Below are 56,277 nucleotides of genomic sequence, written 5' to 3'. Positions count from 1 at the left end.
GACCGTATTTCTTACGTTCTTTCATACGAGCATCACGAGTCAAGAAGCCAGCAGTCTTAAGTGCTGGGCGATTCTCAGGATCTACTTGAAGAAGTGCACGTGCTACACCATGACGGATCGCACCCGCTTGACCAGTATATCCTCCACCTTCAACAGTAACTTTAAGGTCATATTGACCTTCAACGCCTGTTTCTACAAGTGGTTGCTTAACGATAAGCTTTAATGTTTCAAGGTTAAAATATTCGTCCATTTCACGACCATTAATAACGATACGGCCGTCACCTGGCAATAGGCGTACACGAGCAACAGAGTGCTTGCGGCGACCTGTACCGTAATATTGTACTTGTGCCAAATTAATACCCTCCTATCGATTAACCGCGAAGTTCGTAAACTTCTGGTTTTTGAGCTTGATGTTTGTGTTCGCTACCTGCATATACATGCAATTTCATACCTTGCGCGCGACCAAGAGTGTTCTTTGGAAGCATTCCTTTAATTGCAAGCTCAAGCATACGCTCAGGCTTGTTAGCACGCATGTCGCCTGCTGTTGTCTTTTTCAAACCACCTGGGTGATTTGTGTGACGGTAGTAAATCTTGTCTTGTAATTTGTTACCTGTTAAATGAATCTTCTCTGCATTGATGATGATTACGAAATCACCAGTATCAACGTGTGGTGTAAATGTAGGTTTGTTCTTCCCACGTAGAATAGAAGCAACTTCTGAAGCTAAACGACCAAGCGTTTGACCTTCAGCGTCTACTACATACCACTTACGCTCAACTTCGTTTGGCTTTGCCATATATGTTGTACGCATGAATTTCCCTCCTAAAAGAACGATCTTTCGTGTTTTATAAAATCAAATCTAAACCATAGTCTAATGTAACATTCCGGAACCCGGGGCTAGTGGGTTTTTGGAATTACCATCTACCATCATATAATAATAAAAAGGCCATGTCAACAATTTGTTACACTAGGGTTCGTTGTCATTTAAACTCTTTATAACTAAAGGTTAATCGTGATGAAAAAGTGATGTTTCATAGTACACCTGCCAAAGAAATAAGCCATGCCCAGGGGCCGTTTTCCCCGCATATGTTCTATTTTTAGCATCACGAATATTGATTAGTTCAACAGGTTCTCTTTTCCCAGCCCCGACCTCAAGCAATGTTCCAACGATAATCCGAACCATATTATATAAGAAGCCATTTCCAATTAGATTAAAGATGATTTCATCTTGCTCTCGCTCAATTGTGATCTCATACAATGTACGGACCTTATCTTGAACATCTGTGTTTGCTGCACAAAAAGATGAGAAATCATACCTACCAATTAAATGCTCTGCAGCTTCCTGCATTCTTGTTAGATCAATAGCATAAGGCACATGATACGTAATATTGCGACGAAAAACATCTTCCTCACGCGCTGCTAATACTCGGTAACGATAATGCTTCTTCTGTGCATCATACCGGGAGTGAAAATCCTTTGAGACATAACCGGCTTCCATGACACGTATATCATCAGGTAGCATACTGTTTAATGCCTTAGGCCAACGCTCGGTTGGTATTGTAAGAGATGTGTCAAAATGCAAAATTTGTCCTCTTGCATGAACACCCGTATCTGTTCGACCCGATGAATGAACACGAATCGCCTCTCCTTTATGAATCTTCATAAAAGCTTGTTCAATCTCGCTCTGTACAGTTCTTTTTCCCGGCTGCACTTGATAACCAGAAAAAGCTGTACCTTCATATGCGACCCGTAAAACGACTCGATTCACCAGAAATCATCTCCTTTTAAAGAAAAGCGGAAGAGCCTTGGTCAGCCACGAAAAGGACTGGAAGACTGAGAATGGATGCCTGTTTTCGACAATCACTCAGCCTGAAGTATCTCGAGTGGCTAGGCGCTGCAGCTAAAATAGAAAAGCAGAAGGGCCTTGCAGCCGCTGTAAAGCTAGACCTCACAAAAAGCGCAGCGTGATAATAAGCAATCCAAATGCACAAGCCAGTGCTACTGCAACCCAATCTCGCCATGTCCACACAAGCAACCGATATTTCGTTCGCCCTTCTCCTCCTCGATATCCTCTCGCCTCCATCGCCAGCGCAAGATCCTCAGCTCTTTTAAACGCGCTAATGAATAAAGGCACAAGCAAAGGAAGCAACGCCTTTACCCGCTCTGTCAATGGTCCTGTCGTAAAATCCACCCCACGCGCCATTTGCGCTTTTGTAATCTTTTCAGCCTCTTGCAGAAACGTTGGAATAAAACGTAGCGCAATTGACATCATAAGAGCAAGTTCATGTGCAGGTAAACGGATTTTTTTAAGTGGGCTAAGCAGACTCTCCAGGCCATCAGTTAAATCAATTGGACTAGTTGTCAGTGTAATCAATGAGGTCAGCATCACTAATGTCAATAGACGAATCGCAATAAAAGCACCTTGGTTGAGCCCTTCGTCATATATCGAAAAAGGACCAAGTGTAAACAAGATATTACCCTCACGTGTCATAAACAAATGAAGAAACACTGTGATCAATACAAGTAACAAAATCGGCTTTAACCCTTTATATACAAAAGAAATAGGCACTTTAGACAAAAGAACCATTCCAATTGTGAAACCGACGATAAGAGCGTTAGCATACCAGTTATTTGCCAGAAAAATAATGAGGACAAGAAGAGAGACACTTGCCAACTTTGAACGTGGATCCAGTCTATGCAACACTGAAGGCACCGCAACATACTGGCCTATAATCACATTCTGAAACAAAGCTATTCCTCCTTACCCTTCATAAAACCTGCTAAATAATCTGCTGTACCTTCAAGATCAAAATGCATCGGGACGTCAGTCAGACTCCATTTTTCTTTAATTTGTTCAAGGAAACGAACTGAATCTGGGAGATCAAGTCCGATTTCTCGCAACCTAGATGCCCGTTCAAAGATTAACTCTCGTCCACCCGTCATTTCAACTTGTCCATTATGAAGAACGATAATATGATCGGCATATCGTGCAGCATCTTCCATATGATGAGTAACGAGCACCGTCGTCGTCTGATTCTCTTTATGATAACGAACAAATAAATCCATCATTTGCTTACGCCCTTCAGGATCAAGACTGGCTGCTGGTTCATCTAAGACAAGTATTGAGGGATTAACGGCTAGTACACCTGCGATTGCAACACGTCTCATTTGACCACCGCTTAATTGAAAAGGAGAGGTGGTCAACACATGTTCTGGTAAGCCAACGTGAGGAAGAAGCTCTTTTGCTCTTCTCATCGCTTTTGCTTTTGGCACACCAAAATTAATTGGCCCGAAGCTAATATCTTTTTCGACCGTTTCTTCAAAAAGTTGATGTTCAGGGTATTGAAAAACGAGGCCGACTTCCTTACGTAACGCTTTCAAGTCGATCTTTTTTTCTCCAGCAGCAATCGTATAAGGTCCTACTTTCACCGTACCACTCGTTGGTTTAAGCAAGCCGTTAATATGCTGAATAAAGGTTGATTTTCCCGAACCGGTATGACCGATAACGGCAGTAAATGAGCCTGACGGAATCGTCACACTAAAATCCTTGAGAGCAACTTTTTCAAAAGGAGTACCTGACATATAACGATGCTCTACTTGGTTGAATGAAATGTCCATAATTCAGAAATCAGCTCCTCTTCCGTTAAGCATAGCTTCTGTAAGGATATACCTCGTTTCTCAAGTTCCCTCTGCATTTCTAATGAGAACGGCAGCGACAATCCGACTTGAGTTAGCAGCTCTTGTTTTGAAAAAACCTCCATTGGTGCCCCTTCAGCAATCAACGATCCACGTTCAAAGATTAACATTCGATTACCAAGTACAGCTTCATCCATATCATGTGTAATGGATATAATCGTTGAACCGCGACGATGGAGCATTTTCATTGTTTCTAAAACCTCTTTGCGTCCAATAGGGTCGAGCATAGAGGTCGCTTCATCAAAAACAATAATGGCTGGTTCCATTGCCATAATTCCCGCTATGGCAACTCGCTGCTTCTGCCCACCAGAGAGTCGATGTGGTTCCATATCTAGAAACGGTGTAATCCCAATTAACGCAGCATACGTTTCAATTCGTTCATGCATTTTCGTCCTTTCAATCCCTAAATTCTCTAAACCAAAAGCAAGGTCATCACGAACTGTCGTTGCTACAAATTGATGATCAGGGTTCTGAAATACCATTCCTACATTGCTACGAATGTTCCAGACCGTATTTTCATCCGTAGTCGATAAACCTTGAACACGGACTACACCACTCGTTGGAAGGAGCAATCCATTCAGCAATCGTCCAAATGTCGACTTACCTGAACCATTTCTGCCTACAACCGTCACCCACTCATTTGCATCAATCTTCAAATGAATTTGGTTTAAAGCAAGGTCTTCTGCTCCTTCATATTGATACGATACATTTTCTAGAGTAATGAGTGCTGACATGTTACCTCTCCTCATTGTAAAAAAACGCAAGCCCCTTGCTGTGACCAGTACGTGAAGGTTGCTTACGCTATTATTACTTTTCAATCAACAAATGCATTCTTCATTAACAGAATAAAAGGCAAACAAAAAAGGGCCCAGAGTCAGAGCATACGTGCTCAGATCTGATTTGCCCTTTGTCGCCTCATCTATTCACTCATGTATCAAATTGATTATACAAGCTCAATAATAACCATTGGTGCACCGTCTCCACGACGAGGACCAACTTTAAGAATACGTGTATAACCACCTTGACGCTCTTCATAACGAGTTGCAATGTCAGAGAAAAGCTTTTGGATTGCATCTTGACCAGACTCTTCGTTCGCTACTTCTCTGCGAATGAAAGCAGCAGCTTGACGACGAGCATGTAAGTCACCACGCTTTCCAAGTGTGATCATTTTCTCAACGATTGAACGAAGCTCCTTCGCTTTCGCTTCAGTAGTTTCGATACGCTCGTTAATGATAAGATCTGTAGCTAAATCACGGAATAGAGCTTTACGACCAGCGCTATCACGACCTAATTTTGCGTATGCCATGTTCGTTTCCCTCCTTTGTACCAGCTCCACTAAATAAGCAGAGACTTATTATGCGAAATATTACTTATTATCATAACCAAAGCCAAAAGATACTTATAAAAGTTTTAACCTATTCTTCTTTACGAAGACCTAGACCTAGCTCACCAAGCTTCTCTTGAACTTCTTCTAATGATTTGCGACCAAGATTACGAACCTTCATCATGTCTTCTTCTGATTTCTGCGTTAACTCTTGGACCGTGTTAATCCCAGCACGCTTCAAACAATTATAAGAACGTACAGATAGATCAAGTTCTTCGATCGTCATCTCAAGAACCTTTTCTTTCTGATCTTCTTCTTTTTCAACCATGATTTCAGCATTCTGTGCTTGATCAGTTAATCCGACAAAAATATTCAAATGCTCTGTCAGGATTTTAGCACCTAAAGAAACAGCCTCTTCAGGGCGAATGCTTCCGTCAGTCCAGACATCAAGGGTTAGTTTGTCATAGTTAGTCACTTGACCGACGCGCGTATTCTCAACTTGGTAGTTCACACGTGAAACAGGCGTATAAATAGAATCAATAGGAAGAACGCCAATCGGTTGGTCGTCATTCTTATTACCCTCTGCTAAAACATATCCACGACCACGTTTTGCTATAAGACGCATGCGTAAATGCGCACCTTTAGCTAGAGTGGCAATGTGAAGATCAGGATTCAGCACTTCAACGTCACTATCGTGAGTTAAATCATTAGCTGTTACAATTCCTTCACCTTGGATATCAATTTCAAGAGTCTTCTCTTCATCAGAATAAATCTTAAGCGCAAGTTTCTTCAAGTTCAAAATAATTGTCGTTACATCTTCTACAACACCTTCGATTGTAGAGAACTCATGTAAGACTGAATCAATCTGAACAGAAGTCACAGCAGCACCTGGTAAAGAAGAGAGAAGAATACGACGTAAGGAGTTTCCTAAAGTTGTTCCATACCCACGCTCTAGTGGTTCAACAACAAATTTACCATACTTTGCGTCTTCACTTATTTCAACCGCTTCAATATTTGGCTTTTCGATTTCAATCATTAAACAAACCCTCCTTCAAAACGTCGAACTCCGGTAGACTGCAAGGATTGCCTAACCGGATAACCAGTAGGCAATTCCTAAGCTTTTCACCATTTTGCCAACAGAACTGATAACTCACAATCCATTATTGACAGTTTAGGGAAATCTATACAATGATTGATTCCATTACACTCTACGACGTTTTGGTGGGCGGCAGCCATTGTGAGGTACTGGAGTAACATCTTTAATCATGTTAACTTCAAGACCAATAGCTTGCAGGGAGCGAATTGCAGCTTCACGACCTGCACCCGGCCCTTTAACTGAAACTTCAATGCTCTTCATACCATGCTCCATTGCCGTTTTACCAGCAGTTTCAGCAGCCATTTGAGCCGCGAATGGAGTAGATTTACGAGAACCTTTGAATCCTAATGCGCCAGCACTTGCCCAAGAAATAGCATTACCGTGTGTATCAGTGATAGTCACGATCGTGTTATTAAATGTTGAACGAATGTGTGCAACACCAGATTCAACATTTTTACGTTGGCGACGCTTTGGACGAGTATTCGTTTTCTTAGCCATCTTTTATGCGACCTCCTTTACTACTTCTTCTTATTTGCTACTGTACGACGAGGACCTTTACGCGTACGAGCATTGTTCTTAGAGTTCTGTCCACGAACAGGTAAACTACGACGGTGGCGAATGCCACGATATGAACCAATTTCAATTAGACGCTTGATGTTAAGTGAAACTTCACGACGAAGGTCACCTTCAACTTTGAACTCTTCGATTGCTTCACGAATACGTCCTAATTCTTCTTCAGTCAAATCACGAACGCGTGTATCCTCAGACACACCTGCTTTAGCTAGAACTTCAGACGACTTTGCTTTACCGATTCCATAGACATACGTAAGTGAAATTACTACGCGTTTGTCACGTGGAATATCGACACCTGCGACACGAGCCATGTGCAGAGCACCTCCTTATATATTAACCTTGCTTTTGCTTATGCTTAGGGTTTTCACAAATAACCATAACCGTCCCTTTACGACGGATAACTTTACACTTTTCACAAATAGGCTTGACTGATGGTCTTACCTTCATTTTCGTTTACCTCCTTATGGTACGGAGTGCACTGATTAGCATAGAAGTCCAATCAGATCAAAGCAAAACAATCAGTTGATTATCTTGCTAGTCGCTCTCGCAACGTTTTATTTGTATCGATATGTGATCCGTCCACGTGTTAAATCATAAGGCGATAACTCCACCGTCACCTTATCACCAGGTAAAATACGAATAAAATGCATACGAATTTTTCCTGATACGTGGGCAAGAATTTTATGACCATTTTCTAGTTCAACACGAAACATTGCATTTGGAAGAGGTTCGATAACCGTTCCCTCTACCTCAATAACATCCTCTTTCGCCATGAATTTACTCTCCTTCCTTCAGCAAATCAGTGTGTTTTTCAAGAAAGTTCGTAATGGCATAGCGCAACTTTCCATTAGTAACACGTCCTGTTTCTATAAAGCTATTGCGAACTTCATCAGCAATGTAATCAACGAGCTTAATGTGATTGATGTTCTTTTTCTTCAAACGGTCAACTTTACGTGTATCGCCATCTGCGATTCCAACAAATCGGTCATCAATCAGTTCAATAATAACACTAACTTGACCACGATCGCGACCTTTTACGATTTGCACAACTTGACCGAGCTCAGGACTCGGATCTGAATCTATCATGATCCCCATCACCTACATCTAAGCTTTTGTCAAAATTTCAAAACCTGAATCCGTTATTGCAATGGTATGCTCAAAGTGTGCACAATTCTCTTTATCAACTGTGACAACAGTCCAATCATCAGAAAGAGTTCGCACATAGCGTGACCCAGCATTAATCATTGGCTCAATAGCTAACACCATTCCTGGTTTAAGTCTTGGTCCCTTACCAGGCGGACCATAGTGAGGAATTTGTGGGTCCTCATGCAAGTCTTGCCCAACTCCGTGACCGACATACTCCCGAACGATCGAATAACCTAATGGCTCTGCATATGATTGGATAGCATGAGAAATGTCTGATAATCTCCCACCAGGTTTCGCCTTCTCAAGCCCTTTATATAGAGCAGCTTCCGTCACATCAAGTAATTCTTGATCCTTCTCGGAAATCTTGCCAACCGCATATGTCCACGCAGAATCTCCGTGATAACCATTGTAATATGCTCCAATGTCAATACTAATGATATCTCCATCTTTAAGCACTCGCTTACCAGGAATCCCGTGCACCAATTCCTCATTTACTGAAGCACAGATGCTACCTGTAAACCCATTATAACCTTTGAATGAGGGTGCTGCACCGTGTGAACGAATCAACTTTTCTGCAATCTCATCCAATTCTATTGTTGATATGCCAGGTTCAATATGTTCCTTTAAAGCTTGATGCGTTAAAGCAACAATTTTCCCAGCTTCTCGCATAATCTCTATTTCTCTTTCTGTCTTACAAATGATCATGCACGAAGCCCTTTCAATAGCTGGTCAATATCATCAAAAACCTTGTCAATGTCCTGATCCCCTTTTATATTGCGCAAGTATCCTTTTTCACTGTAAAAATCAAAAAGAGGTTTCGCTTGCTTTTGGTTCACTTCAAGACGTTTCTTCACTGTTTCAGGCTTATCATCATCACGCTGAATCAAATCGCTACCGTCAACATCACATTTCCCTTCAACTTTCGGAGGGTTGAAAATGACATGATACGTTCGACCAGATGTAGGTGATACGCGACGACCAGTTAATCTATCCATTAGAAGTTGCTCAGGTACATCAACATTTAAAACATAATCTAATTTGCGGTCCAATGAAGCAAGCAACTCTTCTAAAGCTTCTGCTTGCGCAACTGTACGAGGAAATCCATCTAATAGAAATCCTTTTTTGCAATCATCCTTAGCTAGGCGATCGCGAACAATCCCAATCGTTACTTCATCAGGAACAAGTTCCCCTGCATCCATAAACGATTTTGCTTTCAAACCAAGCTCTGTTTCACCTTTAATTGCGGCACGAAACATATCCCCAGTTGAAATGTGCGGAATTTCATACTTTTCAACAATTCGCTCAGCTTGTGTACCTTTTCCAGCACCAGGTAATCCCATCAAAATTAGATTCATTCTTTATTTCCCCTCCATCGCTCCGATTTAACAACAGAAGGCGAACGGGAAGACCCATTACCTTCCCTGCTCCCCTTGTTACTTAATAAAGCCTTTATAAGAACGTTTAATTAGTTGACTTTCAATTTGTTTCATCGTGTCTAATGCTACACCAACGACAATCAATAATCCAGTACCACCAATTTGAACAGCTGGTGGTAAATCCATCAACCTTGTGAAGAAAACCGGAATAAGAGAAACCGTAGTTAAGAATAGCGCACCAACAAACGTTAACCGATATAAGATCCTTGTTAAGTATACTTGTGTTGTTTTACCGGGACGAATGCCTGGAATGTAACCACCTTGTTTTTTGAGGTTCTCAGCCATTTGCTCCGGATTGACTTGAATAAACGTATAGAAATACGTAAAGCCAATGATTAAAAGGGCATATACTACCATCCCAACAGGGTGTGTGTAGTCAAATACTCTTATAATCCAACTCCCAATCTCATTATCTGTTCCAAAGAACCCAGCCACTGTTGGTGGGAAAATGAAAAGAGAAAGAGCAAAGATGACAGGAATAACACCCGCGGCATTAACCTTTAAAGGTAAATGCGTTGACTGTCCTCCGACTGGACTACGACCTACTAAACGCTTTGCGTATTGAACTGGCACCTTACGTAAGGCCTGTTGAATAAAGATAACACCAACAATGATGGCTAATACAGCAAGAGCTAATAAAAGAATGGAAACAATGCTTAGAAACAATTGTTCACCAGCACCTTCAAGTTGCATTGCATATATTTGGTTAATTCCATTTGGAATCCCTGCAGCAATACCTGCAAAGATTATAAGGGAAATTCCGTTTCCAACACCTTGGGCTGTAATTTGTTCACCAAGCCACATAAGAAAAGCTGTACCAGCTGTTAATACAACAGCGATGTAAAGATACGTTGGAATACTCGGTTCTGGAATTAACCCAGGAAACATCGAGTTAAAACCAATCGACATCGCCAAAGCTTGAAAGAAGCCTAAGACTATAGTTCCGTAACGGGTAAACTGAGCTAATTTACGTCGTCCAGCTTCCCCTTGTTTTGCCCACTCAGCAAACTTAGGTACAACATCCATTTGTAACAACTGTACCACGATTGATGCAGTGATATAAGGCATTATACCCATTGCAAAAATCGAGAAGTTCCCTAAAGCTCCACCACCAAACGTGTTTAAAAACCCAAATGCATTCGCCTGATCATAGAAATTCAGCACATCACTGTTCGAACCTGGAACAGGGATGAAACTTCCGATACGAAAGACAATGAGCATGAGAAGGGTGAATATAACCTTGCGGCGTAAGTCACCCACTCGAATAATGTTGGAGATCGTCCGGAACATTAAATCACCTCAGTTTTTCCGCCAGCAGCTTCGATCGCTTCAACTGCAGATGCAGAGAACTTGTGTGCTTTTACAGTTAAGCTCTTTTCAACCTTACCGTTACCAAGAATCTTGATACCGTGCTTAACGTTCTTCACTGTACCTGTTTCAATAAGAAGTTCTGGTGTAACCTCAGTATTCGCATCAAAGCGATTAAGCGTTTCAAGGTTAACTACTGTGAACTCCTTACGAGTTGGATTAGTAAAGCCACGTTTTGGTAAACGACGGTATAACGGGTTTTGACCACCCTCAAAACCAGGACGAACACCTCCGCCAGAACGAGCGTTTTGACCTTTGTGTCCCTTCCCAGAAGTTTTACCATTACCAGAACCGATACCGCGACCTACACGTTTACGAACTTTACGTGATCCTTCTGCAGGTTTCAACTCATGAAGTTTCATATCGACACCTCCTCATGTATAGAATGTTCAATTATGCTTCGATTTCTTTAACTGTTAAAAGGTGTGATACCTTATTTACCATACCGCGAATCGCAACGTTATCTTCTTGAACAACAGTTTGGTGCATTTTACGCAATCCAAGTGTCTTCACAGTAACGCGTTGGTTCTCAGGGCGTCCGATAAGACTACGAGTGAGGGTAATTTCTAATTTCTTAGCCATTTACTTTCCCTCCTTATCCTAAAAGCTCTTCTACGGATTTGCCACGAAGTTTCGCAACCTCTTCAGCACGTTTTAAGCCTTTAAGTCCTTGCATTGTTGCACGAACCATGTTAATTGGATTATTTGAACCCAATGACTTAGATAAAATATCGCCGACACCAGCTAATTCAAGCACCGCACGTACTGGTCCACCAGCAATAATCCCTGTACCTTCAGAAGCATTTTTGAGAAAGACGCGTCCCGCTCCAAAATGACCGACAATCTCATGTGGGATTGTCGTACCAACAACTGGTACTTCAATGAGGTTTTTCTTTGCATCTTCGATAGCCTTGCGGATCGCTTCTGGTACTTCTTGAGCTTTACCCATACCGAATCCTACATGACCATTTTTATCGCCTACAACAACCAATGCAGCAAAGCGGAAACGACGTCCACCTTTAACTACTTTCGCTACACGATTGACTGTTACTACTTTTTCTTCAAGTTCCAATGTATTAGGGTCAATACGACGCATTCATTTTCCCTCCTTTATTCTTTAGAATTGCAGTCCAGCTTCTCGTGCTGCATCTGCCAATGTTGCTACGCGTCCGTGATAGATATATCCGCCACGGTCAAACACAACAACTTTATGTCCGTTTTCAATCGCACGCTTAGCCACGAGCTCACCTACTAGCTTTGCCGCATCTGTCTTCGTTACGTCTGCTGAATCTACTTCTTTATCAAGAGTAGACGCAGATGCAAGTGTCACACCATTTACATCGTCAATAAGTTGAGCGTAAATGTGTTTAGAAGAACGGAATACATTGAGGCGAGGACGTTCAGGTGTTCCTGTGATCGTACGACGTACATGTGCATGTCGCTTCTTACGTGCCACGTTACTATTAGGCTTCGTAATCATTGAACGTCATTCCTTTCCGTATGTTAGTGATTATTTACCTGTTTTACCTTCTTTACGACGTACATACTCGCCTTCATAGCGAATACCTTTGCCTTTGTATGGTTCAGGTAAACGTACAGAACGAATGTTAGATGCTAATGCACCAACGCGCTCCTTGTCAATTCCTTTAACAATAACCTTTGTATTCGAAGGAACTTCAATTTCAATTCCTTGTTCAGGAACGATTTCAACTGGATGAGAGTAACCAACGTTTAATACAAGCTTTTGACCTGACTTAGTAGCACGGTAACCGACACCGACAAGTTCAAGTGCACGCTCATATCCCTTCGTTACACCTTCAACCATGTTGCTGATTAAACTACGAGTTGTACCGTGAAGTGCACGGTGCTCCTTATTATCAGAAGGGCGTTCAACCGTAATTACATTCTCTTCGATATTAATTTTCATATCAGGGTGAAGATCACGCTTTAGCTCACCCTTTGGGCCTTTAACTGTCATCAAAGTACCCTCAAGTGTGATCGTTACACCACTTGGAACTTCAACTGGCTTTTTACCAATACGAGACATTCTTGTACACCTCCGTTCATTTCAAGGATTATATTACCAAACGTATGCTAATACTTCTCCGCCAACTTGTTGCTGACGTGCATCCTTGTCTGTCATTACACCTTTTGATGTTGAAACTAATGCAATACCAAGTCCACCAAGTACACGTGGAAGTTCACCAGCTTTCGCATATACGCGAAGTCCAGGCTTACTAATACGCTTAAGACCAGTAATTACACGCTCATTTGTAGCACCATATTTTAAGAAGATGCGAATAACACCTTGTTTGCTATCTTCGATATATTCATAGTCACGGATAAAACCTTCGCGCTTAAGAATTTCAGCAATTTCCTTCTTCACCTTTGAAGCAGGTAGCTCAAGCTTCTCGTGACGAACCGTGTTAGCATTACGAATACGAGTAAGCATATCTGCAATTGGATCTGTCATGACCATCTATATTTACCTCCTTCCCGTTCTTGGGATTACCAACTAGCTTTTTTCACACCAGGAATTTGCCCTTTGTGTGCAAGTTCTCTGAAGCAAATTCTGCAAAGTTTAAACTTACGCAATACTGAATGAGGACGACCGCAACGTTCACAACGAGTATATTCTTGTACTTTATACTTCTGTGTTCGCTTTTGCTTTGCAATCATTGATTTCTTTGCCAACGTTATCCCTCCTCTTCGAAACGACTTCGATTATTTTTGGAATGGCATTCCCATTTGTGTTAAAAGTTCACGAGCTTCTTCATCCGTGTTCGCAGTCGTTACTAGAACAACGTCCATACCACGAACTTTATCCACTTTATCGTAATCAATTTCAGGGAAAATTAATTGTTCTTTCACACCAAGTGTGTAGTTTCCACGACCATCAAAAGCTTTCTTTGAGATACCACGGAAGTCACGTACACGAGGTAGTGATACACTAATTAATTTATCTAGGAATTCATACATACGCTCGCCACGAAGTGTTACCTTCGCACCGATTGGCATACCTTCACGTAATTTGAATCCTGCAATTGATTTCTTAGCCTTTGTAATTAAAGGCTTTTGACCAGTAATCTCTGCTAATTCTTCAACAGCTTTATCTAAAGCTTTTGCATTTGAAACAGCGTCACCAACACCCATATTTACAACGATCTTTTCAAGCTTAGGTACCGCCATAACAGATGAATAGTTGAACTTCTCAACTAGAGAAGGAACGATTTCAGTTGAATACTTCTCTTTTAAACGATTCATACGATTGACCTCCTTTCACACACTGACTACTTATCTAAAGATTCGCCAGACTTCTTAGCAATACGTACCTTTTTTCCGTTCTCTACTTTGTAACCTACACGTGTAGGTTCACCAGACTTAGGGTCGATAGGCATAACGTTTGAAGAATGAATTGGTGCTTCTTGATTTAAGATTCCACCTTGTGGATTGTCTTGTGAAGGCTTGGCATGTTTTTTAACAATGTTTATACCTTCAACAAGTACCCGGCTCTTCTTCGGGAACGCCTCAAGGATCACACCTTGCTTCCCTTTGTCTTTTCCAGAGATGACCTTTACAGTGTCACCTTTTTTGACATGCATCTTTGCCATGTTCGCACCTCCTTGACAGGGCCTTTCAATAATCTTCTATTAAAGAACTTCTGGAGCAAGAGAAACAATCTTCATGAATTGGTTATCACGAAGTTCACGTGCAACTGGTCCGAAAATACGAGTTCCGCGCGGGCTCTTATCATCACGTACAATAACAGCAGCATTCTCATCAAATTTGATGTATGAACCATCACTACGACGAGCACCACTCTTTGTACGAACAATCACAGCTTTAACAACTTCACCCTTCTTGACAACGCCACCTGGTGTTGCTTGTTTCACCGAACAAACAATAATATCACCAATATTAGCAGTTTTACGACCAGATCCACCTAATACTTTAATACAAAGTACTTCACGTGCACCAGAGTTATCAGCAACTTTTAAACGGGATTCCTGTTGAATCATACGATCTTACCTCCCTTCAACTCAAGGATTCTATTAAATAATAACCGCTTCTTCTACAATTTCAACTAAGCGGAAACGTTTGTCTTTTGAAAGCGGACGAGTTTCCATGATTTTTACGATATCGCCAGCTTTAGCGCTATTGTTTTCATCATGAGCCTTCAACTTCTTAGAGTATTTTACACGTTTACCATAAAGACGGTCTTTTTTATATGTTTCAACAAGAACGGAAATCGTCTTATCCATCTTATCAGAAACAACACGCCCCGTGTAAACCTTACGTTGGTTGCGTTCCATTTAAGCAAACCTCCTTTTTAGCCGTTGTTAATTCCTAGCTCACGTTCACGCAATACTGTCTTCGCACGAGCAATTGCTTTACGAACTTCACGAATACGGGCTGGATTATCCAATTGACCAGTCGCTAGTTGAAAGCGAAGGTTAAATAACTCTTCTTTAAGTGACTTCGTCTTTTGCTCAATTTCAGCAGTGGTTAAGTTACGAATATCATTAGCTTTCATTTGCGTCACCACCCACTTCTTCGCGTTTTACAAACTTACATTTAACAGGTAATTTATGAGAAGCAAGACGTAAAGCTTCACGTGCAACTTCCTCAGAAACACCAGCAATTTCAAACATAACTTTTCCAGGCTTGACAACAGCTACCCAACCTTCAGGAGCACCTTTACCAGAACCCATTCGAACTTCTAATGGCTTAGCAGTGTATGGCTTAGAAGGGAAGATCTTAATCCAAACCTTACCACCACGCTTCATATAACGAGTCATTGCAATACGAGCAGATTCGATTTGACGGTTTGTAATCCATGATGCTTCAAGAGCTTGCAAACCAAACTCACCGAAATGTACTTCAGTACCGCCTTTCGCACGACCGCGCATATTTCCACGATGTTCGCGACGATATTTAACACGTTTTGGCATTAACATGATTAGTTGCCTCCTTCCTCTTTGTTCGTTCCTTTCGTTGGAAGGACTTCACCACGATAAATCCAGATTTTTACACCTAGCTTACCGTATGTTGTATCAGCTTCAGCTGTACCGTAATCGATATCAGCGCGAAGTGTGTGAAGTGGAACAGTTCCTTCACTGTAATGTTCTGCACGTGCAATATCAGCGCCGCCAAGACGACCAGATACTTGAGTTTTAATACCCTTTGCACCAGAACGCATTGTGCGTTGAATTGCTTGCTTCATAGCACGACGGAACGAAATACGATTTTCTAATTGACGAGCAATATTTTCAGCAACAAGCTTAGCATCTAAGTCAGCTTGCTTAATTTCGAAAATATTAATGTGTACACGCTTGCCAGTTAATTCGTTAAGTGCCTTACGTAACGCTTCAACTTCTGAACCGCCTTTTCCGATCACCATACCTGGCTTAGCAGTAGAAATTGTAATGTTAACGCGGTTAGCGGCACGTTCGATTTCTACTTTAGACACAGATGCGTCTTTCAAACGTTTTTCGATATACTCACGAATTTTAATATCTTCGTGTAGTAAATCAGCATAATCTTTATCAGCGAACCATTTTGACTCCCAGTCACGAATAACGCCAACTCGAAGTCCAATAGGATTTACTTTTTGACCCACGCTTTATCCCTCCTTCTTTTCTGTTACAACTAATGTAATGTGGCTAGAACGTTTGTTGATACGACTCGCACGTCCCATCGCACGTGGACGGAAACGTTTCAAAGTAACACCCTCGTTTACAAACGCCTCACTAATTACAAGGTTGTTTGGCTCCATTTCGTAGTTGTGCTCAGCATTCGCAATTGCAGAGTTTAATAACTTCTCTACAACCGGTGAAGCAGCTTTAGGTGTGTGACGAAGAATAGCAATAGCTTCGCCAACATGCTTACCGCGAATAAGGTCCACAACTAAACGAACTTTACGAGGAGCAATACGTACTTGTTTTGCTACAGCTTTAGCTTGCATGGGATTGACCTCCTCTCTACCTTACCTTAACGTCTTGTTTTCTTATCATCTGCTGCGTGACCTTTATACGTACGAGTTGGTGCAAACTCACCAAGTTTGTGACCGACCATATCTTCAGATACGTAAACAGGTACGTGCTTACGGCCATCATACACTGCGATAGTGTGACCGATAAACTCAGGGAAAATCGTTGAACGGCGTGACCAAGTCTTAATGACTCTCTTATCTTCAGTTTCGTTCATTACTTCAACTTTTTTCATAAGATGATCATCGACAAAAGGTCCCTTTTTCAAACTACGACCCATGAGAAAACCTCCCTTCGTGATTAGCCTACGGTTCTAATCTTAGAACCGCAGTGCAACCCCGTTATTTTTTACGACGACGTACAATATACTTATCAGACAGTTTGTTCTTCTTACGAGTCTTGTAACCAAGAGTTGGTTTACCCCATGGAGACATTGGTGACTTACGTCCGATTGGTGACTTACCTTCACCACCACCGTGTGGGTGATCGTTAGGGTTCATTACAGATCCACGAACAGTAGGGCGCTTGCCTAACCAACGTGAACGACCTGCTTTACCAATGTTAACAAGTTCATGCTCTAAGTTACCAACTTGACCGATTGTTGCACGACAAGTAGCTAAAATGTAGCGTGTTTCACCAGACTTCAAACGAACAAGAACGTATTCGCCTTCTTTACCAAGCAATTGAGCTTGTGCTCCTGCAGAACGAACAAGTTGTCCGCCTTTACCAGGTTTTAATTCGATATTATGAATAACTGTACCAACTGGAATATTTTTAAGTGGTAGTGCATTACCAACTTTAATATCAGCTTCTGGACCAGACTCAATCACAGTACCAACTTTAAGACCTTTAGGCGCTAGGATATAACGTTTTTCACCATCAACGTAGTTGATAAGTGCGATGTTTGCAGTACGGTTAGGATCGTACTCGATTGTAGCAACGCGTCCTGGAATTCCATCTTTAGTACGTTTGAAATCAATCACACGATACTGACGCTTGTGACCGCCACCTTGGTGACGCACAGTTAGTTTACCTTGGTTGTTACGTCCGCCTTTTTTGTGTAAAGGTGAAAGTAACGATTTTTCTGGCTTATCCGTTGTGATTTCCGCAAAATCTAATACGGACATACCACGACGACCAGCACTGGTTGGTTTGTACTTTTTAATCGCCATCTTCAGTTCCCTCCTTCGCTATTATTCTTACACACCTTCAAAGAATTCGAGCTCTTTGCTCTCAGGTGATAAAGTTACAATGGCTTTTTTACGACGAGCTGTGAAACCCGTGTAACGACCAAAACGCTTTGACTTACCTTTATAATTCATTGTGTTTACTTTATCAACTTTCACTTCAAAGATTTCTTCAATCGCATCTTTGATTTGAGTTTTGTTCGCACGAACGTCTACTTCGAACGTGTATCTCTTATCACTCATAAGGTCAGTTGAACGTTCAGTAATCACGGGACGCTTAATAATATCACGAGCGTTTGACATTACGCAAACACCTCCTCGACCTTTTCAACGGCCTCTTTTGTGATGACTAGCTTATCGTGTTTAAGCACATCAAGCACATTGACACCTTCTGCTGTAACAAAAGTTACACCAGGTAAGTTGCGTGCAGAAAGAGCAACCGCTTCATTGTAATTAGCTGTAACAACTAATGCCTTACGGTCAACAGTTAGACCTGAAAGAACAGCAGCCATTTCTTTTGTTTTCGGAGCATCAAATGCTAAATTATCTAGCACTACGATTTCCTCTGCTAACACCTTACTTGAAAGGGCAGATTTGATTGCTAAACGACGTACCTTTTTAGGTAACTTGTAGCTGTAGCTACGTGGCGTTGGGCCAAATACTACACCACCACCTACCCATTGTGGTGAACGGATCGAACCTTGACGTGCGCGACCTGTTCCTTTTTGACGCCATGGCTTACGACCACCACCACGTACTTCAGAACGTCCTTTTGTTTTATGTGTACCTTGACGAAGAGATGCTTGTTGCATCACAACAGCGTCATGAAGCACACTTTTGTTTGGTTCAATACCAAAGACAGAATCAGATAATTCGATATCTCCAACTTGTGAACCCGTTTGACTAAATAATGCTACTTTCGGCATGATGTGTCCTCCTTTCTTTCAATCTTTATTTTGCTTTAACCGCACTTTGAATAGAGACATAGCTCTTCTTAGCGCCAGGAACATTACCTTTTACTAAAAGAAGATTACGTTCTGTATCAACTTTTACGATTTCAAGATTTTGTACTGTGATTTGCTCTCCACCCATGCGACCAGGTAATAACTTACCTTTGAAAACACGGTTTGGAGCAACAGGTCCCATTGAACCTGGACGACGATGATAACGAGAACCGTGAGACATCGGCCCACGAGATTGGTTATGGCGTTTAATAGAGCCTTGGAAACCTTTCCCTTTTGAAGTTCCTGTTACATCAACAACGTCACCTTCAGCAAAAGTATCCACTTTCACTTCTTGGCCTACTTCATACTCGCCAAGATTTGCATTACGGATTTCCTTGATGAAGCGCTTAGGAGCCGTATTCGCTTTTGCAGCGTGGCCTTCAGCTGGCTTGTTTGTGTTTGCTTTCTTTTGGTCAGCAAAACCGATTTGGATTGCTTCGTATCCATCAGATTCAACAGTTTTCTTTTGAAGAACGACATTTGGTTCAGCTTCAATAACTGTTACTGGGATGACTTCACCATTTTCAGCAAAGATTTGTGTCATGCCAATTTTTCTACCTAAGATTCCTTTGGTCATCCGTTACACCTCCTATAAAAAATCATATTTTTTTGCCATTTTCATATCATTAAATGAGGACTCACCTCATTATATAGTTACAATTAAAGTTTAATTTCGATGTCCACACCAGATGGTAAATCCAAACGCATTAATGCATCCACAGTTTGTGGAGTCGGATTCACAATGTCAATTAGACGCTTGTGTGTACGCATTTCAAATTGCTCACGAGAATCTTTGTACTTGTGTACAGCACGAAGAATTGTATAAACAGATTTCTCAGTCGGAAGTGGAATCGGACCCGATACACTTGCACCTGAACGTTTTGCTGTGTCTACAATCTTTTCTGCAGATTGATCAAGGACTCTGTGATCATAAGCTTTCAAACGAATGCGAATCTTTTGCTTTGCCATTATAGCCCCTCCTTTTTCGTCCATTTTTATAAACAGACATACTCTGCGAAAATTTCCTACACCCTGCCATGGCAAAGGGGCCTGGTGTGTCAGCAACCTTTCGCTTCATCGCTGTCAATGACCAACATTCAATATTATACACACAATTAATAAACAATGCAAGTAAAATACCTACTCTGGTCACACTCATACTATTATACAGACACTTCTGAGATAATTCAAGTGTTTTTTAAATAAAAAAGAAAAGTATCTCATTGAATGAGATACTTTTCAAAACTTCTACGTGTTTTATTACTTTTGGATAGTAGCAACAACGCCAGCACCAACAGTACGTCCACCCTCACGGATAGAGAACTTAGTACCTTCTTCGATCGCGATTGGTGCAATAAGCTCAACCGTCATTTCGATGTTGTCACCAGGCATTACCATCTCAACGCCTTCTGGAAGTTTAACGATTCCAGTTACGTCAGTTGTACGGAAGTAGAACTGTGGACGGTAGTTAGTGAAGAATGGAGTATGACGTCCACCTTCTTCTTTTGATAATACGTAAACTTCAGCTTTGAAGTTTGTGTGTGGTGTAATTGTACCAGGCTTAGCAAGTACTTGACCACGTTGTACTTCATCACGGCTCACACCACGAAGAAGTGCTCCGATGTTGTCTCCAGCTTCAGCATAGTCAAGAAGCTTACGGAACATTTCAACACCCGTACAAGTTGTTGATTTAGGCTCTTCAGTGATACCGATAATGTCAATTACGTCACCAACATTAAGTTGACCACGCTCTACACGACCAGTTGCAACTGTACCACGACCAGTGATCGAGAATACATCTTCAACAGGCATCATGAAAGGCTTTTCTTTGTCACGCTCAGGAGTTGGGATATAGCTATCAACAGCTTCCATAAGCTCGATGATTTTAGCTTCCCATGCTTCGTCTCCTTCTAAAGCTTTAAGAGCAGAACCTTGGATAACAGGAATGTCATCACCAGGGAAATCGTACTCAGAAAGAAGGTCACGAACTTCCATTTCTACTAATTCAAGTAGTTCTTCGTCGTCTACCATGTCACACTTGTTCATGAATACAACAAGGTAAGGTACACCTACTTGACGAGATAAAAGGATGTGCTCACGAGTTTGTGGCATAGGACCATCAGCAGCAGATACTACTAAGATTCCTCCATCCATTTGCGCAGCACCAGTAATCATGTTTTTAACATAGTCAGCATGTCCTGGGCAATCTACGTGTGCGTAGTGACGTGTATCAGTTTCGTACTCAACGTGTGCAGTAGAGATTGTAATTCCACGCTCACGCTCTTCTGGAGCACCATCAATTGCGTCATACGCCATTGCAACACCTTTACCAGATTTCTTAGCTAAAACTGTTGTAATTGCAGCAGTTAGAGTTGTTTTACCGTGGTCAACGTGTCCAATAGTACCAATATTGGCATGTTCCTTGGAACGATCGAATTTTTCTTTAGCCATGATTCATTTCCTCCCTTGATTGAACAAAATTAAGAATTTTTTTATGGGTAAGAAAGGTGAAATACCCATTGATAAATATCACCTTTCTAAGCTTACAACAAAATATTACTTGAAACAATTATAAAGCAAAATTATTCACCAGTTTGCTTCTTAATAATTTCTTCTGCGATGCTCTTAGGAGCTTCTTCGTAGTGATCAAAGAACATAGAGTACGTTCCGCGACCTTGCGTACGCGAACGAAGTGAAGTTGCATAACCAAACATTTCAGCTAATGGAACGAACGCTTTAACGATTTGTGCGTTTCCGCGTGCTTCCATTCCATCAACTCGTCCACGGCGAGCTGTAACGTCACCCATTACATCACCCATGTACTCTTCAGGTACAACAATTTCAACTCTCATTAACGGCTCAAGAAGAACCGGCTTACACTTTGTTTTTGCATTTTTAAGAGCCATTGAAGCTGCAATCTTAAATGCCATTTCACTTGAATCGACATCATGGTAAGAACCATCAAAAAGCTTAGCTTTAATATCGATTAGTGGGAAGCCAGCAATCATACCATTCGCAAGAGATTCTTCAACACCTTGTTGAACAGAGTTAATGTATTCACGAGGAACAGATCCACCAACTACTGCGTTTTCAAATTCAAATCCTTTGCCCTCTTCATTTGGTGAGAACTCAATCCAAACGTGTCCGAATTGTCCACGACCACCAGATTGACGAACGAATTTACCTTCAACTTGGGCAGATTGACGAATTGTTTCACGATATGATACTTGAGGAGCACCTACATTAGCCTCTACTTTAAACTCACGCTTCATACGGTCAACAATGATATCAAGGTGAAGCTCACCCATACCAGAGATAATTGTTTGACCAGTCTCTTCGTTTGTTTCAGTACGGAATGTTGGATCTTCTTCAGCAAGTTTCGCAAGTGCCATACCCATTTTATCTTGATCAGCCTTTGACTTAGGCTCAACAGATAATGAGATTACTGGCTCTGGGAAGTCCATTGATTCAAGAATAACAAGATTCTTTTCATCACAAAGAGTATCTCCAGTAGTCGTATCTTTAAGACCTACAGCAGCAGCGATATCACCAGAGTAAACCTGAGCGATTTCCTCACGAGAGTTTGCATGCATTTGTAGGATACGACCAACACGCTCACGCTTATCCTTTGTTGAATTTTTAACATAAGAACCAGCTTCTAATGTACCAGAGTATACACGGAAGAATGTAAGCTTACCAACGTAAGGGTCAGACATAACCTTAAACGCTAATGCAGAGAATGGTTGATCGTCACCAGGCTCACGCGTTATTTCTTCTTCACTATCAGGAACGATTCCTTTGATAGCAGGTACATCAAGTGGTGATGGAAGGTAGTCAAGAACAGCGTCAAGCATAAGTTGAACACCTTTGTTCTTAAATGCCGAACCACAAATGACTGGATAGAATTCAACGTTACAAGTACCTTTACGGATTGCAGCTTTGATTTCTTCCTTTGTAAGTTCTTCACCTTCTAAGTACTTCATTGTAAGCTCTTCATCAAGCTCAGCAACAGCTTCAATCAGCTTCTCATGGTACTCTTCAGCTTGCTCTTTATATTCTTCAGGAATTTCTTTCACGTCAATTTGGCTACCAAGATCGTCCGCATAGAAATATGCTACCATTTCAACGAGGTCAATAATTCCTTCAAAGTTGTCTTCAGAACCAATTGGTAATTGGATCGGATGAGCATTTGCTTGAAGGCGATCACGAAGAGTCCCTACTGAATATAAGAAGTCCGCTCCAGTTTTATCCATTTTGTTAACAAACACGACACGTGGAACGCCATAAGTTGTTGCTTGGCGCCAAACTGTTTCTGTTTGAGGCTCAACACCAGATTGAGCATCAAGTACCGCTACAGCTCCGTCCAATACGCGAAGTGAACGTTCTACTTCAACTGTGAAATCTACGTGTCCAGGAGTATCGATGATGTTAATACGATGGTTTTTCCACTGAGCTGTTGTTGCAGCAGAAGTGATTGTGATACCACGTTCTTGCTCCTGCTCCATCCAGTCCATTTGTGAAGCACCTTCATGAGTTTCACCAATTTTATGAACACGTCCAGTGTAAAAAAGTACACGTTCAGTTGTTGTTGTTTTACCAGCATCGATGTGAGCCATGATACCGATATTACGCGTATCTTTTAAGGAGAACTCTCTTGCCATAGGTTATTTCTCCTTCCTAATTCAATCAATTTATTTGATATGATTCGAATTCTACCAGCGATAGTGAGCGAATGCTTTGTTCGCTTCAGCCATCTTATGAGTATCTTCACGTTTCTTAACAGCAGCACCTGTATTGTTTGCAGCGTCAAGAATTTCGTTTGCTAGACGTTCTTCCATCGTCTTCTCTCCGCGAAGACGTGAATAATTTACTAACCAACGAAGACCTAGTGTAGTACGACGTTCAGGCTTAACTTCGATCGGTACTTGATAGTTTGCACCACCAACACGACGAGCCTTAACTTCAAGAACAGGCATAATGTTCTTAAGCGCTTGGTCAAATACTTCCATAGGATCGTTTCCACTGCGTTCTCTTACGATATCAAATGCATTATAAAGAATTGTTTGTGCAACACCACGCTTACCATCAACCATAATACGGTTAATTAGACGAGTAACTAACTTCGTTTTATAAATAGGATCTGGTAATACATCGCGACGAGCGACTGGTCCTTTACGAGGCATAAAGTCCCCTCCTTCCTTCTATTATTAAATTAGTTTTTAGGCGCTTTCGGGCGCTTTGTTCCGTACTTAGAACGACCTTGCATACGGTTTTGTACACCAGCAGTATCAAGCGCACCACGAACGATATGGTAACGTACCCCTGGTAAATCCTTTACACGTCCACCACGAATAAGAACAACACTGTGCTCTTGTAAGTTGTGTCCGATACCTGGGATATACGCTGTAACTTCAATTTGGTTCGTTAAACGAACACGCGCATATTTACGAAGAGCTGAGTTCGGCTTCTTCGGAGTCATCGTACCAACACGAGTACAAACACCACGTTTTTGTGGAGATGAAAGGTTTGTTTGAGCTTTCTTGAAGCTGTTGAAACCTTTGTTAAGTGCTGGAGAGTCAGACTTCTTTACTTTCGCAACGCGACCTTTACGAATTAACTGATTAATTGTAGGCATGAATATTTCCTCCTCTCTTTCATTAGTTAAGACCACTGATCCAGGTGGTTCATCTTTGGGCAAAAGGAAAGTTTTTGCCAAACGGATCACCCCGATTGGCAAAAACACGATTACTTCCTTAAAGCAACAGTGGCTGCACCAACTTCAATTCCACAAGCTTTTCCAAGCTTCTTCATTGAGTCGACATATACAAGTGGTATGTCTTTGGTTTTCGCTAATGCTTCAACCTTATAGATCACTCGGTACTCAGCATCTCTTGCGATAATCACCTTAGAAACATTACCATCATCAAGCGCCTTAAGCGTTTGTTTTGTACCTATTATTAGGTCATTAGCCTGTAAGACTTTTTCATAAGACATGAATAATCCTCCAAAGCAACAGGTTTCTCAGGCACACTTTGATATCTTATCACTCTCATATCAAGGTGTCAATATCTCTTTGAATAAATTTATTCGTGAGTAAGAGCTTCTTCTGACGTTGTACCTTCAACCACTTCCGCGGCTTGCTCATCATACTTAGAGTGAATGTTCAAATTACGATAACGTGGCATTCCTGTTCCAGCTGGTACAAGCTTACCGATAATAACATTTTCTTTAAGGCCAAGTAGTTCATCACGCTTACCTTTTATAGCAGCATCTGTTAAGACACGAGTTGTTTCTTGGAATGATGCAGCAGATAAGAATGAGTCTGTTTCAAGTGATGCTTTTGTAATCCCAAGCAACACAGGCTTCCCAGTTGCAGGACGCTTTCTTTCAAGAAGAACTTTCTTATTCTCATCATTAAACTGCTGAATTTCAATAAGAGAACCAGGAAGAACATTCGTTTCACCAGCGTCGACAACACGAACTTTACGAAGCATTTGACGTACCATTACTTCTACGTGCTTATCACCAATTTCTACCCCTTGCATACGGTATACTTTTTGCACTTCACGAAGGAGGTATTCTTGTACTTCATTCATTCCTTTTACCTTTAAAAGTTCTTTTGGATCTATGGAACCTTCTGTGATTGATTGACCAGCAACAACCATATCTCCGACAGCACCTTTTAAACGAGATCCGTATGGAATTGCATAACTCTTTGTTTCCATATCGCTCTTAATTGTAATTTCACGCTTATCTCCATCTTTAAAGTCAATGATTTCTCCATCGATTTCAGAAATAAGAGCTTGACCTTTAGGATTACGAGCTTCAAAGATCTCTTGGATACGCGGAAGACCTTGTGTAATATCATCTCCGGCAACCCCACCAGTATGGAACGTACGCATTGTAAGCTGAGTACCTGGCTCACCGATTGATTGTGCAGCAATAATACCAACTGCCTCACCAACCTCAACGTCACTTCCTGTTGCTAGGTTACGGCCATAACATTTTTTACATACACCGTGGCGCGTATCACACGTAAAGACGGAACGAATCGTTACTTCTTCAATATCCGCATCAACAATTTGCTTCGCGATTTCCTCACGAATCAATCCATTCTTTCCAATTAAGACCTCCCCAGTTTCTGGGTGCTTAAGTGTCTTAAATGCCACACGACCTACAAGACGGTCATATAAGCCTTCAATAACTTCATTTCCTTCTTTAATTGCTCTTACAGCTAGACCTCGGTCTGTTCCGCAATCATCTTCACGTACAATAACATCCTGCGCAACGTCAACAAGACGACGAGTTAGGTAACCTGAGTCAGCTGTTTTAAGTGCTGTATCGGCAAGACCTTTACGCGCACCATGTGTAGAGATGAAGTATTCGAGTACTGTAAGACCTTCACGGAAACTCGATTTAATTGGAAGTTCAATAATTCGACCAGACGGGTTAGCCATTAGTCCACGCATACCTGCAAGCTGTGTAAAGTTAGATGCGTTACCACGAGCTCCAGAGTCACTCATCATAAAGATTGGGTTACTTGTGTCAAGCGTGCCCATTAGCTTATTCTGGATAACATCTTTCGCTTCACTCCAGACCGAGATAACACGGTCATAACGCTCTTCCTCCGTAATTAAACCACGGCGGAACTGCTTAAGAACCTTCTCAACCTTTAGCTCTGCTTCCGCTAAAATTTCTTTCTTCTCTGCCAGTACAACGATATCAGCGACACCGACTGTAATACCAGCTTTGGTCGAATGTTTAAATCCTAAGTCCTTCATTCGGTCAAGCATTTTAGAAGTTTCTGCAATTGCAAACTTCTTAAATACTTCCGCAATAATGTTTCCTAGGAAGCCTTTCTTAAACGGTGGAACAAGTTCGCTATTAGCAAAGTGTTCTTTTACATTAGTTGTGCTAGCTGTAATGTATTTATCGGGAGTAGCTACTTCTAAGTTCGTCATTGTCGGTTCATTCACATAAGGGAATGTTTCTGGTAAGATTTCATTAAAAATTAGCTTCCCGACTGTTGTTAATAGCAATTTATTTGCTTGATCATCGCGGAATGTTGTTTTACCTAGTGAAGCAACAGGAATAGCTACTCTACTATGCAAATGAACATAACCATTTTGATAAGCAATTAACGCTTCATTTGTATCTTTGAAAACCGAACCCTCACCTAGAGCATTTTTACGCTCTAATGTTAAGTAATAGTTACCAAGTACCATATCCTGTGAAGGTGTAACAACCGGCTTTCCATCCTTCGGGTTAAGGATATTTTGTGCAGCAAGCATTAGAATACGAGCTTCTGCTTGTGCTTCTGCTGATAATGGAACGTGGACAGCCATTTGGTCACCGTCAAAGTCAGCATTATAAGCTGTACATACGAGCGGATGAAGTTTAATTGCACGACCTTCAACTAGAATTGGTTCGAACGCTTGAATACCAAGTCGGTGAAGAGTAGGTGCGCGGTTTAATAGAACTGGATGCTCACGGATTACTTCTTCAAGAACATCCCATACTTCTGGTTGCACACGCTCTACCTTACGTTTTGCACTCTTAATATTATGAGCAAGCCCTTTACCAACAAGCTCTTTCATAACAAATGGTTTAAAGAGTTCAAGAGCCATTTCTTTTGGTAGCCCGCATTGGTACATCTTAAGGTTAGGACCTACAACGATTACAGAACGACCAGAATAGTCAACACGCTTTCCAAGAAGGTTTTGACGGAAACGACCTTGCTTCCCTTTCAACATATGTGAAAGTGATTTTAGAGGACGATTACCTGGACCTGTAACTGGACGACCACGACGACCGTTATCGATTAACGCATCAACTGCTTCTTGAAGCATACGCTTCTCATTTTGCACAATAATATTCGGTGCTCCTAAGTCCAGAAGACGCTTCAAGCGATTGTTGCGGTTGATTACACGACGATACAGGTCATTAAGATCTGACGTAGCAAAACGTCCACCGTCAAGTTGAACCATCGGACGTAGCTCTGGAGGAATAACCGGAAGCACATCAAGAACCATCCACGAAGGTTCATTGCCTGAATGACGGAATGCTTCTAATACCTCAAGACGCTTCACTGCACGTGTACGTCGTTGGCCTTGAGCTGTAACAAGCTCTTCTTTTAATAAACCAACTTCTTTTTCAAGATCAATATCAGCTAATAGCTTACGAATTGCTTCGGCACCCATTTGAGCCGTGAATGAACGACCGTATTTATCACGATACGTACGGAATTCCTTTTCAGATAAAAGTTGCTTTTTTTCAAGCGGTGTATCACCTGGATCCGTAACTACATAAGAAGCAAAGTAAATGACTTCTTCCAATGAACGTGGCGACATATCAAGGACAAGACCCATACGACTAGGAATGCCTTTGAAATACCAAATATGTGACACTGGTGCAGCAAGTTCAATATGACCCATGCGTTCACGACGAACTTTCGCACGCGTTACTTCAACACCACAACGATCACAAACAACACCTTTGTAACGAACACGCTTATATTTCCCACAGTGACACTCCCAGTCTTTTTGAGGACCAAAGATTCTCTCGCAGAAAAGACCATCCTTTTCAGGCTTTAGTGTACGGTAGTTTATTGTTTCTGGCTTTTTAACTTCCCCTCTAGACCAAGAACGGATCTTATTCGGTGAAGCGAGGCCGATTTTCATATATTCGAAGTTATTTACATCTAACAAGGGGCTTACCTCCCTTTTGGTTTCCATGACTAATTCTACACGAATGCGATGGCTGATACATTATTCATTCAATACTAAATGAATAGACAGTCGAGGGAACTAGCTTATCACTAGCTCCCAAACTGCTTACATCAATTTATGCGTTTGATTCACTTGATTCGAAGTTAAGATTTAACTTTTCGCTTGTTTGCTCTTCTTCATCGTCAAGCTCTCTCATTTCAATTTCTTCTTCGTTGCTTGTGAGCATCTTCACGTCCATACCTAATGATTGTAGCTCTTTGATAAGAACTTTAAATGATTCTGGTACACCAGGCTCTGGTACGTTTTCACCTTTAACAATTGCTTCATAAGTTTTAACACGACCGACTACATCATCGGACTTAACAGTTAAAATCTCTTGCAATGTATAAGCTGCTCCGTATGCTTCAAGCGCCCAAACCTCCATCTCTCCAAAACGCTGACCACCAAATTGAGCTTTACCTCCTAATGGCTGTTGCGTAACAAGAGAGTAAGGTCCAGTTGAACGAGCATGTAGCTTATCGTCAACCATGTGAGCGAGTTTAATCATATACATGATTCCAACAGATACACGGTTATCAAATGGTTCACCTGTACGACCATCATATAGAACCGTTTTACCATCACGAGCCATACCTGCTTCTTCAAGCGTTCCCCAAACATCTTCTTCATTTGCTCCATCAAATACAGGAGAAGCAACATGAATCCCTAGTTTGCGGGCAGCCATTCCTAAGTGAAGTTCAAGCACTTGCCCGATATTCATACGCGATGGTACCCCTAACGGATTTAACATGATATCAATCGGTGTTCCATCAGGTAAATAAGGCATATCTTCTTCTGGTAAAATACGTGAGATTACACCTTTATTACCATGACGACCTGCCATTTTATCTCCTTCGTGAATTTTACGCTTCTGTACGATGTATACACGAACCAACTGATTTACACCAGGTGGTAGTTCATCGCCATCTTCACGATTGAAAATCTTCACATCAAGGACAATTCCGTCGCCACCATGCGGAGCGCGAAGTGATGTATCACGAACCTCACGTGCTTTTTCACCGAAAATTGCGTGTAAAAGACGTTCTTCAGCTGTAAGCTCTGTAACTCCCTTAGGTGTTACTTTCCCTACAAGAATATCTCCATCTTTTACTTCAGCACCAACACGGATAATTCCACGCTCATCAAGATTCTTCAGAGCATCTTCCCCGACATTAGGGATATCACGCGTAATTTCTTCTGGTCCAAGCTTTGTATCACGTGCTTCTGATTCATATTCTTCAATATGAACAGATGTATACACGTCATCCTTAACGAGACGTTCACTTAAAATGATTGCATCCTCATAGTTATAACCATCCCACGTCATGAAACCAACCATAACGTTACGGCCAAGTGCCATTTCACCTAGTTCCATCGACGGACCATCAGCTAAGATTTCACGTTTTGAAACGACATCTCCTTCAGCAACAATTGGACGTTGGTTGTAACTAGTTCCTTGGTTGGAACGGATGAATTTTTGTAATTTATACTTATCAAGGTCACCTTTAACTTCCTTACCGTCCACTTCTTCAAGACGGCGGACCCAAATTTCTTTTGCAGTTACACGTTCAACAATCCCTTTAGATTTAGAAACAATGGCTGCACCTGAATCTTTGGCTGAAACATGCTCCATACCTGTACCTACAAAAGGTGCTTCTGGAACAAGCAAAGGAACTGCCTGACGTTGCATGTTTGCTCCCATTAGTGCACGGTTCGAGTCATCGTTTTCTAAGAACGGGATACACGATGTAGCAGCAGAAACAACTTGCTTCGGTGATACATCCATGTAGTCTAGACGTTCACGAGGTACAACTGTGTTTTCACCACGGAAACGGGCAATAATATTATCATCGATGAATGAGCCGTCCTCAGCAAGGCGCGCATTTGCCTGTGCAACAACGTAATTATCCTCTTCATCGGCAGTTAAATAATCAATTTGAGAAGTAACTTTTCCTGTATCCGGATCAACACGACGATACGGTGTTTCCATAAAGCCGAACTCATTTACCTTTGCATATGATGAAAGGGAGTTAATCAGACCGATGTTAGGTCCCTCTGGCGTTTCAATTGGACACATACGACCATAGTGTGAGTAGTGAACGTCACGAACTTCGAAGCCCGCACGTTCACGAGTCAAACCACCAGGTCCAAGTGCCGAAAGACGACGCTTATGAGTTAACTCTGCTAAAGGATTTGTTTGATCCATGAACTGTGATAACTGAGAGCTACCAAAGAACTCTTTAATAGAAGCAATAACTGGACGAATGTTAATTAACGCTTGTGGCGTAATCATATTCGGATCTTGAATCGACATACGTTCACGAACCACACGCTCCATACGAGATAACCCGATACGGAATTGATTTTGGAGAAGCTCTCCAACTGAACGTAGACGACGGTTTCCTAAATGATCAATATCATCTGTGTCACCGACACCGTGCAATAAGTTAAAGAAATAGTTAATAGAAGCAATAATGTCAGCTGGTGTAATGTGTTTTACATCACGCTCAACCATAGCATTACCAATGACACGAATTGTGCGCTCACCTTCTTGATCATTAGGAGCATAAATCAAAATCGATTGTAATTCGATATCTTCATCTTCCACTACTCCACCAGAAGCACGAACATGACGGAAACCGACATTATTCTCGATATACGGTAAAATACGATCTAATGCGCGGCGATCTAGAAGTGTTCCTTCTTCAGCAATAACTTCTCCTGTTTCTGGATCTACTAGCGTTTCCGCGAGACGTTGATTAAATAAACGATTTTTAATATGAAGCTTTTTATTAATTTTATAACGTCCTACATTTGCTAGATCATAACGCTTTGGATCAAAGAATCTTGATTCTAAGAGGCTCTTCGCATTATCGACAGTAGGTGGTTCACCTGGACGAAGACGCTCATAAATTTCAAGTAAAGCCTTATCTGTTCCGTCAGTGTTATCTTTTTCTAACGAGTTGCGAAGATATTCATCTTCGCCTAATAAATCAATGATCTCTTGATCAGATCCAAAACCTAATGCACGCAAAAGAACCGTTACTGGGATTTTTCTTGTGCGGTCTATACGAACATAAACGATATCCTTGGCGTCTGTCTCGAGTTCCAACCACGCACCACGGTTTGGAATTACTGTAGCCGTGAAGCCTTTTTTACCGTTCTTATCCGTTTTCTGACTATAGTACACACTTGGTGAACGAACAAGCTGGGAAACAATAACACGTTCTGCTCCGTTAATAACGAACGTCCCTGTTTCAGTCATCAATGGGAAATCCCCCATAAATACTTCTTGCTCTTTGACTTCCCCAGTCTCCTTGTTGATCAAACGAACCTTCACACGTAATGGTGCTGCATACGTAACATCACGCTCTTTTGATTCGTCTACATCATACTTCGGTTCTCCAAGACTATAGTCAATAAATTCTAGAACCAAGTTCCCTGTGAAGTCTTGTATTGGAGAAATATCTTGGAACATTTCTCTAAGGCCCTCATCAAGAAACCACTGATAGGATGCTGTCTGAATCTCAATTAAATTCGGCAGCTCCAGCACTTCGTTAATTCTTGCATAGCTTCTTCGCTGGCGGTGGCGTCCATACTGAACTAGTTGACCTGTCAACTGATTCACCCCTCAAATCTCGCGTTATAGTATCTAAAAATGATTTCACCTACTCTACTTCCCAAGCAAACAGAAAGCAAAAATAGATGATTGCATTTTTATAGATTAAGAATAAAACCGTACACTAACAAACAAACAGCTAGAAGAAAGCACGCTTCACTTCTAACTATCAAAAAGAAAAATGGTTCTCTTTTAAAACCAAATTCCTCCCTATTGCATTCGATTATTTCAGTATAACCACCATCATCCATCGTTATTCAACATTTTCCTCTTGACTTTTAATGAAGAATAAATCTAAAAAAAGGTAGTTATACGCATTAAATAACAATATCACAAAAGACATGCCCGGTCAAATCTTTTTGGCTTTAAGAATAAAATAGCCTTTTTCCTTGTCGACTATCTCAACTTCAGGAAATAATGTCTTCAATTTTTCAATTGCTGAAGGAGCTCCTTGTTTCTTCTGAATAACAACCCAAAGCTCACCACCATTAGAGAGATGCTGCTCCGCTTGCTCAAAGATTGTATGAACAACCTGCTTGCCAGCTCGAATGGGAGGATTCGTCAAAATAGCAACGAAGTCTCTTTTTGAAACTCGATCAAGACAATCACTTTGATACACAACAACATTGTCTATTTGATTGCGCTCGGCATTTTTCTTTGATAGCGCTAGAGCTCTATCATTCACATCTACCATATGAACCGTGCGATTAGCATCTTCTTTAGCAAGAGATAATCCAATTGGCCCATAACCACAACCAACATCAAGAATATCACCAGCTTGCTTTGGAAAAACAAACGTTTCTATTAACAACCTACTCCCGAAATCGACTTCACTTTTAGAGAATACGCCACGATCCGAATAGAAGCGAAATGAATGATTCCTTAATGTAAAAGTCCAATCACGCTCGTCACTAGCGACATCTGGGCTTTTCGAATAATAATGTTCAGACATACAGCTCTCACTCCTTTCTGTCTCTAAAAATCTTCTTAATTAGTATAACCAATAAATGATTGAATGAAAAAGGACTCGCTCAAGAGCGAGTCCTTACACAAAAAATTATTACTTAACTTCTACTGAAGCACCAGCTTCTTCAAGCTTAGCTTTTGCTTCTTCAGCTTCTTCTTTAGAAGCGCCTTCTTTAATTGGAGCTGGAGCACCATCAACAAGTGCTTTCGCTTCTTTAAGACCAAGGCCTGTGATTTCACGAACAACCTTGATAACGTTGATTTTAGAAGCACCAGCAGATGCAAGGATAACATCAAATTCTGTTTTCTCAGCAGCGCCAGCGTCTCCACCAGCAGCAGCTACAGCTACAGGAGCAGCAGCAGTTACACCAAACTCTTCTTCGATTGCCTTAACTAGGTCGTTAAGTTCTAAAACTGTCATTTCTTTAACCGCTTCAATGATTTGTTCTTTAGTCATTGTAAATCCTCCTAATTTTGTTTTAATTTTTTATTACGTGCATGTTAAGCGACAAATGTTAACTCGCACATCTTACTTCCACAAGCACTCGTGGAAGTTTGAGATACGCAGAAATTAAGCGCCTTGTTCTTCTTTCTGATCTGCAACTGCCTTTGTAACCAATGCAAAACCACGCATTGGAGCTTGAAGTACGTTTGCAAGCATAGATAGAAGTCCTTCGCGAGAAGGTAGTTCTGCAAGAGCTTTAATCTCTTCAACAGATGCAACTTGTCCTTCGATTACACCAGCCTTGATTTCAAGAGCTTCGTGTTTTTTAGCAAATTCGTTAAGCACTTTTGCAGGCGCGATAACATCTTCTGCGCTAAATGCAATTGCTGTAGGACCTACAAGCTGTGCATCAAGCTCAGTTAAGTTAGCCTCTGCAGTTGCACGACGAGTAAGTGTGTTCTTATATACTTTGAACTCAACACCAGCTTCACGAAGTTGCTTACGAAGTTCAGTCACCTCAGCAACATTCAACCCACGGTAGTCAACAACAACCGTTGCTTTACTTCCGTTAAGTTTCGCTGCGATATCCGCTACAACCTGCTTTTTCTGTTCTAATACGCTCATCCTTACACCTCCCGTGGTTTAGTACCATACCGCTTCAGAAGCATATAAAAAGCCCCCATGCAGACATGAGGGCATACAAACACAGATGATCTTTCTGTATCTATTGCTTACCTCGGTAGGAAATTAAGCGAAAAACGCTCCTACTGTCTACGGTATGACATTCAATTTTCATGTGTCATGTATAAGACACTCTTAAGAGTATATACATAACAAATTCAAAAGTCAATCATTATCTTGCGAAAGCAGATGCATTCACACGAACTCCAGGGCCCATTGTTGAAGCAACAGCTACGTTCTTCATGTACGTACCTTTTGCAGCAGCAGGCTTAACTTTAACTAGAGTTTCAATGATTGTCTTGAAGTTTTCGATAAGCTTCTCAGTTTCAAAAGAAACTTTACCAATTGGCACGTGGATGTTACCAGCTTTATCAACACGGTATTCAACTTTACCCGCTTTGATTTCATTAACCGCTTTAGTTACATCAAATGTTACCGTACCAGTTTTAGGGTTTGGCATTAAGCCTTTTGGTCCAAGAACACGACCTAGTTTACCAACTTGCGCCATCATGTCAGGAGTCGCAACGATAACATCAAATTCAAACCAACCTTGGTTGATCTTGTTGATGAAATCCTCATCACCTACATAGTCAGCGCCAGCAGCTTCTGCTTCCTTTGCTTTTTCGCCTTTTGCGAAAACAAGAACGCGTTGTGTTTTACCTGTACCGTTCGGTAGAACAACAGCACCACGAATTTGTTGGTCTGCTTTCTTAGGGTCAACACCAAGACGTACAGCTACTTCAACTGTTTCGTCAAACTTAGCTGTTGCAGTCTTTTTAACTAATTCAATAGCTTCTTCTACTTGATACACTGTGTCGCGATCAACAAGTTTAAGAGCATCTTGATACTTTTTACCTTTTTTAGCCATGCTATTTCCTCCTCGATTGTGGTTTTAGCGGTAGTACCTCCCACTATGAAAGGTTGCGAACCTAAACGTTTAGGTAAAGAGGGATTATCCTCATCGCAACCTCCAGCAACTTACCAATTAGTCTTCAATCACGATACCCATGCTACGAGCAGTACCTTCAACCATACGCATAGCAGATTCAACATTTGCTGCGTTTAGATCAGGCATTTTCGTTTCAGCAATCTCGCGCACTTTATCGCGTTTCACTGTAGCAACCTTTGTACGGTTAGGCTCACCAGAACCTGACTCGATTCCAGCAGCAACTTTCAATAGAACAGCAGCTGGTGGAGTTTTCGTGATGAATGTAAACGAACGGTCTTCAAATACCGTGATTTCAACCGGGATGATAAGACCCGCTTGGTCTGAAGTACGAGCGTTAAATTCTTTACAGAAACCCATGATATTAACACCTGCTTGACCTAATGCAGGACCAACTGGTGGCGCTGGATTAGCTTTCCCAGCAGGGATTTGCAACTTAACCATTTTAATTACCTTTTTAGCCACGTGACACACCTCCTTAAGTCCGTGATGTGGTTATCCGGGTGTCTACACCCTCCCACTCAAAAAACGGATGCAATCATGCACCCGATGGTTCATGTGATAAAACCATATCAAACATGAAGATTTTATCACCTTCACAAATAGATATCAAGTTTTTTCGTTAAATCTTTTCAACTTGAGTGAAGTCAAGCTCAACTGGCGTCTCACGTCCAAACATATTTACGTGAACTTTTAGTTTCTGCTTATCTATTTGAATATCCTCAATTGAACCGACAAAGTTCGCAAAAGGACCCTCTTTCACCTTAACAGATTCTTTTAATTCAAAATCAACTTCTGCTTTTGGCTGCTCCACACCCATCTGTTTCAAGATCGCCTCTACTTCTTCTTCAAGAAGTGGTGTTGGCTTAGAACCAGCCCCCGCAGAACCGACAAATCCCGTTACGCCTGGTGTGTTTCGAACAACATACCACGAGTCATCTGTCATAACCATCTCAACGATGACATAACCAGGAAAGACTTTTTTCGTTACTGATTTCGTTTTTCCATTTTTCACTTCTGTTTCTTCTTCAACAGGCACAAGAACACGGAAAATCTTATCCGTCATATCCATCGACTCAACCCGCTTTTCCAAGTTGGTCTTAACCTTGTTTTCGTACCCCGAATACGTATGAACTACATACCAATTTTTTTCCATGTTATTTAGGACGGTTTTGTCCTTCCCTCCTCTTCGCTATAGAAGCTTAAACTGTTTCAACGATTACACGCAGAAATTTATCCGAGTAGGATGCGAACAAGTTCTGAAATCCCGTAATCAACAATTGCAAAGAAAATTGTCATAAAAATCACCGTACCGAGAACAACCCACGTATAACGAGTCAGTTCTTTACGACTAGGCCACGATACACGTTTCATTTCTTGCGCGACTTCACGGAAAAACTTCCCGATATTTTTCACTCCGCCAGCCAAGACAGACACCTCCAGCACAAATCAATATAGACAAACGAACTCTTATCTATTCGAAATAAGCATTTGTTTTTTCAACGTATGATTCTTAGTAAAACTTGGCTTATCCCCAAGTCCTTTATGACGAAAAGCCCTAGTCTTTTTTTATTCGTCCAGAAAGTTATCATGGTTTTAAAAGTTTCTGATTAGACAACAAAAAAAGAACCGCTATTCACTTCTTACTTCGTTTCACGATGAAGAGTATGTTCTTGGCAAGTTTTGCAGAACTTCTTCACCTCAATGCGGTTAGTGTGAGATTGTTTATTCTTTTGTGTCGAGTAATTACGTGACCTACAGATCTCACAAGCGAGTATAATCTTGCTACGCACGCCGCACCTCCACCTTCTGAAGTACACACTATCCCACTCTATCATAGCCAATATTGCATGTCAATTCGTAGTAGAGAGAGCATACAAAAAACGGCATCTATGTTCAAGCATTAGACGCCGCATGTTATCCTTACGTTAAGGAGACTCCTTTTAATTCAACATAACGCTCTAGCTTTCGTTTTACTCGCTGGAGAGCATTATCAATTGACTTGACATGTCGCTTAAGGTCTACAGATATCTCTTGATACGATCTGCCATCAAGATAAAGCATCAGAACTTGTCGCTCTAAATCACTCAGTAGTTCTCCCATTTTCAATTCAATGTCCTCAAATTCTTCTTGGTTAATCAACAGCTCTTCTGGATCCGTGACACGTGTTCCACAAATAACATCAAGTAAAGTTCGCTCAGATTCTTCATCATACAAAGGCTTATCCAAAGAAACATAAGAGTTTAAAGGGATATGCTTCTGCCTTGTCGCAGTCTTAATTGCTGTAATGATTTGCCTCGTAATACATAGTTCAGCAAAAGCTTTGAATGAAGATAGCTTGTCCCCATTAAAATCACGAACTGCTTTATACAGTCCGATCATACCTTCTTGCACAATGTCTTCATGATCAGCGCCAATCAGGAAATAAGATCTTGCCTTAGCACGGACAAAATTCTTATATTTATTAATCAAGAATTCAAGCGCAGCACTATCCCCGTTTCGCACAAATACAACCAAATCACCATCTTTGACGCATTCATAATTGGGCTTTAATTCGGTTTCTTGAAGGTCTATGTTCACGACAATCCCTCCGACCTTTGCTGTTGTCTAAATTATAGGAACATTATATAGCACAGATTTCCAGCAGGTCAACCATGCATCAACGCTGTCGACGCCATTTTTCAAAAATTTCAGCAATTTCATCAGTAAGGGGAATTTTTGTCGAATGCTGCTGTTTTCTCGTTTTTTCAACTTCTATGTCGATTCCTTTTTCCGTTAATTCTGTCTCCGAAAGCAACTCACGAGCCGACTTCCTTAATGCCCCACTACCGAATGTTAATGATTGCTCCATAAAGTCAGAGGTGGCAACATGGATTCGTGTATCAATTCGCTTCAACTCATGAACGAGCTTTTCAATTCGTTCATCTGCTGTTTCATTTTTTCGCGTATAAATAACATCAATACGATGATTATGGTACTTTTTACCGATCCCCGCGACCATGTGTGCATCAAAGACCACTTTTACTTTATAACCTGTATAGGCTTGATACTCAGCCATTATTTCGACAAGACGATCCCGCGCTAAACCGAAATCTCTGTCTTTTAAATCACGTAACTCTGGCCAGGCTCCAATCATGTTATAGCCATCGACGAGCAAGATGTCCTCCATCTCATTCACTGCCTACTTCATGACGTCGCCGATACACTTCATACATGAGTAAACTTGCTGCAACTGATGCATTTAATGACGTCACATGCCCAACCATCGGAATACGGATGAGGAAGTCACACTTTTCTTTAATCAAGCGACTTATCCCTTTCCCCTCACTGCCGATCACAAGACCGATTGGCATATCAAAGGCTGCTTGGCGGTAATCCTCACTACCTTTAGCATCGGTTCCAGCAAACCAGAGCCCACGCTTTTTCAAATCATCCATTGTCCTAGCTAAATTAGTCACACGAGCAACGGGCACATACTCAATTGCTCCGGTAGATGCTTTCGCCACTGTTTGTGTGAGTCCAACCGCTCTCCTTTTTGGAATAATCACACCGTGAGCCCCAACTGCATCTGCTGTCCTTAGGATCGAGCCGAGATTATGCGGATCCTCTAGTTCATCTAACAGAAGGAAAAACGGCTCCTCTCCTCTCTCTTCTGCAACATGAAAGAGGTCGTCTATTTCCGCATACTCATAAGCTGCAATAGAAGCGACAACGCCTTGATGATTATCGCTATCTACAAGCTGAGCTAATTTCTTTTTGGGTGCTTGCTGAATGAGAACTCCATTCTCCTTTGCTAGCTCAATTACTTTCGTCATTTGCCCTTTCTGTGAGCCTTCTGCTATCCAAATCTTATTAATGGCATGACCTGATTTTAATGCTTCAATAATAGGATTTTTACCGACTATAAATTCTTGATTCATCAGGGTGCTCCTTTCTTTTATTTATTGTTTTGCCCAATAATCCTAAATGCCTTTTTCATGATTTCATCTAAACGATCTTGTTCTCCTTGAAAGTAATGATACCCAAGCAATGCTTCAAAACCTGTCGAGTAGCGATACGTATTTAAATCAGTGTTCTTTGGGATGGAACCAGATTTAGCATTACGGCCACGCTTAAATACCGCCACTTCATCCTCTGTTAAGAAGTTTTCTTCGAGCATTTGACCGACAATAGCTGCTTGCGCCTTTGCTGAAACATATTTCGTTGCCTCAACGTGGAGACGATGCGGACGAACATTTCCTTGAGCAATTAAATAGTAGCGTACATACATATCAAGTACCGTATCTCCCATATACGCTAGAGCAAGAGCATTTAACTGTTTGAGGTCTGTAGACGCTTCAACGATCTTCATCCTAGCCTCGCTTCCAACGTACACCTTGTGCCGTATCTTCTAGTATAATACCCTGCTCTTTTAAATCATCACGGATCTGATCAGCTAAAGCGAAATTACGGTCTTTTCTCGCTTGGTTACGATTTTCAATCAGTTCCTCTATGTCCTCATCAAGCAGCTCTTTGTTTTCTGTAATCACAATGCCTAGCACATCAGCAAATTCAGTAAAATAAGCTAGGAATGCTTGAAGAACTTGTTTTGATGTCTTCTCTTCACGTAAGTAACGATTCGCTTCTTTTGCTAAATCAAACATCACAGCAATTCCATTTGCGCTATTAAAATCATCATCCATCTCATCGATAAATCGCTTTTTCAGCGCATCAATTCGCTCTAGCCAGTCACCCACTTCACCAAAATCAGCAGACTCTTGCAATCTGTGCTCTAAGCTTGAAACAGCCGTTTTTAATCGATCAAGACCATTTTTAGCACCCTCTAGCAGTTCATCACTGAAATTAATCGGGCTACGATAATGACCTGTTAACATGAAAAAACGAACAACTTCTGCGGAATGCTGTCGAATAATGTCGTTGGCTAACACGAAGTTTCCGAGTGATTTCGACATTTTTTCGTTATTAATATTAATAAAACCATTATGCATCCAATAATTTGCCATCGGCTTTTCTGTTAACGCTTCTGACTGTGCAATTTCATTTTCATGATGAGGAAAAGATAAATCCTGACCACCAGCATGAATATCAATTGTGTCCCCAAGGTATTTCTTCACCATCGCTGAGCACTCAATATGCCAGCCTGGGCGCCCTTTTCCCCACGGACTTCCCCAAAAAATTTCGCCCTCTTTCGCCGCTTTCCAAAGTACGAAATCTAGCGCATCTTCTTTCCGTTCATCGACTTCAATTCTTGCTCCTGAACGCAGGTCCTCGATTGATTGAGAAGAAAGCTTTCCGTATCCTTCAAATTTTCTTGTACGAAAATAAACATCACCACCTGATTCGTACGCATAGCCCTTTTTAACTAAGGCTTCGATAAACGCAATAATTTCTGGAATCGTTTCAGTCACGCGCGGGTGAACATCTGCTTCCTTCACTCCAAGTGCGCACGTATCATGGTGATAGGCTTCAATAAATTTATTTGCGACAGCAAAAACATCTTCACCTAGTTCATTTGCGGCGCGAATGATCTTATCATCAACATCTGTAAAATTCGAAATATACGTTACCTCATATCCTCGGTATTCTAAATAGCGACGTACCATGTCGTATACAATTGGCGGTCTTGCATTTCCAATATGAATGTAATTGTATACAGTAGGTCCACACACATACATCTTTACCTTACCCTCTTCCATTGGGATAAAGGCTTCCTTTTGTTTCGTCAAACTGTTATAGACTTGGATGGCCATCCTGATCATCTACTCCTTCTTTTGCCATTTCTATACTGTATGCTGCTCATCATACGATGAAGCTTCATCGTTGTTCTTTTTCTGCTCGCAAAGCTTTTACTTCTTCTTCTAATTCTTTTAGTTTATCCGCAATTGGGTCAGGCAATATATGGTGATTAAGCCCATGCTCCACCTTTACCCCGTCTTGAATGACAATTTTCCCCGGAATACCTACAACCGTTGAATTCGGCGGCACTTCTTTTAATACAACTGAACCTGCCCCTATACGTGCATTTTCTCCAATTGTGAATGAACCTAATATTTTTGCTCCTGAAGCAATTAAAACATTATCCTCTACAGTCGGATGACGCTTCCCCTTTTCTTTTCCTGTTCCACCAAGGGTTACGCCTTGATAAATTGTAACATTATCACCAATTTCACAGGTTTCCCCAATGACCACGCCCATCCCATGATCGATAAAAAGACGCTGACCAATAACTGCCCCTGGATGAATTTCAATCCCTGTAAAAAAACGACTAATTTGCGAAATGACTCGCGCTATAAAATATAGTTTGCATTTCCACAACCAATGAGCTAGTCTGTGTGCCCAGATTGCATGAACACCAGAATACGTAAAAATCACTTCAAGTCGGCTTCTTGCTGCAGGATCTTGTTCAAGCACGACATCAACATCATTAAATAATGTACGAAAAACCTTCTTCATTGTCTCCTCTTCCCCCTTAGAAAGCATAAGAATCTCATCTCATAGGACGTGAGTGTTCTTAGCACAATTTCTTAAAAGATATTATCATCGTCTATTGGTAATAGCTTAAAATGCGCATTTGTCTTAATGTACAAAAAAAGCGCCTCTGTGCATATGCATGCACAGAGGCGCAATCGCGCGGTTCCACTCTGTTAGAAGTAGGCAATCACCTACTCACTCTATTAGCGATTAACGACGCTACTCGCTTTTTCCTACTCTCTTTAGAATTTCAGAAAAAGGCTCAAGGGTGCATGTTCAAAGCAAGTTGCCTAAACCACTTTCAGCCAACGGTGGTTCTCTCTGTATCGCAGTGCTCGCTTTTACTTTTCCCTCTCAACACGTTTTGTTTATTGATTTAATAAGCGCTGTAGGCGTGCGCTTACAACCGCTTTTCCAAGAACTTCGATTGCATCTGGAAGTTCAGGTCCGTGTGTTTGGCCAGTCGTTGCAACACGAATTGGCATAAACAACTTCTTCCCTTTGTGACCAGTTGCTTTTTGAGTAGCCTTGATTGCCGCTTTAATATTTTCCGCAACAAAATCTTCAATATTGTCAAGCTCCAAAACAAGCTGCGCTAATACTTCTGACACTTGTTCTTCATCTAAAACTGCTTGCGCTTCCTCATTATACTCAATTTCCGTCTTAAAGAACAGGTCTGTCAATTCAACAATTTCTGCTCCGTATTGCAATTGCTCTTGATAAAGACCAATTAAACGCTTCGCCCATTCCTTACGCTCTTCGTTCATATCCTCTGGCAATCGGCCTGCTTTAATCAAATGAGGAAAGGCTAACTCAACAACGGTATCAAGATCTGCCTTTTTAATATATTGATTATTCATCCAAGCAAGCTTATCTGTATCAAATACTGCTGGTGCTTTTGAAACACGCTCTAAGCTAAATTGCTCTCCAAGCTCCTCCATTGAGAAAATCTCCTCTTCACCAACAGGTGACCAACCAAGAAGGGCAAGGAAGTTAACAAGGGCTTCTGGCATATATCCAAGCTCTTTATATTGTTCAACGAATTGAATAATCGACTCATCACGCTTACTCATCTTTTGACGATCAGGATTTAAAATAAGCGATGCATGAGCAAAGCGCGGAGCCTCCCATCCAAATGCTTGATAAAGCATGACTTGACGCGGCGTATTCGATAAATGTTCTTCGCCACGCACAACATGACTAATCTTCATTAAGTGATCATCAACGACTACCGCAAAGTTATACATCGGAATGCCATCTTTACGTGCAATAACAAAATCACCAATCCCATCAGATTCAAACGTTACATCTCCGCGTACAGCATCATCAATACGAATCACTTGACCTTCTGGAACACGGAAACGAACAACTGGCTTAAGTCCTTTATCTTCATAAGCCTTGCGTTGTTCTGCTGTTAAATCACGGTCACGACCGCTGTATCTTGGCATTTCACCACGTGCTTTTTGAGCCTCACGTTCTGCTTCAAGCTCTTCTTCCGTCATATAGCAATAATATGCCTTTCCTTCTTGAAGAAGTTGGTCGATATATTGTTGATAAATATCAAGTCTTTCCATACAGCTATACGGACCATACTCTCCACCAACATCAATGCTTTCATCCCATTCCATTCCAAGCCACTTTAAGCTATCTAGGAGCTTCTCTTTCGCTGCACCTACATTACGAGCTTGATCCGTATCCTCAATACGAAGAATGAATTTACCACCTTGATTCTTTGCAAATAAATAGTTGAATAGTGCAGAGCGTGCACCACCAATATGTAAATGCCCTGTTGGACTTGGGGCGAACCTAACGCGAACTTCACTTCCCATTTTTAACACCTTCCGTTTCTAGCATATCAAAATGCTCTTTTTCACTTTTCTCGCATTAACGAACAGTAGACCCTACTTCAAACTTTAAAAGGAAATAAGGAAGTCTAAGTAAAGGATACTTGCCCGTAAAATCCCGATTGATGCAACTAACACAAAATAAAGGAATAAACCCATCCCCTATTTTGTAAAGTTTCATTTTATCTATTTTAGCACCATTATAACCATCTCGGTCAAGTAGAGTTACTAATTATGAATGCTTTTGAAGCAAGATAACTGCTTGAGAAGCAATTCCTTCCCCGCGTCCTGTAAACCCAAGCTGTTCTGTTGTCGTTGCTTTCACATTAACCTGACTTACATCCGCTTCTAACAATTGGGCAATTCGTACGCGCATTGTCTCAATATGCGGTGCCATTTTAGGCTTTTGAGCAATGATTGTGCAATCAATATTTCCTAGTTCGTAACCTTGCTCCTTAACAAGATTCCAAACATGTGTCAAAAGCTTTGCTGAGTCAGCATCCTTAAATTCCATATCCGTATCGGGGAAGTGCTTGCCGATATCTCCTTCACCAATAGCTCCAAGTGCAGCATCAGCGATCGTATGTAATAACACATCAGCGTCTGAATGACCTAACAAGCCTTTCTCATACGGAATCGTAATTCCGCCAAGAATAAGTGGACGTCCCTCCACTAATTGATGAACATCAAAACCTTGTCCAATTCTCATCATGATTTTCTCCTCTCCTTTTCCTGCATAATCGCTTCCGCAAATACAATATCCTCTGGCGTTGTTAGCTTAATATTTTGATAATCACCTTCCGAAATGACAACCTCATGACCAAGCCACTCCACAAGACTAGCATCATCTGTGCCGATAAGCTCAGCTTCTAACGCACGCTTGTGTGCCTCTTTTAAAAGGGGAGCTTTAAATGCTTGAGGTGTTTGGATCAGCCAAAGTTCATCGCGTTTTAGCGTATCAATAACTTTACCCGAAAATACTCGTTTAATCGTATCCTTTACAGGTACAGCGACTGTAGCAGCACCTGATTTCGCTGCCTTATGTATTAACCTTTTAATAACAACATCAGTTACAAATGGTCTTGCCCCATCATGAACAAGTACGATCTGTTCTTCCTCAACGTAAGCAAGTCCATTTCTGACACTATCCTGTCTCTCTTCTCCACCTTCTATGACTACTACTTTTGACAGCTGATATTTCTCCATTAACGTTTTCATCATCACACATTCATCTCGATTCGCTACAAGCACAATTTTTTGACAAGACGCGTCATGCACAAATAAACGAACAGTATGGATGATGAGTGGTTCTCCTCTTAACTCAAGAAATTGCTTATTCATCCCTGCCTTCATACGTTTACCTTGTCCTGCAGCTGGAATGATGACACTATATTTCATGATCCTCTCTCCCATCACAATCGTTCTTATTTTAGCATGATCAATCCGTATTTTGCATGCCATTTATCTGTGTTAAGGGCAAAAGAGAAGCGCCAATCTTCACACATCGGAGGATAGCGCTTGTACTTAAACTATTTACAATGCTTTTTCTAATAACTTCGGCTTAGCAAAAATCATTCGACCTGCACTCGTTTGAAGAACACTCGTTACAACAACATCAATGTGCTTTCCGATATGGTCACGACCACCTTCAACAACGATCATTGTCCCATCATCTAAATAAGCAACGCCTTGATGCTGCTCTTTCCCATCCTTGATCACTTGGACGTTCAGTTCTTCCCCAGGTAACACGACAGGCTTAACCGCATTTGCCAAATCATTAATATTTAAAACAGAAACTCCTTGAAGCTCACAAACCTTATTTAAGTTAAAATCATTGGTTACGACCATACCAGAAGTAACCTTGGCTAGCTTCACAAGTTTACTATCCACTTCTGAAATCTCTTCAAAGTCCCCCTCATAAATCTCTACCTTTATCGGGAGCTCCTTTTGAATTTTATTTAAAATATCTAAGCCGCGGCGTCCACGATTACGTTTTAAGACATCAGAGGAATCTGCGATATGTTGTAATTCTTCAAGAACAAATTCTGGAATAACCAGCGTACCCTCAAGAAATCCAGTTTTACAAATATCAGCAATTCTCCCGTCAATAATCACACTCGTATCAAGAATTTTTAGCTGTTTGCCTGTTTTGCTATCTGGTTCCTCAACCTTTTTCTTATCCTTATCTTTGCCGAGATTACGCGTAATTGACGTCAAATTAAGCAGTTCATCACGCTTTTTAAAGCCAATTTGGAAGCCAAAATACCCGAGAAAGACCGTCACAAAAATTGGAAGAACCGAACTCACGACTGTAATATTGGTAGCACTTAAAGGGATTCCAATTAAATAAGCAACAATAAGACCGATAATCAATCCCATTGAACCAAATAGTACATCCGTAATCGGAGCACGAACAATCGCTTCTTCAAGTAATTTCAACAAATTCACAATATAATCCACAAACCAAAATGTTGTGACAAACAACATGACTGCACCAATTACCGCACCTGTATAGGAATTTATTAGCCATGAAGGAGCATCAATATTAGTAATATGGATAAGTTCTGGGATGAAGATAAAACCTAATGCACCTCCCGTAAGAATAAAGAAAAGCTGTATAATTCCTTTTAGCATCCACATTCACCTCCTTTTATTATTATAGACAAGTTTACAAAATCAAAACCTATCAAACTGCATTTCACATGAAATCCCAAGATTATTTATTACTATTTAAACGTATCAAATGCTATTTTGATTGTCAATTTTAAAACTTACAATTATACATTTTTATAATAAAAGCGTCAATAATAAAATGCTAAATATGACGATCGACGAACAATTGTTCTTGGATCCGATTAAGGCCATCTTTAATCATTTTCGCTCTCGCTTCTCCAATTCCTTCCACTTCATCTAACTCACCAATACTTGCAAACATGATACTCGATAAATTCCCGTATTTTTCGATTAAGTTCTCTATAATCGATGGTGGTAATCGTGGGATTCGATGAAGAGTTCGGTATCCTCTTGGTGAAACAGCTTGCTCTTGGATATTAATGTTTTTCCCGTAACCAAGCGCTTTTACAATTTCCTGTTCATCAAGTAGCTCTTCTGTTTGGAGTTTTGTTAGCTCTTGAAGAATCTCTGTCACGTCCTGCTTACGATCTTTCACATAATCCTTTAATAGTAAAATTGCTTCTTTTTCCGTATTAGCGACCAATTCACTTAACTGCATCGTAATCAGTCGCCCTTCATCTCCAAGCTCATTGACAAAGCTAAGGATTTCTCGTTTAATCCGGAGGACCATTTGCACTCGATGAATCACTTGCGTCACTTCATGAAAGGTAACTAGCTCCTCAAACTCTAGCGCACCAAGGTTCGTAATCCCTTGATCAAGTACGACTTTATATTTTTCTAATGTTTGAATCGCTTGGTTTGCTTTCGTCAAAATGACCCCGATATCTTTTAATGAATAACGGTAATCACCTTGATAAAGGGTGATGACATTTCGCCGCTGAGAAATAGATATGACTAAATTACCTGTTTGTTTAGCTACCCGTTCCGCTGTACGATGACGAATTCCTGTTTCATTTGATGTGATCCCATTGTTTGGCACAAGTTGCGTGTTTGCATATAGAATTCGTTTTGCATCTTCGCTAAGAATGATAGCACCGTCCATTTTTGCGAGCTCATATAAATAAGCAGGTGAAAAATCACAATTGATGAAAAAACCACCATCAACGACTTGGATCATCTCATTACTGTAGCCAAGGACAATTAATCCACCCGTCTTTGCGCGTAGAACATTATCAATTCCAGCTCGTAGTGGTGTGCCTGGAGCCACTAATTTTAAGACACTTTGAATAAAATGATTTCTCTTCTGCTCTTCCCCCATTTGTTATCCTCCTAATCCGACCTCTAGTGCCTGTTCTAACGTTGAAACGCCAATCACTTTGATTTCCTTAGGATACGTCCAACCCCCTAAATTTCTTTCAGGAATGATCGCCCTTTGGAAACCGAGCTTTGCCGCCTCGTTTACTCGTTGTTCAATTCTTGAAACACGTCTAATTTCTCCCGTTAAACCGACTTCACCAATCGCCACATCCATCGGATTCGGTACCCGATTACGAAAGCTTGAAGCAATGCTAAGAGCAACCGCCAAATCAATTGCTGGTTCGTCTAACCGAACACCACCTGCTACATTCAAATAAGCATCCTGATTTTGTAACAGTAGACCCACTCTCTTCTCAAGCACAGCCATTAATAGCGATACTCGGTTGTGATCCACACCCGTTGCCATTCTTCTTGGATTACCGAAGCTTGTCGGTGAAATTAATGCTTGTACCTCAACAAGTACTGGTCTTGTGCCCTCCATGGAAGCCACTACAATTGAGCCAGCGGCCCCTTGTGAGCGTTCCTCTAAGAAGATCTCTGATGGATTTAAGACTTCTTCAAGTCCCATTTCCTTCATTTCAAAGATACCCATCTCATTTGTCGAACCAAACCGATTTTTGACAGCTCGTAAAATTCGGTATGTATGATGACGCTCACCTTCAAAATAAAGAACGGAATCAACCATATGCTCAAGTAACTTAGGGCCTGCAATCGAGCCTTGTTTTGTGACATGACCGACGATAAAGATGGCAATCCCTCTTGTTTTAGCGATTCTCATGAAAGCAGCTGTACATTCTCTTACTTGCGCCACGCTTCCTGGCGCTGATGTAATGTCTTCTTGATAAACGGTTTGAATGGAGTCAATGACAACTAACGTAGGCTGAACCTCGTCAATCGCTCGTTCAATAAAAGCTATATCGGTTTCTGCTAACACATATAAATCTTCTGATGTAACACCAAGTCTGTCTGAACGTAATTTTGTTTGTTTAACCGATTCCTCCCCTGATATATAGAGCACCTTTTGCTTGGTCTGAGCTAATTTTGCTGATAGCTGCAGTAAAAGGGTAGACTTTCCAATTCCAGGGTCTCCACCTACAAGCACAAGGGAACCAGGTACAATTCCTCCACCAAGTACACGATCTAGCTCAAGCATCGTCGTACTAATTCTTGCTTCCGTATCACTTTTAACAGATACAATCGATTGTGGCTTAGATCCACCAGTTGTCGCAGACGTAACATAGCTTCTGCTCGACTGTTTTCCAGTCGATTCAAACTCCTCAACCATCGTATTCCAACTTTGACAGCTCGGACATTTCCCCATCCACTTTGCCGATTCATAACCACATTCTTGGCAAACAAATTTTGTTTTCTTTTTTGCCATTTGCAAAGCTCACATCCTTCATCTCTCATTTGTTCTATTGTAGCAGAGTTAAAAAGGAAAAGACCGTTTCTTCTATACTATATGGTAAAAAGCCGAGGGAGTATGCCTATCCCTCGGCTTTTCTTACTTATCAGCCCATTTTCGTCATAAGCCAACAATCTCTTTATACTTTTAGATTTTCACGAGCTTCAACCGTAAGCTCTCCGTCCTTCACATCGATAATCGCTTTTTGTCCTTTTACAATTGTTCCTTTTAACAATTCTTCTGACAAGCGATCCTCAACTTGTTTTTGCAATGCACGACGAAGTGGTCTAGCACCATACTCAGGATCATATCCCAAGTCAGTAATCTTATCCTTCGCTGCTTCTGTTAATTCAAACTCAATTCCTTGCTCAGATAAACGCGTCTTAAGTTGGTCAGCCATTAGCGTAATAATTTCACGGATATGCTTCTTCTCAAGTGAGTGGAAGACGATGATTTCATCAATACGGTTAAGGAATTCTGGACGGAAGCTACGTTTTAATTCTTCCATTACCTTATCCTTCATATCTTTATGTTCTTGACCTTCACTATCTGTTGTAAAGCCAAGGAACTTATTTTTACGCAATGTGCTTGCACCAACATTTGAAGTCATAATAATCGCTGTGTTACGGAAATCAACCGTACGACCTTTTGAGTCTGTTAAGCGACCATCTTCAAGTACTTGAAGTAAGATATTAAAGACTTCTGGGTGCGCTTTTTCAATTTCATCAAGCAAGATGACAGAATAAGGCTTACGACGGACTTTCTCTGTTAATTGACCGCCATCGTCATGTCCAACATATCCAGGAGGCGAACCAACTAAACGACTTGTTGAATGCTTTTCCATATATTCTGACATATCGATTCGAATGACAGAATCTTCATCGCCGAATAGCGTTTCTGCTACAGCACGGGCTAATTCTGTCTTACCTACCCCAGTAGGACCTAAGAAAATGAATGAGCCTATCGGACGCTTAGGATCTTTTAGACCTGCGCGAGCACGACGTACAGCTTTTGAAATTGACTTAACCGCTTCTTCTTGGCCAACAACTCGCTCATGAAGAATGTCTTCCATTTTCAATAGACGATCTGTCTCTTCCTCAGCCAACTTCGAAACTGGAATTCCCGTCCAGCTAGCAACTACTTGCGCAATATCATCAACAGATACTTCTGTATCCTCTTGGCCTTGCTTCTTTTTCCATTCATTCTTCATTTCCTCTAGTTCTTCACGAAGACGTTGTTCAGAGTCACGTAATGAAGCAGCCTTCTCAAACTCTTGGCTTTGTACAGCCGCATCCTTCTCTTTACGTGTCTCGTCTAAACGCTGCTCAAGCTCCTTTAAATTTGGTGGAGCCGTGTATGAACGAAGGCGAACTTTTGAACCTGCCTCATCAATTAAATCAATTGCTTTGTCTGGAAGGAATCGATCAGATATGTAGCGATCAGAAAGCTTTACCGCTTCCTCAATTGCTTCATCTGTAATTGTCACGCGATGATGCGCTTCATAGCGGTCACGAAGTCCTTTTAAAATTTGAATCGATTCATCAAGTGTTGGTTCATTCACTTGGATTGGTTGGAAACGACGCTCAAGCGCTGCATCTTTTTCAATATATTTGCGGTATTCATCAAGCGTTGTCGCACCAATACATTGCAATTCACCACGTGCTAGAGACGGCTTCAGAATGTTTGATGCATCAATAGCACCCTCTGCTCCACCAGCACCAATCAATGTGTGTAGCTCGTCAATGAACAAGATGACATTACCTGCTTGGCGAATTTCATCCATCACTTTTTTTAGACGATCTTCAAACTCACCACGATATTTTGTTCCAGCTACAACCGTTCCCATATCAAGCGTCATCACACGCTTGTTACGCAATGTTTCTGGTACTTCATTGGCAATAATCGCTTGCGCTAGTCCTTCAGCAATAGCCGTTTTACCTACACCAGGCTCCCCAATAAGGACAGGATTATTTTTTGTACGACGGCTTAATACTTGAATGACGCGTTCAATCTCTTTACTTCTGCCAATAACAGGATCAAGAGCTTCTTCACGTGCTACAGCTGTTAGATCACGAGCTAAGCTATCAAGTGTCGGAGTGTTAGCATTGCTAGCACCTCCACCTTGTTGTGAGGAACTGCCACCTTCGTTGCTTCCTAATAGTTGTAGAACTTGTTGGCGTGCTTTATTTAAGCTTACCCCTAAATTATTGAGAACACGTGCTGCGACTCCCTCTCCTTCACGAATCAAACCAAGTAGAATATGCTCTGTACCTACATAGGAATGACCTAATTTACGAGCTTCATCCATAGATAGTTCAATAACTTTCTTCGCTCTTGGCGTATAGTGAATCGTCTTAGAGCCTTCTTGCCCCTTGCCGATTAATGACTCTACTTCTTTTTGGATTTTTTCAGATCCTAGGCCAAGGGCTTGAAGCGCTTTTGCTGCAATTCCCTCTCCTTCACGGATAAGTCCAAGTAGAATATGCTCTGTCCCAATATTATTATGACCTAATCTAACTGCTTCTTCTTGTGCCAATGCTAATACTTTCTGTGCGCGCTCTGTAAAACGTCCAAACATCATTGACGTCCACCTCCATGATTATTCGTTCGTTTCTTTCTCTAATTGTACTCGTTCCCTAATGAGTGTTGCTCTTCTTTCATCTCGCTGATCGGGAGTTAACACCTCTCCAGCATACTGTTGGAGAAATCCTGGTTGTGTTAAAATCATTAACTCATTCAGAATCGTCGCTGATAACCCTTTTATAAGTCCTAAATCTATACCCAACCTGACATCTGATAAACGTTGTGTTGCCTCCTTCGATTCAATTAAACGACTATAAGCCAAAATGCCAAAAGAACGATGAACACGGTCTTCTAACTGCAATCTCGATTGATCAAGCAATGCATTTCTAGCTGATCGCTCTTGCTGAATAAGCTGCAAAACAACTCCACGTAAATCTTCTACAATGTCTCCCTCAGATTTCCCTAAGGTGATCTGATTAGATATTTGAAATAGATTACCTAAAGCTTCGCTACCTTCCCCGTAAATTCCTCTAACAACTAATCCCAATTGATTAATTGCAGGTAATATTCGGTTTAATTGTTGGGTCATTGCGAGAGCTGGTAAGTGCATCATGACAGATGCTCGTAACCCTGTCCCGACGTTTGTTGGGCAACTTGTTAAGTACCCTTTTTTTTCATCAAACGCATATGTGAGTAACCCTTCAATCCAATCATCAATATCACTGGCCTTTTTAAGACCTTTTTCTAGCTGAAAACCAGGTAATAAGCATTGAATACGGATATGATCCTCTTCGTTCACCATAATACTGACTGACTCTTCTTTATCAAGCAAAACAGCACCATGCTTTGAGTGACTCGCCAAGTGCGGGCTAATGAGATGTTTTTCAACCAATACTCGTTTCTCATTTGTTCTCATTTCTTCAATCGGTAATACTTCAAGAGGCCCAACTGGTTCAAAATCATCTTGAGTAAGTGCATCTTCAATATGTTTAAACACAGCATAAGCTTCTTCTGTTGAAGTTAATAATGGGAATTTATATTCTTCTAGGTTTCTCGCTAATCTTATTCGGCTACTTAAAACAATATCCGAATCTGGTCCATCTATTTTTGTCCATGGACTCAGTGCTTCTGAAATGAAATGCTGGAGCGACACTTGGTCATCCCTCCTTTTTCTCATTCTTTTGCTGATCTAATAAACGGATTTGATCTCGTAGTTCTGCCGCCTTCTCAAATTCTTCTTCTTCTACATAAGCTTTGAGCTGCTGTTTAAGAGTATCAATTTGCCTTTGTAACTGAATGCCTCCACCTATTCTCTCAGGAAGCTTTCCAGCGTGTGTATGATTTCCACTATGAACACGCTTTAAAATAGGGTCGAGCTTTGATTCAAAGCTTTTGTAACAATGAGCACAACCAAAACGACCTACACGAGTAAACTGTTCATATGTCATTTCACATTTATCACACACAAGTTCCTTAAGAGCTTTGGCAGCGTCTTGTTCAGCCTTCATTGGCTGTTCAAAGTGCAATAGTCCGGATAACAATTGGTGAATTGAAAAACTATTTGTTCCTGGGAACTGCTCTCCCTTTTCCTTTGCACATTGCTCACAAATATGAAATTCTGTTTTTTCACCATTTATGATTTTCGTGAAATGTAAACTTGCTTGCCTTTGATTACATTCCTGACAAATCATTCGTTTTCCTCCTTTCTATCACAATCATTCTTTATACTTAAGAGTTTTTAGCATAGCTTTCAAAATATTAGCCCTGACTTCATCACGATGAGAAACATTAGCTAAATATAAGGTTCTGTCTACTGCACTAATCATTAATGTTGCTTCTCTTTTTGTTATTGCTTTTTCTTCAAACAAACGTATGATGATATTCTCAGCTGTATGTTGGTCAATATGTTGACCAATTATTTGAATCATTTGGTCAAATAAATCTAGGTGATTATGGGGACTCACCTTCATAATTCGAATATATCCACCACCACCTCGTTTGCTCTCCACAAGATATCCTTTTTCAACGGTAAATCTCGTTCGAATAACATAATTGATTTGTGAAGGAACACATTGAAATTTCTTTGCGATTTCACTTCGCTTAATCTCAAGTGCTTCATTGCCACTGTTTTTGATTGTCGCTTTTAAGTAATCTTCAATAATGTCGGATATATTCCTCAAGTATTGTCCCCCCTTTATCATTTGACTTTGACTATCTTTGACTTTGAAAGTAATTATAATACCTCTTTTAAAAAAGTGCAATATTTCTGCTTTTAATAGTATAGCCATTCTCTTTTAAATGATAACCATCGTTCTTTGTTTCAATGCTTATTCCCTTTTTTAAAACAATCACATTAAAACAAAAAAATGAGGAAGGCTCAGAGGTTTCTATAACCAACTATAGCGTTGTGATAACGACACAGTTAGTAATTTTCTTCAAAACCATTCCTCTAAGGCATCCTCATTCATTTTATGAAGCTACTACATCATTTACAATTTCATGTGGTTTTAAATCGTTAAAATTTTTCTTGATTTTATCAATCTCATCATAAGTCAAATATTTCTCAAATTCATTAATTAACTCTGGCGGTCCAACTAAATATATTTTCTGCCAACCTTTATTTTTAGCCTTTTTCTGAATAACAGAAGCTAATTGCTTATACCATCTTTGTTGATTTGCTTCAAATCGTTGTTCAAATTGATCGCGATGATTAGCACCTGATGCAACTCGTTCAGTAGCCGCAACACCTTCGTATTGCTTCCAATCTTCATTCTCAAGATCCCATTGATAGCTTAATTGCTCAAGTACTTCTCCTAAACTTGTCTCAATAATAGACAAATCTCTCTTTTGAACAAGCAATATACCTGATTTCGGAAACTTTCTTTGTAGCTTCTCTAGCTGTTCTAAAATTGGTTGTTTTTCCCAATGAAATTCGTTTTCTACTCTTATCTGAAGCTTCTCGAGCAACCAATCCCCATCAGCAGATGCAATCACTAATACACTTTTGGGCATATCAGCTTGCAAATCATGAATTTCACTCGTTACTCGTTTCTTTAACTTTTTGTATGCATTTATATTTTCTTTTTCACTAACTTCGATATACTCTTCTAGCTTCTTCAATCCATTTTTCAGTCGAATTTTCCATTCTCCCTTTTGTTGATCACCGCTGGATTGATCCGTGTTTAAATAAATGGTTAAGTAACCTTCTTTACATATCTGTGTCTGCAATTTTTGGAGTTCTTTTTTTAATACCATTTTTTAGTCCTCCTTTTAAATTAATGATAATAATCTTAATTTATTGGCCTATAACCGCTTAGTATTTAAATTAAACACCGATTTTCAAAATAACTTTTTATAAAAATTTGAAATTCAAAGTCGATCAAGATCATCAATCGTCTAACCTTTTGCTAAGAATGGAGCAACGGTTTATTTTATAACGTTTAGGGTTATATAAACTTATGTAAACGTCAGAAAAAATATTAAATTAAAAAGAAAAAAATAGTCATTTAAAAATACCAAGACTACTTAATGTTTCTAACAAAATTTAGAAGCTTTATACCAAATGCAACAATGGATAAGGGGGATAAAAATAATGATTATCCGTGAGAGAAAAAATGAATTTATTATGATTAAACAGTATGATCATGCTTGTTTAGCAGGTAAAATTGCCGCGCAGGTCAATGAGAATATTTTTAAGTCAACTGATCACCTTGATGAAGTGATAAAAGCGGCCTCTGAACATGATCGTGGTTGGGTAGGTTTGGATGAAACACCTATTTGGAATGATGAAGAGAACATTCCTTATTCTTTTCAAGACTACCCACTGGAACTAAAATTAGCATTTTATAAAAAAGGTATCGATGAAATTGAAACCGTAAGTCCATATGCAGCTTTATTGTGTAGTTTTCATTTTTCTTCATTCTTTCCGAATCCTAACGATACATCTAGCATCCAGTTTGTTAATGAAGAATCGAAAAGGCAAAAGAGAATTAAAAGACAAGTAAAAGTAGAACCTGATCTTCTTCAAAAACATTTTCGTTGGCTGCAATTTTGTGATGACCTTTCTTTATACGTTTGCTTAAATGAGCCTGGAGTAACAAAGGAGAACGAGCATCCATGGTTTATAGATGGTTTTAGAAATACTGAAATCTTTGGTATAAGTGAAAAACCAATTGTTGCAGAATGGTTGAGTGATCAAAAAATTAATGTTCAATGTTTCCCATTTGAAAAGGAATTTACAGCAAGACTTACGTATAAAGCAATTTCTAAAAATGATATTGATGAAAATGGTGTGGATAAAGGTTTTGATAAAAGTCCGTGGCTCGAGCAAGAGATTACTTTTGTTGGATTACACAGTTAAACGAGAATTTGTAGTTATTATATTTTCTGAACTTACGATGCTTGTTTTTGGAAGAACAGATAGGAAGAAAGGAGCAACAGTATACTATTGCTCGCAAAAACAATATCGTATAGAACCATACAAAAACCTGGTTCAAATCCTAAAACTTTTAACCAGGTTTTATTTCCTGTGCTTTTTGGATAGTTCCTTTACCTTTATGTGTCTTACAAGATGAAACTCATATGTTTGACAAAAATATGCACACAAAAAAACACAACCCTATTGGATTGTGCTTTAATCGCCCGGCAACGTCCTACTCTCACAGGGGGAAGCCCCCAACTACCATCGGCGCTGAAGAGCTTAACGACCGTGTTCGGCATGGGAACGGGTGTGGCCTCTTCGCTATCGCCACCAGACTATTTGTTTGAATGTCAGATAACCTACGATCTTCTTCGTCAGCTTCCCTTCTCATGTCCTCACGTATCATCACATACGCTCTGGGCATTCGCACGGTTGCTTCCTCGAATCTCTTGGTTCTCTTTGTTCAACTATGTTGAAAGAA

The 56,277-nt window shown here is 40.7% G+C and carries 70 protein-coding genes, 1 rRNA gene, 1 pseudogene and 2 other annotated features (1 of these 74 only partly in view); of the genes and pseudogenes, 2 read left to right on the top strand and 70 right to left on the bottom strand.

Annotated elements, in window-relative coordinates:
* The 26 genes from rpsI to rplN form a co-directional block, all read right to left on the bottom strand.
* On the bottom strand, positions 1–352 hold the 5' portion of the coding sequence (rpsI, locus tag IQ10_RS16520) for a 30S ribosomal protein S9 (protein WP_144451574.1). 41 nt of this gene lie to the left of the window's left edge; the window shows 352 of its 393 coding nt (coding positions 1–352); the start codon lies at positions 350–352; its stop codon lies off the left edge, out of view.
* Positions 353–371: 19 nt separating this feature from the next.
* Positions 372–809 carry a 50S ribosomal protein L13 gene (gene rplM, locus IQ10_RS16515; protein WP_144451573.1) on the bottom strand — a complete coding sequence of 146 codons (438 nt, stop codon included), beginning with the start codon at positions 807–809 and terminating at the stop codon, positions 372–374.
* A 195-nt stretch (positions 810–1,004) separates the two neighbouring features.
* The gene (gene truA, locus IQ10_RS16510) at positions 1,005–1,766 is read right to left on the bottom strand and encodes a tRNA pseudouridine(38-40) synthase TruA (RefSeq protein WP_144451572.1); all 762 of its coding nucleotides are present in this window, start codon (positions 1,764–1,766) and stop codon (positions 1,005–1,007) included.
* A gap of 180 nt (positions 1,767–1,946) precedes the next feature.
* Positions 1,947–2,747, bottom strand: coding sequence for an energy-coupling factor transporter transmembrane component T family protein (locus IQ10_RS16505; protein WP_144451571.1), 801 nt, complete (start codon positions 2,745–2,747; stop codon positions 1,947–1,949).
* A 2-nt stretch (positions 2,748–2,749) separates the two neighbouring features.
* Positions 2,750–3,616 carry an energy-coupling factor ABC transporter ATP-binding protein gene (locus tag IQ10_RS16500; RefSeq protein WP_144451570.1) on the bottom strand — a complete coding sequence of 289 codons (867 nt, stop codon included), beginning with the start codon at positions 3,614–3,616 and terminating at the stop codon, positions 2,750–2,752.
* Positions 3,592–4,428: an energy-coupling factor transporter ATPase gene (locus tag IQ10_RS16495; RefSeq protein WP_144451569.1), complete on the bottom strand. Its 837-nt coding sequence runs from the start codon at positions 4,426–4,428 to the stop codon at positions 3,592–3,594. Before IQ10_RS16495 ends, IQ10_RS16500 begins: the two co-directional genes overlap by 25 nt.
* 209 nt (positions 4,429–4,637) lie before the next feature.
* Positions 4,638–5,000 carry a 50S ribosomal protein L17 gene (gene rplQ / locus IQ10_RS16490; protein WP_144451568.1) on the bottom strand — a complete coding sequence of 121 codons (363 nt, stop codon included), beginning with the start codon at positions 4,998–5,000 and terminating at the stop codon, positions 4,638–4,640.
* A 109-nt stretch (positions 5,001–5,109) separates the two neighbouring features.
* Positions 5,110–6,054, bottom strand: a complete 945-nt coding sequence (locus tag IQ10_RS16485; RefSeq protein WP_144451567.1) for a DNA-directed RNA polymerase subunit alpha — start codon at positions 6,052–6,054, stop codon at positions 5,110–5,112.
* A 165-nt stretch (positions 6,055–6,219) separates the two neighbouring features.
* Positions 6,220–6,612: a 30S ribosomal protein S11 gene (gene rpsK, locus IQ10_RS16480; RefSeq protein WP_144451566.1), complete on the bottom strand. Its 393-nt coding sequence runs from the start codon at positions 6,610–6,612 to the stop codon at positions 6,220–6,222.
* 20 nt (positions 6,613–6,632) lie between these two features.
* Positions 6,633–6,998, bottom strand: coding sequence for a 30S ribosomal protein S13 (gene rpsM / locus IQ10_RS16475; RefSeq protein ID WP_144451565.1), 366 nt, complete (start codon positions 6,996–6,998; stop codon positions 6,633–6,635).
* Between the two features lie 22 nt (positions 6,999–7,020).
* Positions 7,021–7,134, bottom strand: coding sequence for a 50S ribosomal protein L36 (gene rpmJ / locus IQ10_RS16470; RefSeq protein ID WP_003322638.1), 114 nt, complete (start codon positions 7,132–7,134; stop codon positions 7,021–7,023).
* A gap of 107 nt (positions 7,135–7,241) precedes the next feature.
* Complete coding sequence (infA, locus tag IQ10_RS16465; RefSeq protein ID WP_010896341.1) at positions 7,242–7,460, bottom strand: translation initiation factor IF-1; 219 nt, start codon at positions 7,458–7,460, stop codon at positions 7,242–7,244.
* Positions 7,461–7,464: 4 nt separating this feature from the next.
* A complete protein-coding gene (locus IQ10_RS16460; protein WP_144451564.1) occupies positions 7,465–7,773 on the bottom strand; it encodes a KOW domain-containing RNA-binding protein in 309 nt (102 codons plus the stop codon).
* A gap of 18 nt (positions 7,774–7,791) precedes the next feature.
* Positions 7,792–8,538: a type I methionyl aminopeptidase gene (map, locus tag IQ10_RS16455; protein ID WP_144451563.1), complete on the bottom strand. Its 747-nt coding sequence runs from the start codon at positions 8,536–8,538 to the stop codon at positions 7,792–7,794.
* Positions 8,535–9,188 carry an adenylate kinase gene (locus IQ10_RS16450; protein WP_144451562.1) on the bottom strand — a complete coding sequence of 218 codons (654 nt, stop codon included), beginning with the start codon at positions 9,186–9,188 and terminating at the stop codon, positions 8,535–8,537. The genes map and IQ10_RS16450 overlap by 4 nt, the downstream gene beginning before the upstream one ends.
* A 78-nt stretch (positions 9,189–9,266) precedes the next feature.
* On the bottom strand, positions 9,267–10,559 hold the full coding sequence (gene secY, locus IQ10_RS16445; RefSeq protein ID WP_144451561.1) for a preprotein translocase subunit SecY: 1,293 nt from the start codon (positions 10,557–10,559) through the stop codon (positions 9,267–9,269).
* The gene (gene rplO / locus IQ10_RS16440) at positions 10,559–10,999 is read right to left on the bottom strand and encodes a 50S ribosomal protein L15 (RefSeq protein WP_144451560.1); all 441 of its coding nucleotides are present in this window, start codon (positions 10,997–10,999) and stop codon (positions 10,559–10,561) included. Before rplO ends, secY begins: the two co-directional genes overlap by 1 nt.
* Positions 11,000–11,030: 31 nt before the next feature.
* A complete protein-coding gene (gene rpmD, locus IQ10_RS16435) occupies positions 11,031–11,219 on the bottom strand; it encodes a 50S ribosomal protein L30 (protein WP_144451559.1) in 189 nt (62 codons plus the stop codon).
* A 13-nt stretch (positions 11,220–11,232) separates the two neighbouring features.
* Complete coding sequence (rpsE, locus tag IQ10_RS16430; RefSeq protein WP_144451558.1) at positions 11,233–11,733, bottom strand: 30S ribosomal protein S5; 501 nt, start codon at positions 11,731–11,733, stop codon at positions 11,233–11,235.
* A 21-nt stretch (positions 11,734–11,754) separates the two neighbouring features.
* Positions 11,755–12,117, bottom strand: a complete 363-nt coding sequence (gene rplR, locus IQ10_RS16425) for a 50S ribosomal protein L18 (RefSeq protein WP_144451557.1) — start codon at positions 12,115–12,117, stop codon at positions 11,755–11,757.
* Positions 12,118–12,147: 30 nt separating this feature from the next.
* Positions 12,148–12,684, bottom strand: a complete 537-nt coding sequence (gene rplF, locus IQ10_RS16420; RefSeq protein ID WP_144451556.1) for a 50S ribosomal protein L6 — start codon at positions 12,682–12,684, stop codon at positions 12,148–12,150.
* 33 nt (positions 12,685–12,717) lie between these two features.
* Entirely contained in the window at positions 12,718–13,116 is a 399-nt protein-coding gene (gene rpsH / locus IQ10_RS16415; RefSeq protein WP_144451555.1) for a 30S ribosomal protein S8, read from the bottom strand.
* A 29-nt stretch (positions 13,117–13,145) separates the two neighbouring features.
* On the bottom strand, positions 13,146–13,331 hold the full coding sequence (locus IQ10_RS16410) for a type Z 30S ribosomal protein S14 (RefSeq protein ID WP_012957149.1): 186 nt from the start codon (positions 13,329–13,331) through the stop codon (positions 13,146–13,148).
* Between the two features lie 30 nt (positions 13,332–13,361).
* Entirely contained in the window at positions 13,362–13,901 is a 540-nt protein-coding gene (gene rplE / locus IQ10_RS16405) for a 50S ribosomal protein L5 (RefSeq protein ID WP_144451554.1), read from the bottom strand.
* A gap of 26 nt (positions 13,902–13,927) precedes the next feature.
* Positions 13,928–14,239, bottom strand: a complete 312-nt coding sequence (gene rplX / locus IQ10_RS16400; RefSeq protein ID WP_144451582.1) for a 50S ribosomal protein L24 — start codon at positions 14,237–14,239, stop codon at positions 13,928–13,930.
* 48 nt (positions 14,240–14,287) lie between these two features.
* Complete coding sequence (rplN, locus tag IQ10_RS16395; protein ID WP_144451553.1) at positions 14,288–14,656, bottom strand: 50S ribosomal protein L14; 369 nt, start codon at positions 14,654–14,656, stop codon at positions 14,288–14,290.
* On the opposite strand from rplN, the pseudogene IQ10_RS18830 reads away from it, so the two are divergent.
* Positions 14,635–14,697, top strand: a pseudogene (locus tag IQ10_RS18830) (hypothetical protein); the annotation flags it as partial. The gene rplN and the pseudogene IQ10_RS18830 sit on opposite strands and share 22 nt — an antisense overlap.
* On the opposite strand, the gene rpsQ reads toward IQ10_RS18830, so the two are convergent.
* The 43 genes from rpsQ to IQ10_RS16175 all read right to left on the bottom strand — a co-directional run bounded on the left by rpsQ (position 14,690) and on the right by IQ10_RS16175 (position 54,631).
* Complete coding sequence (gene rpsQ, locus IQ10_RS16390) at positions 14,690–14,950, bottom strand: 30S ribosomal protein S17 (protein WP_144451552.1); 261 nt, start codon at positions 14,948–14,950, stop codon at positions 14,690–14,692. The pseudogene IQ10_RS18830 and the gene rpsQ sit on opposite strands and share 8 nt — an antisense overlap.
* Before the next feature lie 17 nt (positions 14,951–14,967).
* Positions 14,968–15,171, bottom strand: coding sequence for a 50S ribosomal protein L29 (gene rpmC, locus IQ10_RS16385; RefSeq protein WP_003322618.1), 204 nt, complete (start codon positions 15,169–15,171; stop codon positions 14,968–14,970).
* Positions 15,161–15,595, bottom strand: coding sequence for a 50S ribosomal protein L16 (gene rplP, locus IQ10_RS16380; RefSeq protein ID WP_144451551.1), 435 nt, complete (start codon positions 15,593–15,595; stop codon positions 15,161–15,163). The genes rpmC and rplP overlap by 11 nt, the downstream gene beginning before the upstream one ends.
* Positions 15,596–15,597: 2 nt before the next feature.
* Positions 15,598–16,257: a 30S ribosomal protein S3 gene (gene rpsC / locus IQ10_RS16375; RefSeq protein ID WP_144451550.1), complete on the bottom strand. Its 660-nt coding sequence runs from the start codon at positions 16,255–16,257 to the stop codon at positions 15,598–15,600.
* Between the two features lie 3 nt (positions 16,258–16,260).
* Positions 16,261–16,602, bottom strand: coding sequence for a 50S ribosomal protein L22 (gene rplV / locus IQ10_RS16370; protein ID WP_144451549.1), 342 nt, complete (start codon positions 16,600–16,602; stop codon positions 16,261–16,263).
* Positions 16,603–16,628: 26 nt separating this feature from the next.
* Positions 16,629–16,907, bottom strand: a complete 279-nt coding sequence (gene rpsS / locus IQ10_RS16365; protein ID WP_144451548.1) for a 30S ribosomal protein S19 — start codon at positions 16,905–16,907, stop codon at positions 16,629–16,631.
* A gap of 61 nt (positions 16,908–16,968) precedes the next feature.
* Positions 16,969–17,799 carry a 50S ribosomal protein L2 gene (rplB, locus tag IQ10_RS16360; RefSeq protein ID WP_144451547.1) on the bottom strand — a complete coding sequence of 277 codons (831 nt, stop codon included), beginning with the start codon at positions 17,797–17,799 and terminating at the stop codon, positions 16,969–16,971.
* 27 nt (positions 17,800–17,826) lie between these two features.
* On the bottom strand, positions 17,827–18,117 hold the full coding sequence (gene rplW / locus IQ10_RS16355) for a 50S ribosomal protein L23 (protein WP_144451546.1): 291 nt from the start codon (positions 18,115–18,117) through the stop codon (positions 17,827–17,829).
* Entirely contained in the window at positions 18,117–18,740 is a 624-nt protein-coding gene (gene rplD / locus IQ10_RS16350) for a 50S ribosomal protein L4 (RefSeq protein WP_144451545.1), read from the bottom strand. Before rplD ends, rplW begins: the two co-directional genes overlap by 1 nt.
* 25 nt (positions 18,741–18,765) lie before the next feature.
* Positions 18,766–19,395, bottom strand: coding sequence for a 50S ribosomal protein L3 (gene rplC / locus IQ10_RS16345; RefSeq protein ID WP_144451544.1), 630 nt, complete (start codon positions 19,393–19,395; stop codon positions 18,766–18,768).
* An 83-nt stretch (positions 19,396–19,478) separates the two neighbouring features.
* Positions 19,479–19,787, bottom strand: coding sequence for a 30S ribosomal protein S10 (rpsJ, locus tag IQ10_RS16340; protein ID WP_144451543.1), 309 nt, complete (start codon positions 19,785–19,787; stop codon positions 19,479–19,481).
* A gap of 291 nt (positions 19,788–20,078) precedes the next feature.
* Complete coding sequence (gene tuf / locus IQ10_RS16330) at positions 20,079–21,269, bottom strand: elongation factor Tu (RefSeq protein WP_144451541.1); 1,191 nt, start codon at positions 21,267–21,269, stop codon at positions 20,079–20,081.
* 131 nt (positions 21,270–21,400) lie between these two features.
* Positions 21,401–23,479 carry an elongation factor G gene (gene fusA / locus IQ10_RS16325; RefSeq protein WP_144451540.1) on the bottom strand — a complete coding sequence of 693 codons (2,079 nt, stop codon included), beginning with the start codon at positions 23,477–23,479 and terminating at the stop codon, positions 21,401–21,403.
* A gap of 51 nt (positions 23,480–23,530) precedes the next feature.
* Positions 23,531–24,001: a 30S ribosomal protein S7 gene (rpsG, locus tag IQ10_RS16320; RefSeq protein ID WP_144451539.1), complete on the bottom strand. Its 471-nt coding sequence runs from the start codon at positions 23,999–24,001 to the stop codon at positions 23,531–23,533.
* Between the two features lie 29 nt (positions 24,002–24,030).
* Entirely contained in the window at positions 24,031–24,453 is a 423-nt protein-coding gene (gene rpsL, locus IQ10_RS16315; RefSeq protein ID WP_144451538.1) for a 30S ribosomal protein S12, read from the bottom strand.
* A gap of 110 nt (positions 24,454–24,563) precedes the next feature.
* Complete coding sequence (locus tag IQ10_RS16310; RefSeq protein WP_144451537.1) at positions 24,564–24,812, bottom strand: 50S ribosomal protein L7ae-like protein; 249 nt, start codon at positions 24,810–24,812, stop codon at positions 24,564–24,566.
* Between the two features lie 89 nt (positions 24,813–24,901).
* Positions 24,902–28,525 (bottom strand): DNA-directed RNA polymerase subunit beta', encoded by a 3,624-nt coding sequence (gene rpoC, locus IQ10_RS16305; RefSeq protein WP_144451536.1) that lies wholly within the window; start codon positions 28,523–28,525, stop codon positions 24,902–24,904.
* 136 nt (positions 28,526–28,661) lie between these two features.
* The gene (gene rpoB, locus IQ10_RS16300) at positions 28,662–32,204 is read right to left on the bottom strand and encodes a DNA-directed RNA polymerase subunit beta (protein ID WP_144451535.1); all 3,543 of its coding nucleotides are present in this window, start codon (positions 32,202–32,204) and stop codon (positions 28,662–28,664) included.
* A 349-nt stretch (positions 32,205–32,553) separates the two neighbouring features.
* Positions 32,554–33,156 (bottom strand): class I SAM-dependent methyltransferase, encoded by a 603-nt coding sequence (locus IQ10_RS16295; RefSeq protein WP_144451534.1) that lies wholly within the window; start codon positions 33,154–33,156, stop codon positions 32,554–32,556.
* A gap of 108 nt (positions 33,157–33,264) precedes the next feature.
* Positions 33,265–33,627: a 50S ribosomal protein L7/L12 gene (rplL, locus tag IQ10_RS16290; protein ID WP_144451533.1), complete on the bottom strand. Its 363-nt coding sequence runs from the start codon at positions 33,625–33,627 to the stop codon at positions 33,265–33,267.
* 114 nt (positions 33,628–33,741) lie between these two features.
* On the bottom strand, positions 33,742–34,239 hold the full coding sequence (gene rplJ / locus IQ10_RS16285; RefSeq protein WP_144451532.1) for a 50S ribosomal protein L10: 498 nt from the start codon (positions 34,237–34,239) through the stop codon (positions 33,742–33,744).
* A gap of 36 nt (positions 34,240–34,275) precedes the next feature.
* Positions 34,276–34,410: a sequence feature (ribosomal protein L10 leader region), on the bottom strand.
* Between the two features lie 58 nt (positions 34,411–34,468).
* The gene (gene rplA, locus IQ10_RS16280) at positions 34,469–35,164 is read right to left on the bottom strand and encodes a 50S ribosomal protein L1 (RefSeq protein WP_144451531.1); all 696 of its coding nucleotides are present in this window, start codon (positions 35,162–35,164) and stop codon (positions 34,469–34,471) included.
* Between the two features lie 117 nt (positions 35,165–35,281).
* Entirely contained in the window at positions 35,282–35,707 is a 426-nt protein-coding gene (gene rplK, locus IQ10_RS16275; protein WP_144451530.1) for a 50S ribosomal protein L11, read from the bottom strand.
* Positions 35,708–35,864: 157 nt separating this feature from the next.
* On the bottom strand, positions 35,865–36,398 hold the full coding sequence (gene nusG / locus IQ10_RS16270) for a transcription termination/antitermination protein NusG (RefSeq protein WP_144451529.1): 534 nt from the start codon (positions 36,396–36,398) through the stop codon (positions 35,865–35,867).
* Positions 36,399–36,475: 77 nt separating this feature from the next.
* The gene (gene secE / locus IQ10_RS16265) at positions 36,476–36,670 is read right to left on the bottom strand and encodes a preprotein translocase subunit SecE (protein ID WP_277878084.1); all 195 of its coding nucleotides are present in this window, start codon (positions 36,668–36,670) and stop codon (positions 36,476–36,478) included.
* A 215-nt stretch (positions 36,671–36,885) separates the two neighbouring features.
* Complete coding sequence (rpmG, locus tag IQ10_RS16260; RefSeq protein WP_144451528.1) at positions 36,886–37,035, bottom strand: 50S ribosomal protein L33; 150 nt, start codon at positions 37,033–37,035, stop codon at positions 36,886–36,888.
* A 130-nt stretch (positions 37,036–37,165) separates the two neighbouring features.
* Positions 37,166–37,822 carry an RNA polymerase sporulation sigma factor SigH gene (sigH, locus tag IQ10_RS16255; RefSeq protein ID WP_144451527.1) on the bottom strand — a complete coding sequence of 219 codons (657 nt, stop codon included), beginning with the start codon at positions 37,820–37,822 and terminating at the stop codon, positions 37,166–37,168.
* A gap of 79 nt (positions 37,823–37,901) precedes the next feature.
* Positions 37,902–38,411 carry an NYN domain-containing protein gene (locus IQ10_RS16250; protein WP_144451526.1) on the bottom strand — a complete coding sequence of 170 codons (510 nt, stop codon included), beginning with the start codon at positions 38,409–38,411 and terminating at the stop codon, positions 37,902–37,904.
* A 1-nt stretch (position 38,412) separates the two neighbouring features.
* Positions 38,413–39,162 carry a 23S rRNA (guanosine(2251)-2'-O)-methyltransferase RlmB gene (gene rlmB, locus IQ10_RS16245; RefSeq protein ID WP_144451525.1) on the bottom strand — a complete coding sequence of 250 codons (750 nt, stop codon included), beginning with the start codon at positions 39,160–39,162 and terminating at the stop codon, positions 38,413–38,415.
* 17 nt (positions 39,163–39,179) lie between these two features.
* The gene (locus tag IQ10_RS16240) at positions 39,180–39,593 is read right to left on the bottom strand and encodes a Mini-ribonuclease 3 (protein WP_144451524.1); all 414 of its coding nucleotides are present in this window, start codon (positions 39,591–39,593) and stop codon (positions 39,180–39,182) included.
* Position 39,594: 1 nt separating this feature from the next.
* Positions 39,595–40,992 carry a cysteine--tRNA ligase gene (gene cysS / locus IQ10_RS16235; protein ID WP_144451523.1) on the bottom strand — a complete coding sequence of 466 codons (1,398 nt, stop codon included), beginning with the start codon at positions 40,990–40,992 and terminating at the stop codon, positions 39,595–39,597.
* A 64-nt stretch (positions 40,993–41,056) separates the two neighbouring features.
* Positions 41,057–41,695: a serine O-acetyltransferase gene (cysE, locus tag IQ10_RS16230; protein WP_144451522.1), complete on the bottom strand. Its 639-nt coding sequence runs from the start codon at positions 41,693–41,695 to the stop codon at positions 41,057–41,059.
* A 160-nt stretch (positions 41,696–41,855) separates the two neighbouring features.
* Positions 41,856–42,080, bottom strand: a binding site (T-box leader).
* Position 42,081: 1 nt separating this feature from the next.
* Entirely contained in the window at positions 42,082–43,542 is a 1,461-nt protein-coding gene (gltX, locus tag IQ10_RS16225) for a glutamate--tRNA ligase (protein ID WP_144451521.1), read from the bottom strand.
* Positions 43,543–43,789: 247 nt separating this feature from the next.
* Complete coding sequence (gene ispF / locus IQ10_RS16220; RefSeq protein WP_144451520.1) at positions 43,790–44,269, bottom strand: 2-C-methyl-D-erythritol 2,4-cyclodiphosphate synthase; 480 nt, start codon at positions 44,267–44,269, stop codon at positions 43,790–43,792.
* Positions 44,266–44,955, bottom strand: a complete 690-nt coding sequence (gene ispD / locus IQ10_RS16215; protein ID WP_144451519.1) for a 2-C-methyl-D-erythritol 4-phosphate cytidylyltransferase — start codon at positions 44,953–44,955, stop codon at positions 44,266–44,268. Before ispD ends, ispF begins: the two co-directional genes overlap by 4 nt.
* A 135-nt stretch (positions 44,956–45,090) precedes the next feature.
* Entirely contained in the window at positions 45,091–46,191 is a 1,101-nt protein-coding gene (locus IQ10_RS16210; RefSeq protein ID WP_144451518.1) for a PIN/TRAM domain-containing protein, read from the bottom strand.
* Between the two features lie 181 nt (positions 46,192–46,372).
* The gene (gene disA, locus IQ10_RS16205; RefSeq protein WP_144451517.1) at positions 46,373–47,449 is read right to left on the bottom strand and encodes a DNA integrity scanning diadenylate cyclase DisA; all 1,077 of its coding nucleotides are present in this window, start codon (positions 47,447–47,449) and stop codon (positions 46,373–46,375) included.
* A gap of 3 nt (positions 47,450–47,452) precedes the next feature.
* Entirely contained in the window at positions 47,453–48,829 is a 1,377-nt protein-coding gene (gene radA / locus IQ10_RS16200; protein ID WP_144451516.1) for a DNA repair protein RadA, read from the bottom strand.
* Positions 48,830–48,992: 163 nt separating this feature from the next.
* A complete protein-coding gene (gene clpC, locus IQ10_RS16195) occupies positions 48,993–51,434 on the bottom strand; it encodes an ATP-dependent protease ATP-binding subunit ClpC (protein WP_144451515.1) in 2,442 nt (813 codons plus the stop codon).
* A gap of 18 nt (positions 51,435–51,452) precedes the next feature.
* Entirely contained in the window at positions 51,453–52,529 is a 1,077-nt protein-coding gene (gene mcsB / locus IQ10_RS16190) for a protein-arginine kinase McsB (protein ID WP_144451514.1), read from the bottom strand.
* Positions 52,530–52,533: 4 nt separating this feature from the next.
* Entirely contained in the window at positions 52,534–53,067 is a 534-nt protein-coding gene (gene mcsA, locus IQ10_RS16185) for a protein-arginine kinase activator protein McsA (protein WP_144451513.1), read from the bottom strand.
* Positions 53,068–53,091: 24 nt separating this feature from the next.
* Positions 53,092–53,556 carry a CtsR family transcriptional regulator gene (locus IQ10_RS16180; protein ID WP_144451512.1) on the bottom strand — a complete coding sequence of 155 codons (465 nt, stop codon included), beginning with the start codon at positions 53,554–53,556 and terminating at the stop codon, positions 53,092–53,094.
* Between the two features lie 289 nt (positions 53,557–53,845).
* On the bottom strand, positions 53,846–54,631 hold the full coding sequence (locus IQ10_RS16175; protein WP_144451511.1) for a VLRF1 family aeRF1-type release factor: 786 nt from the start codon (positions 54,629–54,631) through the stop codon (positions 53,846–53,848).
* Between the two features lie 337 nt (positions 54,632–54,968).
* On the opposite strand from IQ10_RS16175, the gene IQ10_RS16170 reads away from it, so the two are divergent.
* Positions 54,969–55,736: a DUF3891 family protein gene (locus tag IQ10_RS16170; RefSeq protein WP_144451510.1), complete on the top strand. Its 768-nt coding sequence runs from the start codon at positions 54,969–54,971 to the stop codon at positions 55,734–55,736.
* A 279-nt stretch (positions 55,737–56,015) separates the two neighbouring features.
* Here IQ10_RS16170 and rrf read toward each other — a convergent pair.
* Positions 56,016–56,131, bottom strand: a 5S ribosomal RNA gene (gene rrf / locus IQ10_RS16165).
* Positions 56,132–56,277: the final 146 nt, after the last annotated feature.

It is taken from the genome of Halalkalibacter nanhaiisediminis (assembly GCF_007830185.1).
Taxonomy (GTDB): domain Bacteria; phylum Bacillota; class Bacilli; order Bacillales; family Bacillaceae_D; genus Halalkalibacter; species Halalkalibacter nanhaiisediminis.
The sequence above is the reverse complement of the archived record's forward strand: the minus strand, read 5'-3'. Positions and strand labels throughout refer to the sequence as shown.

Excerpts from the sequence above, each read along its gene's own strand:
- rplM (WP_144451573.1), bottom strand. The coding sequence starts at position 809 with ATGCGTACAACATATATGGCAAAGCCAAACGAAGTTGAGCGTAAGTGG.
- IQ10_RS16500 (WP_144451570.1), bottom strand. The coding sequence starts at position 3,616 with ATGGACATTTCATTCAACCAAGTAGAGCATCGTTATATGTCAGGTACT.
- IQ10_RS16495 (WP_144451569.1), bottom strand. The coding sequence starts at position 4,428 with ATGTCAGCACTCATTACTCTAGAAAATGTATCGTATCAATATGAAGGA.
- rplQ (WP_144451568.1), bottom strand. The coding sequence starts at position 5,000 with ATGGCATACGCAAAATTAGGTCGTGATAGCGCTGGTCGTAAAGCTCTA.
- IQ10_RS16485 (WP_144451567.1), bottom strand. The coding sequence starts at position 6,054 with ATGATTGAAATCGAAAAGCCAAATATTGAAGCGGTTGAAATAAGTGAA.
- rpsK (WP_144451566.1), bottom strand. The coding sequence starts at position 6,612 with ATGGCTAAGAAAACGAATACTCGTCCAAAGCGTCGCCAACGTAAAAAT.
- rpsM (WP_144451565.1), bottom strand. The coding sequence starts at position 6,998 with ATGGCTCGTGTCGCAGGTGTCGATATTCCACGTGACAAACGCGTAGTA.
- rpmJ (WP_003322638.1), bottom strand. The coding sequence starts at position 7,134 with ATGAAGGTAAGACCATCAGTCAAGCCTATTTGTGAAAAGTGTAAAGTT.
- infA (WP_010896341.1), bottom strand. The coding sequence starts at position 7,460 with ATGGCGAAAGAGGATGTTATTGAGGTAGAGGGAACGGTTATCGAACCT.
- IQ10_RS16460 (WP_144451564.1), bottom strand. The coding sequence starts at position 7,773 with ATGATAGATTCAGATCCGAGTCCTGAGCTCGGTCAAGTTGTGCAAATC.
- map (WP_144451563.1), bottom strand. The coding sequence starts at position 8,538 with ATGATCATTTGTAAGACAGAAAGAGAAATAGAGATTATGCGAGAAGCT.
- IQ10_RS16450 (WP_144451562.1), bottom strand. The coding sequence starts at position 9,188 with ATGAATCTAATTTTGATGGGATTACCTGGTGCTGGAAAAGGTACACAA.
- secY (WP_144451561.1), bottom strand. The coding sequence starts at position 10,559 with ATGTTCCGGACGATCTCCAACATTATTCGAGTGGGTGACTTACGCCGC.
- rplO (WP_144451560.1), bottom strand. The coding sequence starts at position 10,999 with ATGAAACTTCATGAGTTGAAACCTGCAGAAGGATCACGTAAAGTTCGT.
- rpmD (WP_144451559.1), bottom strand. The coding sequence starts at position 11,219 with ATGGCTAAGAAATTAGAAATTACCCTCACTCGTAGTCTTATCGGACGC.
- rpsE (WP_144451558.1), bottom strand. The coding sequence starts at position 11,733 with ATGCGTCGTATTGACCCTAATACATTGGAACTTGAAGAAAAAGTAGTA.
- rplR (WP_144451557.1), bottom strand. The coding sequence starts at position 12,117 with ATGATTACGAAGCCTAATAGTAACGTGGCACGTAAGAAGCGACATGCA.
- rplF (WP_144451556.1), bottom strand. The coding sequence starts at position 12,684 with ATGTCTCGTATTGGTAAAAAGCCAGTTGAAGTTCCAAGTGGTGTAACG.
- rpsH (WP_144451555.1), bottom strand. The coding sequence starts at position 13,116 with ATGGTCATGACAGATCCAATTGCAGATATGCTTACTCGTATTCGTAAT.
- rplE (WP_144451554.1), bottom strand. The coding sequence starts at position 13,901 with ATGAATCGTTTAAAAGAGAAGTATTCAACTGAAATCGTTCCTTCTCTA.
- rplX (WP_144451582.1), bottom strand. The coding sequence starts at position 14,239 with ATGCATGTCAAAAAAGGTGACACTGTAAAGGTCATCTCTGGAAAAGAC.
- rplN (WP_144451553.1), bottom strand. The coding sequence starts at position 14,656 with ATGATTCAACAGGAATCCCGTTTAAAAGTTGCTGATAACTCTGGTGCA.
- rpsQ (WP_144451552.1), bottom strand. The coding sequence starts at position 14,950 with ATGGAACGCAACCAACGTAAGGTTTACACGGGGCGTGTTGTTTCTGAT.
- rpmC (WP_003322618.1), bottom strand. The coding sequence starts at position 15,171 with ATGAAAGCTAATGATATTCGTAACTTAACCACTGCTGAAATTGAGCAA.
- rplP (WP_144451551.1), bottom strand. The coding sequence starts at position 15,595 with ATGTTAATGCCAAAACGTGTTAAATATCGTCGCGAACATCGTGGAAAT.
- rplV (WP_144451549.1), bottom strand. The coding sequence starts at position 16,602 with ATGCAAGCTAAAGCTGTAGCAAAACAAGTACGTATTGCTCCTCGTAAA.
- rpsS (WP_144451548.1), bottom strand. The coding sequence starts at position 16,907 with ATGGGTCGTAGTTTGAAAAAGGGACCTTTTGTCGATGATCATCTTATG.
- rplB (WP_144451547.1), bottom strand. The coding sequence starts at position 17,799 with ATGGCGATTAAAAAGTACAAACCAACCAGTGCTGGTCGTCGTGGTATG.
- rplW (WP_144451546.1), bottom strand. The coding sequence starts at position 18,117 with ATGTCAAACGCTCGTGATATTATTAAGCGTCCCGTGATTACTGAACGT.
- rplD (WP_144451545.1), bottom strand. The coding sequence starts at position 18,740 with ATGCCGAAAGTAGCATTATTTAGTCAAACGGGTTCACAAGTTGGAGAT.
- rplC (WP_144451544.1), bottom strand. The coding sequence starts at position 19,395 with ATGACCAAAGGAATCTTAGGTAGAAAAATTGGCATGACACAAATCTTT.
- rpsJ (WP_144451543.1), bottom strand. The coding sequence starts at position 19,787 with ATGGCAAAGCAAAAGATTCGCATTCGTTTGAAAGCTTATGATCACAGA.
- tuf (WP_144451541.1), bottom strand. The coding sequence starts at position 21,269 with ATGGCTAAAGAAAAATTCGATCGTTCCAAGGAACATGCCAATATTGGT.
- fusA (WP_144451540.1), bottom strand. The coding sequence starts at position 23,479 with ATGGCAAGAGAGTTCTCCTTAAAAGATACGCGTAATATCGGTATCATG.
- rpsG (WP_144451539.1), bottom strand. The coding sequence starts at position 24,001 with ATGCCTCGTAAAGGACCAGTCGCTCGTCGCGATGTATTACCAGATCCT.
- rpsL (WP_144451538.1), bottom strand. The coding sequence starts at position 24,453 with ATGCCTACAATTAATCAGTTAATTCGTAAAGGTCGCGTTGCGAAAGTA.
- IQ10_RS16310 (WP_144451537.1), bottom strand. The coding sequence starts at position 24,812 with ATGTCTTATGAAAAAGTCTTACAGGCTAATGACCTAATAATAGGTACA.
- IQ10_RS16295 (WP_144451534.1), bottom strand. The coding sequence starts at position 33,156 with ATGTCTGAACATTATTATTCGAAAAGCCCAGATGTCGCTAGTGACGAG.
- rplL (WP_144451533.1), bottom strand. The coding sequence starts at position 33,627 with ATGACTAAAGAACAAATCATTGAAGCGGTTAAAGAAATGACAGTTTTA.
- rplJ (WP_144451532.1), bottom strand. The coding sequence starts at position 34,239 with ATGAGCGTATTAGAACAGAAAAAGCAGGTTGTAGCGGATATCGCAGCG.
- rplA (WP_144451531.1), bottom strand. The coding sequence starts at position 35,164 with ATGGCTAAAAAAGGTAAAAAGTATCAAGATGCTCTTAAACTTGTTGAT.
- nusG (WP_144451529.1), bottom strand. The coding sequence starts at position 36,398 with ATGGAAAAAAATTGGTATGTAGTTCATACGTATTCGGGGTACGAAAAC.
- IQ10_RS16250 (WP_144451526.1), bottom strand. The coding sequence starts at position 38,411 with ATGGAGGACATCTTGCTCGTCGATGGCTATAACATGATTGGAGCCTGG.
- rlmB (WP_144451525.1), bottom strand. The coding sequence starts at position 39,162 with ATGAATCAAGAATTTATAGTCGGTAAAAATCCTATTATTGAAGCATTA.
- IQ10_RS16240 (WP_144451524.1), bottom strand. The coding sequence starts at position 39,593 with ATGAAGATCGTTGAAGCGTCTACAGACCTCAAACAGTTAAATGCTCTT.
- cysS (WP_144451523.1), bottom strand. The coding sequence starts at position 40,992 with ATGGCCATCCAAGTCTATAACAGTTTGACGAAACAAAAGGAAGCCTTT.
- cysE (WP_144451522.1), bottom strand. The coding sequence starts at position 41,695 with ATGAAGAAGGTTTTTCGTACATTATTTAATGATGTTGATGTCGTGCTT.
- gltX (WP_144451521.1), bottom strand. The coding sequence starts at position 43,542 with ATGGGAAGTGAAGTTCGCGTTAGGTTCGCCCCAAGTCCAACAGGGCAT.
- ispF (WP_144451520.1), bottom strand. The coding sequence starts at position 44,269 with ATGATGAGAATTGGACAAGGTTTTGATGTTCATCAATTAGTGGAGGGA.
- ispD (WP_144451519.1), bottom strand. The coding sequence starts at position 44,955 with ATGAAATATAGTGTCATCATTCCAGCTGCAGGACAAGGTAAACGTATG.
- IQ10_RS16210 (WP_144451518.1), bottom strand. The coding sequence starts at position 46,191 with ATGCTAAAAGGAATTATACAGCTTTTCTTTATTCTTACGGGAGGTGCA.
- disA (WP_144451517.1), bottom strand. The coding sequence starts at position 47,449 with ATGGGGGAAGAGCAGAAGAGAAATCATTTTATTCAAAGTGTCTTAAAA.
- radA (WP_144451516.1), bottom strand. The coding sequence starts at position 48,829 with ATGGCAAAAAAGAAAACAAAATTTGTTTGCCAAGAATGTGGTTATGAA.
- clpC (WP_144451515.1), bottom strand. The coding sequence starts at position 51,434 with ATGATGTTTGGACGTTTTACAGAGCGCGCACAGAAAGTATTAGCATTG.
- mcsA (WP_144451513.1), bottom strand. The coding sequence starts at position 53,067 with ATGATTTGTCAGGAATGTAATCAAAGGCAAGCAAGTTTACATTTCACG.
- IQ10_RS16175 (WP_144451511.1), bottom strand. The coding sequence starts at position 54,631 with ATGGTATTAAAAAAAGAACTCCAAAAATTGCAGACACAGATATGTAAA.
- IQ10_RS16170 (WP_144451510.1), top strand. The coding sequence starts at position 54,969 with ATGATTATCCGTGAGAGAAAAAATGAATTTATTATGATTAAACAGTAT.